General features: G+C 44.2%; 46 protein-coding genes (2 of these 46 running past the window's edge). 24 read left to right on the top strand and 22 right to left on the bottom strand.

From position 1 onward, the window contains the following. Both GD630_RS04335 and rpiB read left to right on the top strand, forming a co-directional pair. A protein-coding gene (locus GD630_RS04335) for a transketolase family protein (protein ID WP_143864698.1) crosses the window boundary here: on the top strand, window positions 1-455 show its 3' end. 1,555 nt of this gene lie to the left of the window's left edge; only the last 455 of its 2,010 coding nucleotides appear in the window; its start codon lies beyond the left edge, outside the window; it ends in the stop codon at window positions 453-455. Continuing rightward, the gene (rpiB, locus tag GD630_RS04330; protein WP_007759225.1) at window positions 455-889 is read left to right on the top strand and encodes a ribose 5-phosphate isomerase B; all 435 of its coding nucleotides are present in this window, start codon (window positions 455-457) and stop codon (window positions 887-889) included. The genes GD630_RS04335 and rpiB overlap by 1 nt, the downstream gene beginning before the upstream one ends. 68 nt (window positions 890-957) lie before the next feature. Here the strand turns inward: rpiB and GD630_RS04325 are convergent, their stop codons facing one another. Further along, on the bottom strand, window positions 958-1,434 hold the full coding sequence (locus tag GD630_RS04325) for a DUF456 domain-containing protein (protein WP_022276059.1): 477 nt from the start codon (window positions 1,432-1,434) through the stop codon (window positions 958-960). 290 nt (window positions 1,435-1,724) lie between these two features. Next, window positions 1,725-2,963 (bottom strand): DUF3874 domain-containing protein, encoded by a 1,239-nt coding sequence (locus GD630_RS04320; protein WP_143864699.1) that lies wholly within the window; start codon window positions 2,961-2,963, stop codon window positions 1,725-1,727. 325 nt (window positions 2,964-3,288) lie between these two features. Here GD630_RS04320 and GD630_RS04315 point away from each other — a divergent pair, with 325 nt between their 5' ends. From GD630_RS04315 to GD630_RS04270, 10 genes are all read left to right on the top strand, one after another. Continuing rightward, window positions 3,289-3,933, top strand: a complete 645-nt coding sequence (locus GD630_RS04315; RefSeq protein ID WP_143864700.1) for an HU family DNA-binding protein — start codon at window positions 3,289-3,291, stop codon at window positions 3,931-3,933. 111 nt (window positions 3,934-4,044) lie between these two features. Next, window positions 4,045-5,232, top strand: a complete 1,188-nt coding sequence (locus GD630_RS04310) for an ATP-binding protein (protein ID WP_007759220.1) — start codon at window positions 4,045-4,047, stop codon at window positions 5,230-5,232. Window positions 5,233-5,413: 181 nt separating this feature from the next. Continuing rightward, window positions 5,414-5,683, top strand: coding sequence for a hypothetical protein (locus tag GD630_RS04305; protein WP_007759219.1), 270 nt, complete (start codon window positions 5,414-5,416; stop codon window positions 5,681-5,683). Window positions 5,684-5,691: 8 nt separating this feature from the next. Then, window positions 5,692-6,246, top strand: a complete 555-nt coding sequence (locus GD630_RS04300; protein ID WP_007753555.1) for a 1-acyl-sn-glycerol-3-phosphate acyltransferase — start codon at window positions 5,692-5,694, stop codon at window positions 6,244-6,246. A 12-nt stretch (window positions 6,247-6,258) separates the two neighbouring features. After that, complete coding sequence (locus tag GD630_RS04295) at window positions 6,259-7,038, top strand: amidohydrolase (RefSeq protein ID WP_143864701.1); 780 nt, start codon at window positions 6,259-6,261, stop codon at window positions 7,036-7,038. A gap of 145 nt (window positions 7,039-7,183) precedes the next feature. Continuing rightward, window positions 7,184-9,175: a glucosamine-6-phosphate deaminase gene (locus GD630_RS04290; RefSeq protein ID WP_007759217.1), complete on the top strand. Its 1,992-nt coding sequence runs from the start codon at window positions 7,184-7,186 to the stop codon at window positions 9,173-9,175. A 216-nt stretch (window positions 9,176-9,391) separates the two neighbouring features. Further along, a complete protein-coding gene (locus tag GD630_RS04285) occupies window positions 9,392-12,295 on the top strand; it encodes a golvesin C-terminal-like domain-containing protein (protein WP_143864702.1) in 2,904 nt (967 codons plus the stop codon). A 78-nt stretch (window positions 12,296-12,373) separates the two neighbouring features. Beyond that, window positions 12,374-12,691 (top strand): hypothetical protein, encoded by a 318-nt coding sequence (locus tag GD630_RS04280; protein WP_007753530.1) that lies wholly within the window; start codon window positions 12,374-12,376, stop codon window positions 12,689-12,691. Continuing rightward, window positions 12,691-12,903 carry a sulfurtransferase TusA family protein gene (locus GD630_RS04275; RefSeq protein WP_007753529.1) on the top strand — a complete coding sequence of 71 codons (213 nt, stop codon included), beginning with the start codon at window positions 12,691-12,693 and terminating at the stop codon, window positions 12,901-12,903. The genes GD630_RS04280 and GD630_RS04275 overlap by 1 nt, the downstream gene beginning before the upstream one ends. Before the next feature lie 16 nt (window positions 12,904-12,919). Continuing rightward, on the top strand, window positions 12,920-14,779 hold the full coding sequence (locus tag GD630_RS04270; protein ID WP_143864703.1) for a YgiQ family radical SAM protein: 1,860 nt from the start codon (window positions 12,920-12,922) through the stop codon (window positions 14,777-14,779). A 4-nt stretch (window positions 14,780-14,783) separates the two neighbouring features. Here the strand turns inward: GD630_RS04270 and GD630_RS04265 are convergent, their stop codons facing one another. The 3 genes from GD630_RS04265 to mfd all read right to left on the bottom strand — a co-directional run bounded on the left by GD630_RS04265 (window position 14,784) and on the right by mfd (window position 18,749). Then, on the bottom strand, window positions 14,784-15,080 hold the full coding sequence (locus tag GD630_RS04265; RefSeq protein ID WP_143864704.1) for a type II toxin-antitoxin system RelE/ParE family toxin: 297 nt from the start codon (window positions 15,078-15,080) through the stop codon (window positions 14,784-14,786). Further along, window positions 15,068-15,280: a hypothetical protein gene (locus tag GD630_RS04260; protein ID WP_143864705.1), complete on the bottom strand. Its 213-nt coding sequence runs from the start codon at window positions 15,278-15,280 to the stop codon at window positions 15,068-15,070. The genes GD630_RS04265 and GD630_RS04260 overlap by 13 nt, the downstream gene beginning before the upstream one ends. 94 nt (window positions 15,281-15,374) lie before the next feature. Further along, on the bottom strand, window positions 15,375-18,749 hold the full coding sequence (mfd, locus tag GD630_RS04255; protein WP_143864706.1) for a transcription-repair coupling factor: 3,375 nt from the start codon (window positions 18,747-18,749) through the stop codon (window positions 15,375-15,377). A 335-nt stretch (window positions 18,750-19,084) separates the two neighbouring features. On the opposite strand from mfd, the gene GD630_RS04250 reads away from it, so the two are divergent. From GD630_RS04250 to GD630_RS04230, 5 genes are read left to right on the top strand one after another with little or no spacing between them, the layout of a single operon-like run. Continuing rightward, window positions 19,085-19,828, top strand: a complete 744-nt coding sequence (locus GD630_RS04250) for a polyprenol monophosphomannose synthase (protein ID WP_007753522.1) — start codon at window positions 19,085-19,087, stop codon at window positions 19,826-19,828. Next, entirely contained in the window at window positions 19,825-21,162 is a 1,338-nt protein-coding gene (locus GD630_RS04245) for a dihydroorotase (protein ID WP_143864707.1), read from the top strand. Before GD630_RS04250 ends, GD630_RS04245 begins: the two co-directional genes overlap by 4 nt. Before the next feature lie 36 nt (window positions 21,163-21,198). Further along, complete coding sequence (locus GD630_RS04240) at window positions 21,199-22,110, top strand: vitamin B12 dependent-methionine synthase activation domain-containing protein (RefSeq protein WP_143864708.1); 912 nt, start codon at window positions 21,199-21,201, stop codon at window positions 22,108-22,110. A gap of 5 nt (window positions 22,111-22,115) precedes the next feature. After that, on the top strand, window positions 22,116-22,628 hold the full coding sequence (locus tag GD630_RS04235; RefSeq protein ID WP_007759202.1) for an RNA polymerase sigma factor: 513 nt from the start codon (window positions 22,116-22,118) through the stop codon (window positions 22,626-22,628). Between the two features lie 6 nt (window positions 22,629-22,634). Beyond that, window positions 22,635-23,210, top strand: coding sequence for a hypothetical protein (locus GD630_RS04230; RefSeq protein ID WP_143864709.1), 576 nt, complete (start codon window positions 22,635-22,637; stop codon window positions 23,208-23,210). 19 nt (window positions 23,211-23,229) lie between these two features. Here the strand turns inward: GD630_RS04230 and GD630_RS04225 are convergent, their stop codons facing one another. Continuing rightward, window positions 23,230-26,097, bottom strand: coding sequence for an AAA family ATPase (locus GD630_RS04225; protein WP_143864710.1), 2,868 nt, complete (start codon window positions 26,095-26,097; stop codon window positions 23,230-23,232). Then, the gene (locus GD630_RS04220; protein WP_143864711.1) at window positions 26,094-27,347 is read right to left on the bottom strand and encodes an exonuclease SbcCD subunit D; all 1,254 of its coding nucleotides are present in this window, start codon (window positions 27,345-27,347) and stop codon (window positions 26,094-26,096) included. The genes GD630_RS04225 and GD630_RS04220 overlap by 4 nt, the downstream gene beginning before the upstream one ends. 120 nt (window positions 27,348-27,467) lie before the next feature. Here GD630_RS04220 and GD630_RS04215 point away from each other — a divergent pair, with 120 nt between their 5' ends. Continuing rightward, the gene (locus GD630_RS04215) at window positions 27,468-28,226 is read left to right on the top strand and encodes a lysophospholipid acyltransferase family protein (protein ID WP_007759191.1); all 759 of its coding nucleotides are present in this window, start codon (window positions 27,468-27,470) and stop codon (window positions 28,224-28,226) included. Between the two features lie 14 nt (window positions 28,227-28,240). Here the strand turns inward: GD630_RS04215 and GD630_RS04210 are convergent, their stop codons facing one another. Continuing rightward, entirely contained in the window at window positions 28,241-28,969 is a 729-nt protein-coding gene (locus GD630_RS04210; RefSeq protein ID WP_017142287.1) for a DUF4369 domain-containing protein, read from the bottom strand. Between the two features lie 163 nt (window positions 28,970-29,132). Here GD630_RS04210 and GD630_RS04205 point away from each other — a divergent pair, with 163 nt between their 5' ends. The 5 genes from GD630_RS04205 (at window position 29,133) to GD630_RS04185 (ending at window position 35,655) form a co-directional block, all read left to right on the top strand. Further along, complete coding sequence (locus tag GD630_RS04205; RefSeq protein WP_143864712.1) at window positions 29,133-30,377, top strand: anaerobic sulfatase-maturation protein; 1,245 nt, start codon at window positions 29,133-29,135, stop codon at window positions 30,375-30,377. A gap of 53 nt (window positions 30,378-30,430) precedes the next feature. Next, entirely contained in the window at window positions 30,431-32,590 is a 2,160-nt protein-coding gene (locus GD630_RS04200) for a S46 family peptidase (RefSeq protein ID WP_182505704.1), read from the top strand. Continuing rightward, a complete protein-coding gene (locus GD630_RS04195; RefSeq protein ID WP_143864713.1) occupies window positions 32,591-34,750 on the top strand; it encodes a S46 family peptidase in 2,160 nt (719 codons plus the stop codon). A 125-nt stretch (window positions 34,751-34,875) separates the two neighbouring features. After that, entirely contained in the window at window positions 34,876-35,175 is a 300-nt protein-coding gene (gene trxA / locus GD630_RS04190; RefSeq protein ID WP_007754485.1) for a thioredoxin, read from the top strand. Between the two features lie 15 nt (window positions 35,176-35,190). Next, on the top strand, window positions 35,191-35,655 hold the full coding sequence (locus GD630_RS04185; protein WP_143864714.1) for a thioredoxin domain-containing protein: 465 nt from the start codon (window positions 35,191-35,193) through the stop codon (window positions 35,653-35,655). Window positions 35,656-35,713: 58 nt separating this feature from the next. Here GD630_RS04185 and GD630_RS04180 read toward each other — a convergent pair whose 3' ends face one another. The 12 genes from GD630_RS04180 to GD630_RS04125 form a co-directional block, all read right to left on the bottom strand. Next, the gene (locus tag GD630_RS04180) at window positions 35,714-36,349 is read right to left on the bottom strand and encodes a SagB/ThcOx family dehydrogenase (protein ID WP_143864715.1); all 636 of its coding nucleotides are present in this window, start codon (window positions 36,347-36,349) and stop codon (window positions 35,714-35,716) included. A gap of 96 nt (window positions 36,350-36,445) precedes the next feature. Continuing rightward, window positions 36,446-37,003, bottom strand: coding sequence for an NADH peroxidase (locus GD630_RS04175; protein WP_007759170.1), 558 nt, complete (start codon window positions 37,001-37,003; stop codon window positions 36,446-36,448). A 22-nt stretch (window positions 37,004-37,025) separates the two neighbouring features. Next, complete coding sequence (locus tag GD630_RS04170) at window positions 37,026-37,454, bottom strand: Fur family transcriptional regulator (RefSeq protein ID WP_143864716.1); 429 nt, start codon at window positions 37,452-37,454, stop codon at window positions 37,026-37,028. A gap of 290 nt (window positions 37,455-37,744) precedes the next feature. Then, window positions 37,745-38,218, bottom strand: coding sequence for a lipocalin-like domain-containing protein (locus tag GD630_RS04165; RefSeq protein ID WP_143864717.1), 474 nt, complete (start codon window positions 38,216-38,218; stop codon window positions 37,745-37,747). A gap of 20 nt (window positions 38,219-38,238) precedes the next feature. Next, complete coding sequence (locus GD630_RS04160; RefSeq protein ID WP_143864718.1) at window positions 38,239-39,012, bottom strand: DUF1573 domain-containing protein; 774 nt, start codon at window positions 39,010-39,012, stop codon at window positions 38,239-38,241. Between the two features lie 12 nt (window positions 39,013-39,024). Continuing rightward, window positions 39,025-41,118 carry a subtilase family N-terminal domain-containing protein gene (locus GD630_RS04155; protein ID WP_143864719.1) on the bottom strand — a complete coding sequence of 698 codons (2,094 nt, stop codon included), beginning with the start codon at window positions 41,116-41,118 and terminating at the stop codon, window positions 39,025-39,027. Window positions 41,119-41,151: 33 nt separating this feature from the next. Next, a complete protein-coding gene (locus GD630_RS04150; protein WP_143864720.1) occupies window positions 41,152-43,131 on the bottom strand; it encodes a BACON domain-containing protein in 1,980 nt (659 codons plus the stop codon). A gap of 17 nt (window positions 43,132-43,148) precedes the next feature. Next, window positions 43,149-45,869, bottom strand: coding sequence for a DUF4458 domain-containing protein (locus tag GD630_RS04145; protein WP_143864721.1), 2,721 nt, complete (start codon window positions 45,867-45,869; stop codon window positions 43,149-43,151). Window positions 45,870-45,907: 38 nt separating this feature from the next. Further along, the gene (locus tag GD630_RS04140; protein WP_182505703.1) at window positions 45,908-47,878 is read right to left on the bottom strand and encodes a DUF5003 domain-containing protein; all 1,971 of its coding nucleotides are present in this window, start codon (window positions 47,876-47,878) and stop codon (window positions 45,908-45,910) included. A 23-nt stretch (window positions 47,879-47,901) separates the two neighbouring features. Next, window positions 47,902-48,807 carry a DUF4984 domain-containing protein gene (locus GD630_RS04135; RefSeq protein ID WP_143864723.1) on the bottom strand — a complete coding sequence of 302 codons (906 nt, stop codon included), beginning with the start codon at window positions 48,805-48,807 and terminating at the stop codon, window positions 47,902-47,904. An 18-nt stretch (window positions 48,808-48,825) separates the two neighbouring features. After that, window positions 48,826-50,361 carry a RagB/SusD family nutrient uptake outer membrane protein gene (locus tag GD630_RS04130; RefSeq protein WP_143864724.1) on the bottom strand — a complete coding sequence of 512 codons (1,536 nt, stop codon included), beginning with the start codon at window positions 50,359-50,361 and terminating at the stop codon, window positions 48,826-48,828. Window positions 50,362-50,379: 18 nt separating this feature from the next. Continuing rightward, the gene (locus GD630_RS04125) at window positions 50,380-53,322 is read right to left on the bottom strand and encodes a SusC/RagA family TonB-linked outer membrane protein (RefSeq protein WP_143864725.1); all 2,943 of its coding nucleotides are present in this window, start codon (window positions 53,320-53,322) and stop codon (window positions 50,380-50,382) included. A 613-nt stretch (window positions 53,323-53,935) separates the two neighbouring features. Here GD630_RS04125 and GD630_RS04120 point away from each other — a divergent pair. Beyond that, window positions 53,936-55,861: an NAD(+) synthase gene (locus GD630_RS04120; protein ID WP_143864726.1), complete on the top strand. Its 1,926-nt coding sequence runs from the start codon at window positions 53,936-53,938 to the stop codon at window positions 55,859-55,861. A gap of 89 nt (window positions 55,862-55,950) precedes the next feature. On the opposite strand, the gene hisB is transcribed toward GD630_RS04120, so the two are convergent. Then, the gene (gene hisB, locus GD630_RS04115) at window positions 55,951-57,075 is read right to left on the bottom strand and encodes a bifunctional histidinol-phosphatase/imidazoleglycerol-phosphate dehydratase HisB (RefSeq protein WP_143864727.1); all 1,125 of its coding nucleotides are present in this window, start codon (window positions 57,073-57,075) and stop codon (window positions 55,951-55,953) included. A gap of 3 nt (window positions 57,076-57,078) precedes the next feature. Further along, a protein-coding gene (hisC, locus tag GD630_RS04110; RefSeq protein ID WP_143864728.1) for a histidinol-phosphate transaminase crosses the window boundary here: on the bottom strand, window positions 57,079-57,671 show its 3' portion. The gene runs 448 nt beyond the window's last position; 593 of the gene's 1,041 nt are visible here — the last part of the coding sequence; the start codon falls outside the window, past its right edge; the stop codon is at window positions 57,079-57,081.

Below are 57,671 nucleotides of genomic sequence, written 5' to 3'. Positions count from 1 at the left end.
CCACTCCGACAGGTCTGATTTTCTCCCGCCAGAATATTGCCAACTTACCGGAAGGAACAGATTACGAACAAGCAGCGAAAGGCGCTTATATCGTGGCCGGTTCTGACGAAAACCCGGATGTAATCCTGGTAGCTTCCGGTTCTGAAGTTTCCACTTTGGTAGCCGGTACAGAGTTGCTTCGCAAAGATGGTGTAAAAGTACGTATTGTATCTGCTCCGTCTGAAGGGCTGTTCCGTAACCAATCCAAAGAATACCAAGAATCTGTTCTCCCTGCAAATGCCAAGATTTTCGGTTTGACCGCCGGTTTGCCTGTTACTCTTCAAGGTCTGGTAGGCTGTCATGGCAAAGTATGGGGCTTGGAATCTTTCGGTTTCTCCGCACCTTACAAAGTACTGGATGAGAAACTTGGATTCACAGCCGAGAATGTATATAACCAAGTAAAGGCAATGCTCTAATGAAAACAATCGGATTAGCATGCGACCACGCCGGTTTTGAACTGAAAGAATATGTTCGCGGCTGGCTGGAAGTAAAAGGCTGGGCATATAAAGACTTTGGGACCAACTCTGCGGCAAGTGTAGATTATCCGGATTATGCCCATCCGCTGGCTCTTGCAGTGGAATCGGGTGAATGTTATCCCGGTATTGCTATCTGCGGCAGTGGAAACGGAATCAATATGACACTGAACAAGCACCAGGGGATTCGTGCAGCTCTTTGCTGGAATGCAGAGATTGCGCATTTGGCACGTCAGCACAATGACGCCAATATCTTGGTCATGCCGGGACGCTTCATCAGCACAGAAGAAGCGGACATGATTTTAACCGAGTTTTTCTCTACCGAGTTTGAAGGAGGACGTCATCAAAAACGTATCGACAAGATTCCGGTGAAATGAGCCTGAAATAAAGTAAACAAAGCAGTAAAGCTGTTCTTCTTTCCGGAGAGCAGCTTTATTTATATTCATCAAACAAAACCGGCAATAAACTGATAACAGAAATAACCGCAGACAACCAGTTTTAACAAGGTTCCCAATATGAATCCTATTAAGGAACCGAATCCAGATTTAAGCGCCTGTGAGAATTCCTTATTTCCCAACAGTTCCCCAATGACAGCCCCCAGAAACGGACCGAGAATAATCCCCCATGGCAAGAAAAGAAGACCGACAAGGGTACCTATTATACATCCCCAATTTCCCCACTTACTGCCACCGCTGTATTTACTGCCCAACATTGGAGTAAAATAATCCAGGACCTGTAATACAACCACAATCAGCAACCATACAATTAATTGCGTAGTACTGTACTCCACCTTATCTGTACAATGGAGAATAAACAGTCCCAAATAAGCAATGGGAGGGCCGGGAAGAAACGGAAGAATACAACCGGCTAATCCGGCAATCATACAGAGAGCACCAATGATAATCAAAATAACGTCCAGCATAATCTCTATCAACAATTATCCTCCACTATTTTTCCAAAGCTGGTAATGTTATCAAACTCTCGAAATTCTGTATACCAATAGGAAATTTGCGCATCACACTATCCATAGTTATTCTTCATTTAATAATTATTCAAAGATAAACATTATTTTCGAGTGCCCCTCACATTCCAAGTGATTTTTATAAGCCCTTCACCTTTTGGCTACAGAGCCCTATCCATGGGCTAAAGCGGGTGAAGGGGGCTTCCTTCACCCAAGCCGTCACTCAAGCCATCATCCCAATCAGCTCTCTTTTACCCAATTTTTACCACCCGATATACATTTCCAAACTTTGTATGCTTCCGTTCTATCCCCACCGCTACCAGAATTTGCGCCAGACTTGCCGGATTCGCCCCACGCATCGCTGACGGATTCTTCTTTTTCAAACATTGAAAGATCTCGGCTGCTGAACGAAGTTCACCCTCCTCCCCTTTTTCTACAGAACGATAGCAAGAACGCAATACATCCTCTACCGGACCTTGACGGTAAAAAGGCAGATTATTTTTCTGTAATACCTGTTCTTCCTCCTTTGTAAACCAATAACGTTCGCCCGACAAGATTTCCGCTTTCAACTGCGCATAAATCTGCTTATGCTCAATCCCATTACAATCGATAGGACATTCCACCATCACACAAATAAACCTCCTGCTACCCGTCGGATCTGTCAATAGCTCCTTCCGGTTGGATGTTCCGATAAAAGAAGCGATTCTCGGTAATGAACGATAATTTTTCTGATATGCTTTGCATAAACTCAATGAAGCCATCTGCATCAAGTTTTTCAACAACGGCATTTTTGTCGGAGGATATTTATCAAATTCATCAAGATTGAGAAGTCCCATCTCCGCCAATCTTCGTTCCACCCGTCCTTCACTTGTCAAATCCACCTTATCCATATAATATCGCTGAAGCGCAGCAGGAAGCAGGGACTTACAAAAAGTAGATTTCAGATACCCCTGTTCCGTACTGACAAGCAAAGGAGCCACACTATTGGCATGTTCTCCCATGATTCCCATCCATTGTGCAGTCATTCCCAACATCCAGATATGAAACTCTTTCACCCAAGCCGAATCGGTAGAAACCCGCTGTGCCAAATCAACCAATCGGTCTATGCCATCCCACGCAGGCAATTCATCCAAATAGAGTCTGAAAGGATGATACTCCGCAATGCGAGTGGAATAAATGCAACGTGACAGATCACGGTCCCAACAAGGAATCCCCGACTCATGAGCTTCCAGACATAACGTATTCAACACACGTTGATTGATTGGCAGAAATCCTTCTTCCACCTGCTCCATCGAACGGAATTCCGTTTCTTCCGTCAGAATGTTATAGCGAAAATCATAACGGGATTTCAAAAAACATTCCACGCTTTCTGTCAACTTCTTCGTTTTAGGAGGCATTTCTGTTTCCTCTATTCGCTTTTCTACTTCACTTTTACAAAAGTGATTTACAATTTTCCGCCACCATACCAATAATACACTTTTCTTTTCCATAAAATTTCCGTTTTTTAGTTTTAACGGTTGCGAATATAATACCTGAAAAATGGGATTTGCAACTTTTTAATCCACTCATTTTCATATAAATGAACTTCATACTTTATCCGGTTATTCCTTGTTTATCTCCTAATTAAGCCTTACCTTTGATGCGGACATTCTTATCTTATCACAATAATGATAATATCTTATCACATCTATGATAAGTAAGTATCATTGCTATGATAAGTACTTATCACAATAATGATAAGTAATAGATATCCGGAAGAAAATCGAGAAATATACGGAAGATAATCTATAAACATTAAAGAAAGAAGAAAGTAGTATGGCAGTACAATTTGAACTATATAAGACTCCTATGCCGAAGGAGAAAAAGAATAAGGTAAGGTATCACGCACGTCCCATCAATTATGAAACAGTAGATACGGAAAATTTGGTTTACCGTATCCACGAACGCTGTTCATTAAGTCCGTCGGACGTTATAGCTACACTGGAAGAATTGAAATACGAAGTGGCTCAATGTCTCAAGGAAGGAAAGAAAGTGCATATCGACGGATTGGGATACCTGCAAGTCACTCTTAGCTGTGAAGAAGAAATACGAGACCCCAAAGCGAAACGGGTACACAAAGTCAAATTAAAAGCCATCAAGTTCAAGGCGGACAAGGAGTTGAAAGCGGAACTTTCGGATATGCACTTCAAACGTTCAAAATACAAACCGCACTCCACCGAACTGTCCAACACTGAGATAGACATGGAATTGACGAAATACTTTGCCGAGAATCAGATTATCACCCGGAAAGATTTCCAATATCTCTGCGGAATGACACAGATTACGGCATATCGGCATATCAAAAGACTGATTGCGGAAAAGAAACTCCAAAACAAAGGGACTACCCATCAACCTATCTACACTCCCGTTCCAGGCAACTACCGGATTTCCGTAGATATAAAATACAAGGATAAAAAATAATGTTAAGGTAGATAATGAGCTACTGATTATGTATATTTGCGTTATCTATTGAGTAAAATTAATCAATGTATTGAGTAAAATTACGCTATCCATTGAGTAAAATTTAAAAGTATGTATAAAAGAGCACAATATCAAATCATTACAGAAAGACTGAAAGAGTCCCGGCATTTTCTACAAGTAGTGCTAGGACCTCGCCAGGTGGGAAAAACAACAGTTATCAAACAGGTAGTCAATGACCTGAAAATACCTTATCAAATCTATTCGGCAGACAGCATTCCCGCCACACAGACATCTTGGATTTCAGATTGTTGGAATACAGCAAGAGTACAGATGCGGGTTGAAAATCTACCTGATTTCATTCTGATAATCGATGAGGTTCAGAAAATAAAGAATTGGAGCGAGGTCGTAAAAAAAGAATGGGATGCAGATACATTCAATGATATCAACATGAAAGTTGTTCTGCTCGGCTCTTCACGTGTATTGTTAGAGAAAGGGCTATCTGATTCCATGATGGGACGCTTCGAAGAAATCAGAATGACCCATTGGTCATATCCGGAAATGCGGGATGCGTTCGGAATAAGTCTGGAACAATATCTCTATTTTGGCGGATATCCCGGTGCAGTTTTCTTGATTGAGGATGAAGAGCGATGGGCGCAATATATTAACGGAGCAATTATAGACGCCACAATCAATAAAGATATTTTATATGACTCTCCCATCAGTAAACCGGCACTGCTACGGCAGACTTTCGAATTGGGGACTGCCTATTCCGGTGAAATCGTGTCCTTGACCAAAATGGTAGGAGCATTGCAAGACGCCGGAAACACAACAACACTGGCTGGATATTTAAACTTACTGGGAGACAGCGGATTACTGACCGGACTACAAAAGTTCGCAATGGATAAATCACGCCAAAGGGCAAGTGCCCCTAAATTCCAGGTATATAACAATGCATTAAAAACCGTATACAACGATTTAACTTTCAAAGAAGCCATTCTCAACAGGAAAGAATGGGGACGTATTTTTGAATCCGCCATTGGCGCCCATATTGTTTCTAACGCATTCACCGGCAATTATGAAGTGTTTTACTGGAGAGAAAAGGATAAAGAAGTAGACTATATACTGAAAAAGAAAAACCGGATTGTAGCGATAGAAGTTAAAAGCAACAGTGAAACGTACAATGCAGGACTTGAAGCAGTGCGGAATTTGTATCATCCTTATGCAACTTTCGTGGTCGGAGAAGGAGGAATGAAAGCCGAACAGTTCTTAAGCATTAACCCGGCAAAATTATTCGAATAACCCGAGGGAAGAAACGGGTGAAAGGGTAGCCCTTCACCCGCTTTTTCCCATGAGCAAAGGGATATAGAAGCCAGGTGAAGGACTCTTTCTTATTTTTTCTTCATATTATTCGCCTAAATCAAAGAAAGTAACTATCTTTACCACAAATATTTTTTATTATTCACCATTAAATGTAAAGATTATGGCAAGTAGAAGAGAACTCAAAAAGAATGTAAACTATATCGCAGGAGAATTGTTCACCGAGTGTTTAATCAACAGTATGTTTATACCTGGTACTGACAAGACTAAGGCCGATGAGCTAATGGCGGAAGTGCTGAAAATGCAGGATGAATTTGTATGCCGCATCAGTCACACCGAACCGGGAAATGTGAAAGGTTTTTATAAGAAATTCCGTGCAGACTTTAATGCAAAAGTAAACGAGATTATTGAAGCGATCGGAAAATTGAACTAAAAAACAGAATGAAGAAAGCAATTTATAGCTTTATCTATTACCGCCTATTGGGGTGGAAGACAAACGTTACGGTAACCAATTATGATAAATGCGTGATTTGTGCCGCTCCACACACTACGAACCTTGACTTATTTATTGGAAAACTATTTTACGGTGCTTTAGGTCGTAAGACAAGTTTCATGATGAAGAAAGAATGGTTTTTCTTTCCACTCGGACTTTTTTTCAAAGCAGTCGGCGGGATTCCCGTAGACCGTAGTCGGAAAACTTCGTTGGTGGATCAGATGGTCAAACATTTCAACGAATGCAAAAAGTTTCATTTGGCTATCACGCCCGAAGGAACCCGCAAGGCAAATCCAAATTGGAAAAAGGGTTTTTATTATATCGCCTTGAAAGCGCAAGTACCCATCGTATTGATCGGTATCGATTACAGCAAAAAGATGATTTCGGCAACGAAAGCCATCATGCCGTCGGGAGATATTGATAAAGACATGAGAGAAATCAAACTTTATTTCAAGGACTTTCAAGGAAAACATCCTGAGAATTTTGCCCTTGGCGAGATTTAATCACTAAACAGTGTGGATTCAATCCGTATTTCCATAGTACAAACCGATATCGTTTGGGAAAACAAACAAGAAAATCTCCGTCTGCTCCACAAGAAACTACAAAGTCTCTGTGGAACAACGGAGATTGTTGTTTTACCGGAAATGTTTTCTACCGGCTTCAGTATGCAGAGCAAAACGTTGGCAGAACCTAATTCCGGTGAAACCATTACGACTCTCAAACTATGGGCCAGGCAATTCCGGATAGCCATCTGCGGAAGTTATATCGCAACGGATAACGGGTTGTTCTACAATCGGGCATTTTTTCTGACACCGGAAGGAGAAGAATCCTATTACGACAAACGGCATTTGTTCCGCATGGGACGGGAAGCCGAACATTTCTCCGCCGGCACGAAACGGCTTATCCTTCCCTACCTCGAATGGAACATCTGCCTGCAAGTCTGCTACGACCTTCGTTTCCCGGTATGGAGCCGAAACGTAAACAATGAGTATGACTTATTGATATATGTAGCCAACTGGCCTATCCCCCGCCGCCCGGTATGGGATACGTTGCTTCGGGCTCGCGCGTTCGAGAATCAGTGCTATGTATGCGGTGTCAACCGGACAGGAACCGACGGTTACCATTTGGACTATAATGGAGGAAGCAAAATTTATTCAGCTTTCGGAGAAGAGATAGCCTCGCTGCCCGACGGCCGGGAAGGAATAGCTACGGCAACTCTCAACCTGTCCGCTCTCCGTCAATTCAGAGAAAAATTTCCGGTATGGAAAGATGCAGACGAATTTCATCTGTCATAGTTGCTATCAAACAAATGTTAAAAACCAATTAAAACGACAACAATACCGCGAAGTAGGTAGTTAATTATATAAACCTCTTTTGTATCTTTGTCGTGAAAATGCAGTCGTAAGAATTCTAATCTTACATAACTTAATTAACAACTTTATGAAAACAAATCTTAGTTCTCAAATCAGTCTCCACCGGGTCTCCCCCAGATATTACAGACCGGAGAATGCTTTTGAAAAATCAGTCTTGACAAGACTCGAAAAAATCCCTACGGACATTTACGAATCTGTAGAAGAAGGCGCTAACTACATTGCCCGCGAAATAGCACAAACCATCCGCGAAAAACAAAAAGCCGGACGTTTCTGCGTATTGGCTCTTCCGGGAGGAGATTCTCCCAGACACGTATATACGGAACTTATTCGTATGCACAAGGAAGAAGGACTCAGCTTCCGTAATGTGATCGTATTTAATATGTACGAATATTATCCATTGGCTCCTGATGCAGTCAACAGCAATTTCAACGCTTTGAAGAATATGCTGTTGGATCATATCGACATCGACAAGCAGAATATATTCACTCCCGACGGAAGCATTGCCAAAGATACAATCTTTGAATATTGCCGTCTCTACGAACAACGTATCGAAAGTTTCGGAGGCATTGATATTGCTTTACTGGGTATCGGCCGTGTGGGTAACATCGCATTCAACGAACCGGGTTCACGCTTGAACTCTACCACCCGTCTGATTTTATTGGATAACGCTTCACGCAATGAAGCATCCAGAATTTTCGGAACAATGGATAATACTCCGATCAGTTCTATCACGATGGGAGTAGCTACCATCCTCAGTGCAAAGAAAGTGTATCTGCTTGCATGGGGCGAGAACAAAGCAGCTATGATTAAAGAATGTGTGGAAGGTGCGATCACCGATACTATTCCTGCTTCTTATCTGCAAACTCACAACAATGCGCATGTAGCTCTTGACCTTTCGGCAGCCATGAATCTGACACGCATCCAACGTCCGTGGCTGGTAACTTCCTGCGAATGGAATGACAAGTTGATCCGTAGCGCTATTGTCTGGTTGTGCCAGTTGACAGGCAAACCGATTTTGAAACTGACCAACAAGGATTATAATGAAAACGGTCTGAGTGAACTGTTGGCTCTTTATGGTTCTGCATACAATGTAAATATCAAGATTTTCAATGATTTGCAGCACACCATCACCGGATGGCCGGGCGGCAAGCCGAATGCTGACGACACCTATCGTCCCGAACGTGCAAAACCCTACCCGAAACGTGTGATTATTTTCTCTCCCCATCCTGATGATGACGTTATCTCTATGGGTGGAACTCTCCGCCGTCTGGTAGAGCAGAAACATGAAGTACACGTGGCATACGAAACTTCCGGCAATATCGCTGTAGGTGATGAAGAAGTAATTCGTTTCATGCACTTCATCAACGGATTCAACCAGATCTTCAACAATAGTGAGGACCAGGTTATCAATGAAAAGTACGCAGAAATACGTAATTTCCTGAAAGCGAAGAAAGACGGTGATATGGACAGCCGTGACATACTGACTATCAAAGGTCTGATCCGTCGCGGTGAAGCCCGTACTGCTTGTACATATAATAACATTCCATTGGAACGTTGCCACTTCCTTGATCTGCCTTTCTACGAAACGGGTAAGATTCAAAAGAATCCGATCAGCGAAGCCGACGTAGAAATCGTACGCAACCTGCTCCGTGAAGTGAAACCTCATCAGATTTTCGTAGCCGGCGACTTGGCCGACCCGCACGGTACTCACCGTGTATGTACGGATGCAGTATTCGCTGCCATCGACCTTGAAAAAGAAGAAGGTGCCAAGTGGCTGAAAGACTGCCGTATCTGGATGTATCGCGGTGCGTGGGCCGAATGGGAAATTGAGAACATTGAAATGGCAGTGCCTATCAGCCCGGAAGAACTTCGTGCGAAACGTAATTCTATCTTGAAGCATCAGTCTCAGATGGAAAGCGCTCCTTTCTTGGGTAACGATGAACGTCTGTTCTGGCAACGCAGCGAGGACCGTAATCGCGGTACAGCTGCATTGTATGACAAATTGGGCTTGGCTTCATACGAGGCAATGGAAGCGTTTGTTGAATACATTCCGCTATAAGGAAAGAAGGTATTCTTGATTAAGAGAATATAAAACAATAAAAGAAGAGTGGGAAGTGGGATACTTCTCGCTCTTTTTTGTTTATTTTTGCGGAGTAATTCACCACAGAGGAAAGGAGGACACAGAGGACTTCATAAATAAAAGAATTATGTAGTTTCCGCATTTACCCCTCTGTGTCCTCCTTTCCTCTGTGGTGAGTATAAAAAAGCAGCAAGTATGAAGATAATAGTGTTTTTCCTATGCCTTACATTGGGAGTTAATTTCCTTTCTGCTCAGGACATTGAAAGGAATGTAAAAGAACGATTGACAGATTATTTCGGCAGATATACCGCAACGGCGAAAATCAGTACGCCTAAGCTGAAAAGTATTGATATAGATTATGAACGCAAAACGATTGCTATCCATGCTTCGGAGAGTTTTGCTTATCAGCCTTTTCGACCGGAGACTGTAGAAGCTGTTTACAATCAAGTGAAGGAGCTGCTTCCGGGGCCTGTCCACTACTATCGACTCACGATCTTTGCAGATGGAAAGCCCATTGAGGAACTTATCCCGAATATTTATCGGAACAAGAAAAAGGATAAGGAACGGATGTCCTTGAAAACCGATTATAAAGGCGCAGCGTGGGTAAAGAACATTTCACGGCCCAATGAAATATCACGAGGATTGCAAGACCGACATATCGCAATCTGGCAAAGTCACGGCAATTATTTCAAGAACGATAAGAATGAATGGGGATGGCAACGCCCCCGTCTGTTTTGCACAACGGAAGATCTGTTCACACAGTCGTTTGTCCTTCCGTACGTAATCCCGATGTTGGAAAACGCAGGCGCAATCGTCTACACTCCCCGCGAACGGGATACTCAGAAAAATGAGATCATTGTGGACAACGATACACCTAATGCTTCTCTTTATCTGGAAGTAGGAAGCAAAAAAGCACATTGGGCTGCTGCTCCGATAAAAGGATTCGCTCAAAAGAAGGCGATTTATAGAGATGGAGAAAATCCCTTCACAGACGGGACCTGCCGCTTTATTCCGACCGAAAGAAAGAAGAAGAATAAAGACCAGGCTTTCGCCGAATGGGTGCCTACCCTACCGGCAAAAGGAGAATACGCGGTTTATGTCTCTTACCGGACATTGCCTAATAGCGTGAGCGACGCCAAATATCTTGTTTTCCACAATGGAGGGGTGACCGAATTCAAAGTGAATCAAAAGATAGGCGGAGGCACTTGGGTTTATCTGGGCACATTCGAGTTTGACAAAGGCAATAACAATTACGGCATGGTAGTGCTAAGCAACGAGAGTAGCGAGCATGGCGTAGTATGCGCAGATGCGGTACGTTTCGGAGGAGGAATGGGAAATATTACGCGAGGAGGAAAAACAAGCGGTTTGCCCCGTTATCTGGAAGGGGCACGCTACTCTGCCCAATGGGCGGGAATGCCATACGAGGTATATGCGGGGCGGAAAGGTGAAAACGATTATGCGGATGACATCAATACACGCTCCAACACAATTAATTATTTATCCGGAGGTTCTGTCTATAATCCGCAACAACCCGGTTTAGGTATTCCTTTGGAAATGACAATGGCGCTGCATAGCGATGCGGGATGCAGCAAAACGGATGAGCTGATCGGCTCATTGGGAATATACACCACTGATTTTAATAATGGAAAACTGAACACAGGAATCGACCGGTATGCCTCACGGGATTTGGCCGATATTCTACTCACTCAGATTCAGAAAGATATATATTCAAGTCATAATCTGTCTTGGACACGACGCAGTATGTGGAACCGCAATTACAGCGAGACGCGTCTTCCGGCTACTCCTTCAACCATTATCGAATTACTTTCCCATCAGAACTTTGCCGATATGCAGTTGGGACATGATCCGAATTTCAAGTTTACGGTGGGACGTGCCATCTATAAAGGTATCTTGCAGTTTGTTGCCGGCCAGCATGACAAAGAATATGTAGTGCAACCTCTTCCTGTCAGCAATTTTGCTATCCGCTTCGGAAAGAAAAAGAATACGTTGGAGCTTTCGTGGAAAGGTGAAAACGATCCGCAAGAACCCACCGCACAGCCACGTGAATACATTGTATACACACGCATTGGCTATGGTGGTTTCGACAACGGTACATTAGTCAGCAAGACGTCCCATACCGTCAAAATAGAACCGGGACTCGTTTATTCCTTTAAAGTAACTGCCGTAAACCGGGGTGGTGAAAGCTTCCCGTCCGAGATACTCTCTGCTTATAAGGCCAAACGCGAACGGGAAAGAGTATTGATAATCAATGGATTCGACAGAGTCAGCGGACCGGCTGTCATTAATACGTTTGACAAAGCAGGATTCGACCTGGAACAAGATCCCGGAGTTCCTTATTTATCAAACATCTCATTCAGTGGGGCGCAAATAGGATTCGATCGGGCACAGGCCGGGAAAGAAGGAGAAGGCAGTCTGGGATATAGCGGGCGCGAGTTGGAAGGAATGAAAATAGCAGGTAACACATTCGACTATCCTTTCGTTCATGGAAAAGCGATTCAAGCCGCCGGCAAATATAGTTTCGTGTCATGCAGCGACGAGGCTGTGGAAAACGGTACAGTCACACTGGAAGATTATCCGGTTGTGGACTACATTTTGGGAATGGAGAAAGAAGATCCGGCCCATAAAGTATACTACAAAACATTTTCTTCGGTCATGCAACGGTTCATCACCAGTTATTGCCAGTCGGGAGGAAATCTATTTGTCAGTGGTGCATACGTGGGAAGCGATATGAGTGGAACACAGGGGAACCGGGAATTTACGGAGAAGATCTTAAAATACGGTTATCAAAACAGCATGACGGACAAGAGCTCAAACCGCATTAACGGGTTGGGACGTACGATTACCATACCGAGAACGCCTAATGAAACCAGCTATGCCGTCCCTGCTCCCGACTGTATCGTTCCGGTAGATACGGCATTTCCTGTCTTTACATACGTTCCCGGCAACCAAAGCGCAGGTATCGCTTATAAAGGAAACTACCGTACCTTCGTATTGGGATTTCCTTTTGAAAGCATACAATCGGAAGCCGACCGGGCAACTATCATGGCAGGTATACTGGGATTCTTTACGCAGAGATAAAAAATATCCTTTTTTTTAATCTGCTTTTCATTTTAAGTTCTATCTTTGCTACTATAATAACCCTTAAAACTAGAAAAGATGTATACTATACAAGCAAATCCCAGCGGTACACGCAGCATAGAGGTCTCTAATGAGAATCTGAGAACGATCGAGAAATATGCATTGTTCCGCCATCTCATTGATAGTACCGGCATTGTAGACGAAGCGGTTTTGGACAAGTTGAAACTAAACATCCGTTCCCTCATCGCCAGTCAGGAAGAAGACAGCAAGGACTTGCTGGACCTCTGTATTGATGTGATTTACCACAATAATATGAAGGCATTCGGCTTGCAACAGCTTATCAAGCTCTATCTGACGTGGCTTTCCAGTCCGGAAACGGAAGAAGAGGAGGCATAATGATTACAGTAAATACTTGCGGAATCACAGCCTATAGTCCGCTGATTCCTGCAATAAAAGCGATGTGTAATGCGTCTCCCGGTGAAACACTGGAGATTATCATGAACCATGCCGATGCGTTCCAGGACCTGAAGGAATATCTGTCCGAACAAGGCATCGGTTTCCGCGAAATTTATGACGGAGAACAAATGACAGTACAGTTCACCGTATAATGCGTATCTTTGCAGCATGAAAGAATATCGATTGACTGACTGGTTACCTACTACCAAAAAAGAAATAGAACTTCGCGGATGGAATGAACTGGACATCATCCTTTTCAGTGCGGATGCGTACGTAGATCACCCTTCTTTTGGTGCAGCCGTTATCGGCCGCATTCTCGAAGCGGAAGGTTTGAAAATAGCCATTGTACCCCAACCTAACTGGCGCGATGACTTGCGCGATTTCAAGAAGTTGGGGCGTCCGCGCCTGTTCTTTGGCATTTCCGGCGGGTGCATGGACTCGATGGTAAACAAATATACCGCCAACAAACGATTGCGTAGCGAAGATGCGTATACACCGGACGGGCGCCCGGATATGCGACCGGACTATCCTTCTACTGTTTACAGTCAGATTCTCAAGAGACTTTATCCGGATGTTCCTGTCATCTTGGGAGGAATTGAAGCCAGCATGAGGCGGTTAAGCCATTATGATTATTGGCAGGATAAGGTACAGAAAAGCATTTTATGCGATAGTGGAGCGGACTTGCTTATTTATGGAATGGGCGAAAAGCCGATTGTCGAATTAACCCGTAAAATAAAAGGTTTGCTGCCGACGGAAGACACTGTATGCACTGTCAACGATTTAAAAACAATCATCGGAACGATTCCCCAGACAGCCTATCTTTGCCGTGCCTCTGAGTGGACTTCCGATACGGAAGATATACAGCTCTATTCGCATGAGGAATGCCTGGCAGACAAAAAGAAACAGGCAAGCAATTTCCGGCATATTGAAGAAGAGTCCAATAAATATGCGGCTTCACGCATCACGCAAGCTGTCGGAAACAAAGTCGTAGTCGTCAATCCTCCTTATCCCCCGATGAGCCAGGAAGAAATTGACCGTTCTTTCGATTTACCCTATACCCGTATGCCTCATCCCAAATATAAAGGGAAGCGGATTCCGGCATACGATATGATAAAATTCTCCATCAATATCCATCGGGGATGTTTTGGCGGGTGTGCATTCTGCACCATTTCCGCACATCAAGGAAAATTCATCGTCAGCCGCAGCAAAGAATCCATTCTGAGGGAGGTAAAAGAAATAACTCAGTTGCCGGACTTTAAAGGATACTTAAGCGATTTGGGTGGTCCTTCCGCCAATATGTATCAGATGAAAGGGAAAGACGAGTCTATCTGTAAGAAATGCAAGCGTCCGTCCTGTATCCATCCGAAAGTCTGCCCGAACCTGAACTCAGACCATCGTCCGTTATTGGATATTTATCACGCGGTAGATGCCTTGCCCGGCATTAAGAAATCATTTATAGGCAGCGGGGTACGTTATGACTTATTATTGCATCGGAGTAAAGATGAGGCCATCAACCGCAGTACCGCCGAATATACCCGCGAATTGATTGTCAAGCACGTTAGCGGCCGACTGAAAGTTGCTCCGGAACATACAAGTGAACGGGTATTATCCGTAATGCGCAAACCTCCTTTCGAGCAGTTTGAAACATTCAAAAGGATATTCGACCGAATCAATAAAGAGGAGAACCTGCGTCAACAACTGATTCCGTATTTTATTTCCTCGCATCCCGGATGCAAAGAAGAAGATATGGCGGAACTTGCCGTTATTACCAAACGGCTGGATTTTCATTTGGAACAAGTGCAGGACTTCACCCCTACTCCTATGACAGTAGCCACGGAAGCATGGTACACCGGATACCATCCCTACACGCTGGAACCGATATTCAGCGCCAAGACTCAACGGGAAAAACTGGCACAACGTCAATTCTTCTTCTGGTACAAGCCGGAAGAACGGAAAAATATCATTAATGAATTGAGACGTATCGGACGGGGGGATTTAATAGATAAGTTATACGGAAAAAAGAGATAGCTCCTTAAAAAGGGGCTTTACCCGGATCCTGTCTAGTATCAAAAACAGCTTCCACAAGAATCTGTCCTTCAAGCACCCTATAATACACCTTAAAGTAATCACAATGAAAAACACGTACGTTAGGTATAGAGGTAGCTTTATACATATATGGGTATTTGGCAACTAACTTTAGCACATCGTTTATCATTGTATAGATGGAACGGCTATATTTTGAATTTCCATTTCTAACATAATAAAAAGTAAGAATCTGTCGCAAAACGATTGTAGCAGTTTCCGTCCACACAATCTTTAATCCAGCCATTGTCTCACTTGCTTGTCAACCTCTTCTTGAGTATACAACCGACCTTCTTCATAATCTTTTTCCGAACGCATTATAATTTCCCGTTCGTATTCTGTAGGAACACAAAGACATACATCAGAACCGGCCCTTTGATAAGCAGCTACCGGATCATTTACCTGTTCCGGCTTTTCATTTTCCTGTGATTTATATTTTGCAGCCATATCTCTCATATTGTTTATTATAAGCCCAAAGATAGACAGACTTTCCTCAAAAAACAAACTTATTCAGTTTAATCTCACTAAAGGAGGCAATTTACTAAAGCCCATTCGGTTGTAACGCAACAATCTCCTGCAATACGCTAACCGCTGTCTCCACATTCGACACATCTTTAATCAGCATACTCCGTTTCCCGTTCTGCTCGCGAAGATCGCAACGGCGGGTATACTTCATCATATAATCAATCACCTTTCCGAAAGCCTGGCTCTGATAGAACGGGCTATCCGGATTGGAGACAAAGAACAATGTCATGCGTCCACCCTTCAAGAATATCTTCTCCGCTCCCAAACGTGCCGCCAACCGACGCAGAGGAACGATACGGAGCAATTCTTCCGTTTCCGGCGGAACAGGGCCGAAGCGGTCTTCCAAACGAGAACGGAAAGCTGCTACGTCTTTGTCCAATGTCAGACTGTCCAATTCGCGATAAAGCAACATACGCTCACTGCTACCGGTCACATAATTCGCCGGTAATAACAATTCCAAATCACTTTCCACCTGACATTCATCCACAAATCCTTCACCGCTGATCTGCCCTTCCCCTTTGATTTCCTCCGCATACAAATCTGCAAATTCATCGTTCTTCAGTTCATGAACAGCTTCACTGAGAATCTTCTGATACGTCTCATATCCCAAGTCGGCAACAAATCCGCTTTGTTCCGCCCCCAACAGATTACCGGCTCCGCGAATATCCAAATCCTGCATGGCAATGTGGATACCGCTTCCCAAATCACTAAAGTTCTCAATCGCTTGAAGGCGCCGCTTTCCCTCTGCGGTAAGACTGCTTAACGGAGGAGCCAACAGATAACAGAACGCTTTTTTATTGCTACGTCCTACCCGCCCACGCATCTGATGAAGATCGCTCAAGCCGAAATTCTGCGCTTGATTGATTATAATCGTATTTGCATTCGGGATATCAATACCGCTCTCAATAATGGTAGTCGCCAAAAGGACATCATAATCATAATTGACAAAATCCAGAATAATCTTTTCCAATTGCGCCGGTTCCATCTGTCCGTGACCGATAGCCACACGGCAATCCGGAATGTGACGCTCAATCATCGCTTTCAGTTCCGGCAAATTAGCTATCCGGTTATTGACAAAAAACACCTGGCCGTTACGGCTCATTTCAAAATTAATCGCATCCGTAATCACCTCCTCATTAAAGGTATGCACCTCTGTCTGAATCGGATAACGGTTAGGCGGAGGCGTAGAGATAACACTCAGATCGCGCGCCCCCATCAGCGAGAACTGAAGCGTACGGGGAATCGGAGTAGCGGTCATTGTCAATGTATCCACGTTCACTTTCAGCTGCCGCAACTTTTCCTTTACAGAGACTCCGAATTTCTGTTCTTCATCAACAATCAGCAATCCCAAGTCTTTAAATTGGACATCTTTTCCCAAGATACGGTGAGTACCTATCAGTATATTGACATCCCCCTCCTTCAATCCTTTCAACACAGCTTTAGATTGTGCGGCCGTACGTGCACGACTCAAATATTCCACCCTGCAAGGCAATCCTTTCAAGCGGTCGCGGAATGTTTGGAAATGCTGGTAAGCAAGCACCGTAGTCGGCACAAGCACAGCCACCTGCTTATTATCGGCAACCGCCTTGAAAGCCGCACGGATGGCAACCTCCGTCTTTCCAAATCCCACATCCCCACAGACCAGACGATCCATCGGACGATCACTCTCCATATCCGCCTTGACATCAATTGTCGCTTTGCTCTGGTCCGGCGTATCTTCATAAATAAAGGAAGCTTCCAGCTCACGCTGCAAGAAACTATCCGGACTATAAGAGAAGCCCTTTTCCTGGCGGCGCTGCGAATACAGCTTAATCAGATCACGGGCAATATCTTTTATCTTACTCTTTGTACGCTCTTTCAGTTTCTCCCACGCACCCGTGCCCAATTTATTAAGTCGGGGAGCCTCTCCCTCTTTTCCTTTGTATTTGGAAACTTTGTGCAAAGAATGGATAGAAACAAATACCACATCATCATTCTGAAAAACCAGTTTCAGGACTTCTTGCGTAGTATCTCCATTCGGAATACGCACCAGACCGGAGAAACGTCCGATACCATGATCCGTATGCACCACATAATCGCCCGGAGTAAACTGGTTCAATTCTTTCAAGGAAAGGGCCACCTTTCCCGAACGGGCTTTATCACTCTTCAGATTATACTTATGGAAACGGTCGAATAACTGATGGTCTGTAAACACACACAGCCTCAACGTATTATCAACGAACCCTTCGTGAATGGTACGCTCAACAGGAGTAAATTGTATCTTATCACCACGATCCTCAAAAATAGCCTTGATACGATCCGTTTGCTTCGTGCTGTCGCTACATATATAAAGCAGATAACCTTTCTCCAGATACTCTTTGAAAGAGGAAGCCACCAAATCGAAATTCTTATGAAAGATAGGCTGGGCGGATGTACTGAAAGAGACACTGGCTTCCGGCGTTCCGGTTGGCTTGTTACCAAATTCCAACCGACGGAAATCAAGAGCGCGTACAGTAAACTCACTGCCATCGATCAATTTTCCCTCCAACGTAATTCCCCCATTCTCTTCGGCCTCCTGAACGGCTATTGCCTGCGGAGTCAACGCCTCATCATGCACCACTTGGATTCGCTCGCGCAACCAAAGAAAGTCACGCATGGCGAGCACGGTTTCTTTCGGAATAAAATCCAGAAAAGAAGTGGTTACCTCTCCCGTCACTGCCAAATCCGGAACGATAGACACTTCCTTTTTCTTCTCACGGGACAACTGAGACTCCACCTCAAAGGTACGGACACTCTCTACTTCATCACCGAAAAAGTCAATACGATAAGGATATTCCGAAGCAAAAGAGAAAACATCGATTATGCTGCCACGAACGGCATATTGTCCCGGCTCATATACATAATCCACATATTCAAAACCATAACTATGCAACACATCCGTTATAAAAGTAGTATCCACCTTTTCACCCACACTCAGTTTCAAGGTCTTATTGCTCAGTTCCTTACGGGATACCACTTTCTCAGCCAACGCATCGGGATAAGTGACGATACACAATCCTTTCTCTCCTTTCTGCAGACGGCTCAGCACCTCCGTACGCAAAATCTCATTGGCTGCGTCTTTCTGTCCGTACTTGATGGAACGCCGGAAAGAAGACGGGAAAAAAAGCACCGTTTCCGAGCCTAATATCTGTGTCAGGTCGTGATAAAAATACCCGGCTTCTTCAAGATCACCCAAGATAAACACAAACGGGCAACCACCCTCTTGCACCAATACAGAAGAAAAAAGGGAAGCAGCAGACGCATACAGTCCTCCACAAAAAACAGTTTGAACAGAAGTGTCCTTCAACAAGCGCTTCATTACTGCCGTATTGGGGTGGGCAGCATATTGTTGTTGCAACTCAGTTATTGTCATACCTATAAAATTTCACCGCAAAAGTACAAAAAAGATTGGGAGTACATACTTTAAAAATGGAAGTATTATCAAGAAATACACAGTAAGAATTACCGAACTACGGGCTCAGCGCCATTGAGACGTGGGCTGAGTCTCGGTGAAGCGTGGGCTCAGTATCGCTCAGACGTGGGCTTAGCATCAGTCAGACGTGGGCTTACCTCCCGTAAGGTGTGGGCTTAATTTCGGTGAGGTACGGAGTTATCCATAATGAGCCGCAGAACACGTTAAATATTCCTTAGTTCATCTATAACTAAAGGAAAAGAACTACTTTTGCTCTTAAATATTATAGTATCTATATGCAGACATCAGACAGCATTGTAATTATTCCTACTTATAACGAACGAGAGAATATCGAAAATATTATCCGTGCCGTTTTCGGACTTCCCAAAGTATTCCATATTCTGGTAATAGAAGACGGTTCGCCCGACGGAACGGCAACTATTGTAAAAACCCTGCAACAAGAGTTTCCCGAACGCTTGTTTATGATCGAGCGTAAAGGGAAGTTAGGATTAGGAACCGCCTACATCACCGGATTCAAATGGGCATTGGAACATACATACGAATATATTTTTGAGATGGACGCTGATTTCAGCCATAATCCGAACGATTTGCCCCGTCTGTACCAGGCCTGTGCGGAACAGGGAGGCGACGTATCCATCGGTTCCCGGTACGTCAGTGGGGTAAATGTAGTAAACTGGCCGATGGGGCGGGTACTCATGTCCTATTTCGCTTCCAAATACGTGCGGTTTATCACAGGAATTCCCGTGCACGATACCACCGCCGGATTCGTCTGCTACCGTCGCCAGGTATTGGAAACGATAGATTTAGACCACATCCGCTTCAAAGGATACGCCTTTCAGATTGAAATGAAATTCACGGCTTATAAGTGCGGCTTCAAAATCATTGAGGTCCCGGTGATATTCATCAATCGCGAATTGGGTACTTCCAAGATGAATAGCAGCATCTTTGGAGAAGCCATATTCGGTGTGATTAAATTAAAAGTAAATAGTTGGTTCCATAAATTCCCGCAAAAGAAATGAAACGTACACTGATTCAAAATGCCATTATTGTCAACGAAGGAAGAACAGTTCCGGGTTCGGTTGTGATTGAAGACGAGAAAATCGCCGAGATATTGGTTGGTGAAGAAAAAGCGTCTGCCCCATGTGATGAAATAATAGATGCAACCGGATGTTATCTTTTGCCGGGTGCCATTGACGAGCACGTACACTTCCGCGATCCCGGTCTTACCCATAAGGCGGATATTATCACCGAAAGCCGTGCTGCTGCTGCGGGTGGCGTCACCTCAATCATGGATATGCCGAATACCAATCCACAGACCACCACTTTGGAAGCTCTTGATGAGAAATTCGCTTTATTAAGCGAGAAATCCGCCGTCAACTATTCCTGTTATTTCGGAGCAACCAACAACAATTACACTCAGTTTGCAAAGTTGGACAAACACCGTGTCTGTGGCGTTAAACTGTTCATGGGTTCAAGTACCGGTAATATGCTGGTAGACCGGATGGCCAGTCTGCACAATATCTTTGGCGGTACCGATTTGCTTATCGCCGCCCATTGTGAAGATCAGGGAATCATCAAAGAAAATACGGATAAATTCAAGAAAGAGTACGGAGAAGATGTCCCGCTGTCCCTTCATCCGCTCCTACGTTCGGAGGAAGCCTGTTACCGTTCTTCGGAGCTGGCGGTACAACTGGCACGTGAAACAAATGCCCGCCTGCATATCATGCACATCTCCACTGCCAAAGAGCTCAGTCTGTTCTCAAACGCTCCTCTGTCACAAAAACGAATCACGGCAGAAGCCTGTGTTTCTCATCTGCTTTTCACAGAGGAAGATTACCGGACACTGGGCGCACGCATCAAATGCAACCCCGCCATCAAAACAGCAAAAGATCGGAAGGCCCTGCAGGAGGCTGTCAATAGCGGTTTGATAGACGCCATCGCAACAGACCACGCTCCGCACCTGCTAAGCGAGAAAGAAGGAGGGGCATTGAAAGCGATGTCGGGAATGCCAATGATTCAGTTTTCACTGGCCAGTATGCTGGAACTTGTGGACAAAGGAGTATTTACAATAGAGAAAGTGGTAGAGAAGATGGCTCATGCTCCTGCCCAAATGTACGAAATACAGAATCGGGGATTCATCCGGAAAGGTTATCAAGCAGACCTTGTGTTAGTACGTCCGGACAGCAATTGGACGGTAACGGCAGACTGCATTTTAAGTAAATGCAAATGGAGCCCGTTGGAGGGACATACATTCAATTGGAAAGTAGAAAAGACTTTTGCAAACGGGCATCTGCTATATAATAACGGAGAGATAGACGAGAACTATCGTGGACAAGAGTTAAGGTTCAGATAGTAAGTGAACTTCTCAAACAGAAAAACAAGCCCCATTATGCAACCTACAGTCTTATCTTATAAAATACATACGGTCGCCCCCTACATCAACTGGATTTACTTTTTCCACGCATGGGGGTTCCAACCGCGTTTCGCGGCTATCGCCAACATTCACGGATGCGATGCCTGCCGTGCCGTATGGCTGACCACTTTTCCGGAAGAAGAACGGAATAAAGCCTCCGAAGCCATGCAGCTTTTCAAAGAGGCCAACCGTATGCTGGATCTGCTCGACAAGGATTATGAAGTAAAGACAATCTTCAAGCTCTGTAAAGCAAACTCCGACGGAGACAATCTGGTGATTGAAAAGGAACAAGACCAATACATCACGTTTCCTTTACTCCGCCAGCAAACACCTAAAAGAGATGGCAGTCCATTCCTTTGTTTAAGTGACTTTGTGCGCCCGTCATCTTCCGGCATAGCCGATACGATCGGCGCTTTCGCCGCTTCCATCGATGCGGATATGGAAGGGCTTTACGAGCAAGATCCCTACAAACATTTGCTTGTCCAAACTCTTTCCGACCGTCTGGCTGAAGCTGCTACGGAAAAGATGCATGAGTATGTACGAAAAGAAGTATGGGGATATGCGAAAGATGAGAATTTAAGCATTGAGGATTTGCTAGTTGAAAAATATCAAGGTATTCGTCCGGCGGTCGGTTATCCGTCTTTGCCCGACCAATCCGTCAATTTCCTATTGGACGAACTATTGGATATGAAACGGATAGGTATCTCACTGACCGAAAACGGGGCAATGTATCCTCACGCGTCCGTCTGCGGACTTATGTTCTCACATCCGGCTTCCGAATATTTTTCAGTAGGGAAGATTGGAGAAGACCAACTCGAAGATTATGCCCGCCGCCGGAATAAGAGTGTGGCAGAGATACGCAAATTCCTGGCTGCCAATTTACAATAACGCTCATGAGGGAACAGTCGGCAGAAACAGATAGGCCTGTTGAACAAGAATTCTTGTCGGTCATCCGTGAATATGAACGGGTGATCTATAAGGTATGTTATCTGTACGCCAATCCCAACGCCCCTCTCAATGACCTTTACCAGGATGTTGTGCTGAACCTTTGGAAAGCCTATCCCAAATTCAGGAAAGAGTGTAAAATATCGACATGGATTTATCGTATTGCCCTCAACACCTGTATCAGTTTTTATCGCAAGGAAAAGAATATACCGGAGATTGTCAGCCTCACCAAAGAGATTGACTGGAGTATCGAAGCGCACGATCCGGTCAATGAAATGCTGAAACAGCTTTACCGGATGATCAATCAATTGGGACAACTCGACAAATCCATCATCCTGCTCTATCTCGAAGAGAAGAGTTACGAGGAGATTGCAGAGATTACCGGACTGACGGTAACGAATGTAGCTACCAAGTTAAGCCGCATCAAAGACAAACTAAAAAAAATGAAAAAGGAAGACTAAAGATATATGGAACTGGAAGAATTGAAGAAATCCTGGAATGTACTCGATGAGCACCTGAAGGACAAAGAGTTCATTAAAGAAGAGGAACTTTCGAAATTGCTGGGACATACCGGCAAGGGCATTCACGCCATTGCCAATCTGAACATAAAGCTGATTCTGATTTCCCTGCCGATACTGATCCTGTTCTTGGCGGAAGTCCTGTTGCACAACAGGCTGAACCCTATCTATATCATTATCCTTCTTGCCTGGATTCCCGCACTTTGCTGGGATATCGTCACTACCCGCTACCTCCAGCGGACCCGAGTAGACGAAATGCCTTTGATAGAAGTAATCAGCCGTGTCAACCGCATCCACCGATGGACCATCAGAGAGCGTCTGTTTGCCATCTTTTTCCTTCTGGTATTGGCTGTTCTTTCATTCATTTACTGGCAAGTATGGCAATACGGTATAGGCATGATTTCCTTTTTTGTCCTGTTATGGGGAGGCGGTCTAGGACTGATCTTATGGATTTACCGCAAGAAGTTCCTAAACCGTATCCACGAAATCAAAAAGAATCTGAACGAATTAAACGAATTCAGATAATAAAGAGGAAAGAGTGTGCTTATCCTACAACGCTAAGCACACTCTTTCCATTCACTTTCTTGTGTACCTGCACCTGAACGGAAATCCGTTCGCTCATTTCCTGCACATGAGAGATCACGCCTATTTTTCTTCCCTGCATTTGCAGTTGCTCCAACGCTTCCATAGCCGTACGCAGGCTTTCCGCATCCAAAGATCCGAACCCTTCGTCTATAAAAAGCGACTCCACCTTCAAATTATTGCTGGATAAAGATGACAATCCCAATGCCAATGCCAGCGAGATTAAGAATGATTCGCCTCCGGAAAGGGAATAAACCGTTCGTATCTCATCACACATATCACAGTCGACAACCTGCAAGGCCAATGTACCGGGAACCTGTTGCAATTTATAGCGTTTGGAAAGATAAGACAAATGTTTATTGGCATGAAGCAATAACAGATTCAAGGTATAACTTTGCGCTATGACTTTGAATTTTGCTCCATCCGCACTGCCAATCAGCTTATTCAACTTTGCCCAACGGTCGGCAACCGATTGTTTCTCTGAAAGTTCTTTTGCTATCTGCTCCACCACCGCTTTATTCTTAGCCTGCTGCAACAAACGGGCTTCAATAATGGAAAGGCTGCGTTCCGTATTCAGATTCTCCTCCTGTTGTTTCTTTATTGCTTCCGGAAGCTGTTCGGGGAATTCGATTTGCTTCTGCCGCACTTGCAACTCTTCAATAGACGAAGTAATCTGTTTCAGCTCTCCTTGCAAGCCGGAAAGTCCGTTTTGAGCCGTCTCTACCTCCTTACGGGCTTTCTCCAACGCCAGATTCAATTCTCCTTCCCGCCTTGCTACGGCGGCTTCCGCCTCATCGGCACTCTTTCCTTTCAATAAGTCCGAACGTTCCCGACGAAGTGTATCCAATGCTTTCTCTATCACCTCAAAACGCTTTTGTTCGGCAATCGCGGCATTCTGTAATAGCACCGACTGTTCATTGGCAGCCGATACCTTTTGCATGGCTAAACGGCACTGGGAAACATTCTCACGCAAGGCTTCATAATGCGAACGCAGCTTCTTTATCTCTTCATCACCCCGCTGCCATTCCGCATACAGATTACGGTATTCTAAAATAAGCTTCGCCAGTTCTCCCAAGCGTTGTTGTATCTGTTCCTCATTTCCGGTGTCGGCGCTTTCTTTTTGGAAAGCCGACAATTGTTCACGTACCTGCCCCGCAATCATCTTCTGATGTGCCAAATCACGTTGCAAGGCAATGCTCCGGTTGTTCACCTGCTGATAAACCGCTGTTGCCGCATTATACTCCTGCTCCATATTCCGGAAAAGAGTATCCACCACTTCCTGTTCCCGATGATACGGATGCGAAGTACTACCACAAACCGGACAGGCTTCTCCTTCCTCCAATTGCCGCCTCAAAGCTTTCACATCCTTCCCTACCGCCATGCGGGCGTTTTCATAAAGACGTTGTACTGTTTTCAAGGCAACTTCCCGTTCCGAAAGCTCCTTCGAACAATCTGCCGTCTCTTTTTCCAAATGCTCTATTTCCGACACCGCCTTCTTCAACGCTTCCGTCAATTGCCGGATATTCTGCTGACGTGCCAATTCTTTCTGCAACTTGACCTGTTCTTCAGCTAACGACGGATATCCGAAAGCATTCAACCGCTCCAGACGTTTCTCGTTCGTTTCTATTCCGGCAGACAAATTTCCCTCTTCCTGCCGTAAAGTTTCTTCCACCTGTTCAAGCAGCAGACTGTCTTCCGTCCCTGCAACATTCAATAGACGACGTAAGGTCTGATAAGACAAATGCAACTGTTCCTCAACCATCCGTTTTCTCTTGTCCTGCTCCTGCACCTGCTTACGGGCTGCCTGCAATAGTTGTTGAGACTGTATATAACCCTCTTGTTGGGACTGTATCTGCACATCCAGTTGACGGGCTCGCTTCAAGTCCGGCTGTATAGCTTCCCATTGGGCTTTGAAACGAACCAAGCCTTCCTCCTGCGAGGCCAATGTGTCCAAAGCGGTCTTTAGTCTGGCCTGTTCTCCTTGTTCCTCTTTCTGCTTCTTTGTCCGGAGCTCCTCTTGCGTATTCAATGAACGGACAACATTCAACTGCGCATTCTGTTCCGCCAGCAATTTGATTCCTTCCGAACGCTTTTCAGCCAACAACTCTTTTTCTTTCTGCAAGGCAAGCTGTTCCTCTTCCGGAATCAATTCAATCACACTCATCTTATTATGAATCAAAGCTACCTCTTCCTGCGCTGCCTTATTCCGGGCAAACACTTCCTGCGAAATGAAAGAATACACTCCGGTCCCCGTCAGTTTTTCAAGCAACTCCGCCTTAGCCGCTCCTTTAGATTTCAAGAAAGTGGCAAAGTCATTCTGAGCTAACAATACGGTACGGGTAAACTGCTCATACGTCAGCCCGATCAACTCAACCAATTGTGCCAGCAACTCCTTCTTCGTCCCTTGAAATTCTTTCCCCGTATCCAGCTCCTTCACCTCCATCATTTGCGGCTGCAAAGAGCCGCTCACTTTATTCCGCGTACGTCTCACCGACCAACAAGAGCGGTAACGGTGTCCGTCTACTCCCAGAAAATCAACTTCTGCATAACCGTCACTTGTGCCACGACGCAACAGGTTACGCACATCGGACTGATTAATCCGGTTATCCCCTACATCCGCCAGATTCACACTTTCCACCGAAGCGGCGAAACGGGGCGCTTTATCATACAACGCCAGACATAACGCATCCAACAAGGTTGACTTTCCCGCTCCCGTAGGACCAGAAATAGCGAATATGTCGGCCGATCGCAATGGCTCAGCAGTGAAATCCACTTCCACCGTCCCTTCAATGGAAGTAAGATTCTTCAATCGTATAGCTAATATTTTCATCTTTCTTCCTCTTCTTCTCTACGGGTGGCAGCCAGATAGGCTTCCTGAAACAAATCAACCAAATCCTCCGGCATTTCTGACTGATAAATCTTCTCAAATGCAGACTGTGCAATCTGCAACGGTGACATCTCCTGTAATCCTTTTTTCCAGTCCGTCTCCTCTTTCTCCACATTTTCCGCACCAGTACGGTAAGAAGAGACAATGCGTGCCAAGCGATAATTTTTATCCGCCAAAACATCCTCTATCTCCTGCCGGAGCATGGGTTCGGGCTCTTCCAGCAAAACCTTCACTTCCAGATAGGGAGCGGTTCCTTCCGTCTCCGGCAATTCGCCCAACATCTCCAATATCTTTTCAGGCAATTCCGGCTCACCGCTCGGAACGCTTATCAAAGGTATTGATTTCGGACATTCTATCCGTCGGATATCTACCGCACACCCTTCGTCAAAAGTCACCATTACCACTCCGTGATGATAATGCTTTTCGGCAAAAGACATCGGAATCGGACTTCCCGCATAGCGTACATTCTCCCGGCCGGATACCCGTTGCGCTTTATGAATATGTCCTAGAGCCGTATAAGCGATCTGTTCGGGAAAAGCCTCCGGTGACACGCATTCCAGTCCGCCTATCACTGTGCGTTCACTATAATCCTTTTCTGCAATCTCCGAACCGGTAGCTTGCAGATGACCTATGGCAAGAATGGCCTGATTCGGCTTACGGCGTTTCCACAACCTTCGCAGAAGCTGCGTATAAAGTTCACGAACCCCTTCCGCATAAGGATTCCCCTCTGTCTGCACTACCGGATAATCTCCTTGACGCAAAAAAGGAACCGCCATACAAAGTAATTCAACTTCTCCCTGCCGGTTCTTCAGTTCCACGCATAGATGGTCGTAATCAACCGCTCCGCCTTCCAGCTTACGTACCACTCCCCTGACCTCTGTTCTCATAGCCTGCAACAAAGGTAAAGGAGCCTCCAGACGTGCCGCTGAATCATGATTTCCGGCAACAATCACAATTTGCAGATTGGGATTCTCCGCCGTAACCCGGTATATAAACCGATAATATATACTTTGGGAAGCAGCCGAAGGATTGGAAACATCAAACACGTCTCCGGCTATAATCAATGCATCAATCTCCTGCCGGAGGATTTCTCCCGCCAGCCAATCTAAAAACGCCTCATGCTCCTCCGTACGGTCATAACCGAAGAACGTTTGCCCCAAGTGCCAATCGGCAGTATGTAATATACGTATCATATTTTTAACAGCTATCTCTAATAACGAGAGACAAAAATAACACAATCGAAAAGATTATATGGTATCCGCATCTCTTTTTTACAATAATCATGTATATTTGCAGGACAAAAATCCAACCCTATGAAGATACTTTATTATATTTATCAGATTTGCATCGCTTTACCTATATTATTAGTGTTGACTATCCTTACGGCACTCGTCACCATCGTAGGTTCTCTTTTGGGAGGAGCCCACATCTGGGGATATTATCCGGGAAAGATATGGTCACAATTAATCTGTCTGTTCCTGCTGATTCCCGTAAAGATTCAAGGGCGTGAAAAGTTGCATGATAAGACTTCCTATATTTTTGTACCCAACCATCAAGGTTCATTCGACATATTCCTGATCTACGGTTTTATCGGAAGAAACTTTAAATGGATGATGAAAAAAAGTCTGCGTAAACTACCATTCGTTGGAAAAGCCTGCGAAAGCGCAGGGCACATTTTTGTAGACCGGTCCGGTCCGAAGAAAGTGTTGGAAACGATCCGGCAGGCAAAGGACTCTTTGAAAGACGGAGTATCTTTGGTCGTTTTCCCGGAAGGGGCTCGTACTTTCACCGGACACATGGGGTATTTCAAAAAAGGAGCTTTTCAATTGGCGGATGACTTACAACTGGCAGTAGTGCCCGTCACCATCGACGGCTCATTTGAGATCCTCCCGCGTACAGGCAAATGGATACACCGTCACCGCATGATTCTCACGATTCATGAGCCTATTCCGCCTAAAGGAAAAGGTATGGAAAATATCAAAGCGACTATGGCGGAAGCATACGCTGCCGTTGAAAGTGCCTTACCGGAGAAATATAAGGGAATGATAAAGAACGAAGATCAAGACCGGTAATAGAGAAGTTATATTCACTTCTTTACCGAAGCATTTTCTTCCAGACGCTTGTGCTCTTCTATCAGTTTCATATTCTCTTTCGCCTTCGAAAGGAACTCTCTTACCAGCTTATTGCTTTTAAAAGAATAAGGAGCGTCTTTTATGATGTCATCTATCTGCGGAGTCATAATAGGATAAGGCAACGAACTGCAAAGCATGATAAACACATTGGGTCCCAACACATTTTCGTAGTTGGTGGAAATGAAAGTTTTCACATATTGATTCATCTCTTTCATCAGCGAATCTCCTTCCACTGCCAATTGTGAATGAATCTCATCCAAATCACCTCCGTCCATCACCATACGGGTTTCTTTCTGTTCCAACTCTCCGATACTTTCCTCCAGTCGGTTTCTTTTCTCAATAAACTCGTATAGTGCCGTATTCAAAGGAGTACCCACCGCTTTGATATCCGAATTACTGATGTTTACCTTGATTTTTCCATTTTCCAGCACAATCGGCATGATGCTTTCATCATCCATATAAAGTGTCACCATCTGTACGGAATCGACTTTGCCTTTCATGGAGAACAGACCGTGCGCCACCTCAGCAGAATCCAGTTTCACCCATTCACCATCACGCAAGGACTTAAGATACAGCATTTTTCCATCCAGACTATTCACTGAAGATGTTCCTTCGATCTTGTACTTATTAGTGCAGGAAGCCAGAAACGGGAGCAAAAACAATAAAGGTAAAAGTTTATTCACGTTCGTCTATTCATTTGATTCTGCGTGCAAAGGTACAACCGATTCATTTTTCAGAGAAACATTTTATCAATATTTAAATCTTGTAAGTCTCTTTTCTTTAATAATCCTTATAAACATACGGAGAAGGCTTTTTTTTTCATTTAGTTTACCTAATTTTGCGGTTATGAAAACATCAACTTATGCCCCTTTTGCCAAACCGCTTTATGTGATGGTAAAGCCGGTGGGTGCCGTATGCAACCTAGCCTGCGACTATTGCTACTATTTGGAAAAGGCGAATCTATACAAAGAAAACCCGAAACACGTAATGAGCGATGAACTATTGGAAAAATTCATCGACGAGTATATTAACTCACAAACCATGCCGCAGGTGCTCTTCACCTGGCACGGGGGTGAAACGCTGATGCGTCCGCTTTCTTTCTATAAGAAGGCTATGGAGTTGCAAAAGAAATATGCTCGCGGACGTACCATCGACAACTGTATTCAGACGAACGGAACAATGCTCACCGACGAATGGTGCCAGTTCTTTCACGACAACAATTGGCTGGTAGGAGTTTCCATCGACGGCCCACAGGAGTTTCATGACGAATACCGTAAAAACAAAATGGGCAAACCTTCCTTCGTGAAAGTGATGCAGGGTATCAATCTGCTGAAAAAACACAATGTAGAATGGAATGCAATGGCCGTTGTCAATGACTTTAACGCTGACTATCCGCTGGACTTCTATCACTTTTTCAAAGAGATAGATTGTCATTATATACAGTTTGCCCCTATCGTCGAACGTATTCTTCCGCATCAAGACGGACGGCATCTCGCCTCTCTTGCCGAAGACAAGGAAGGAAAATTGGCCGATTTCTCCGTCACTCCGGAGCAATGGGGCAATTTCCTGTGTACTCTTTTTGACGAATGGGTGAAAGAAGACGTAGGCAACTACTACATACAAATATTCGACTCTACGCTGGCAAACTGGATGGGTGAACAGCCGGGAATATGTACGATGGCAAAAACTTGTGGACACGCCGGTGTTATGGAATTCAACGGTGATGTATATTCATGCGACCACTTCGTTTTCCCCGAATATAAACTGGGAAACATCTATAATCAGACATTGGTGGAAATGATGCACAGTGAACGCCAACATCACTTCGGCAACATGAAATACCAATCTCTCCCCACACAGTGCAAGGAATGCGAATTCCTGTTTGCCTGCAACGGAGAATGTCCGAAGAATCGCTTCAGCCGTACATCGGAAGGCGAACCCGGCTTGAATTATCTGTGCAAAGGATATTACCAATTCTTTAAGCACGTAGCGCCTTATATGGATTTCATGAAGAATGAATTAATGAACCAACGTCCACCTGCCAATATCATGGAAGCTTTGAGAAGTGGAGAGTGGAAAGTGGAGAGTTGAGAGTGGAAAAGACAAAATAGAATCATAAATATTTTAATTATCAGCATTAAAGAATGAATAGACTAAAACTTTATTTATTGGCGCTGACTGCGCTAATCGTATGTTCCGCTAAAGCGGATGAAGGTATGTGGCTATTGCAGCTAATGCAACAGCAGCATTCCATAGACATGATGAAAAAACAAGGCTTGAAACTGGAAGCGCAAGATTTATATAACCCACATGGAGTTTCCCTAAAAGACGCTGTCGGTATCTTCGGAGGAGGCTGTACCGGAGAGATTATCTCACCGGAAGGATTGATCCTGACCAATCACCATTGCGGATATGCTTCCATCCAACAACATAGCAGCGTTGAACACGATTATCTGACGGATGGTTTCTGGGCTACTTCCAGAGAGATGGAACTTCCTACTCCGGGATTGAAATTTACATTTATCGAACGTATCGAAGATATCACTGATATTGTCAATGCTAAGATTGCAGCTAAAGAAATCACAGAGACTGAATCATTCAGCGGTGCATTTCTCCAGAAACTGGCAGAAGAGCTGTATGCAAAAAGTGATCTGAAAGATAAGAAAGGAATCGTACCGCAAGCACTCCCATTCTATGCCGGAAATAAATTCTATATGTTCTATAAGAAAGTATACCCGGATGTGCGTATGGTGGCAGCTCCTCCTTCTTCTATCGGTAAGTTTGGCGGAGAAACAGATAACTGGATGTGGCCCCGTCATACCGGTGACTTCTCTATGTTCCGTATTTATGCGGATGCCAACGGAGAACCGGCAGAATACAGTGCAAGCAATACTCCTTTGAAAACAAAAAAACATTTGCCTATTTCTATCAAGGGCTTGAAAGAAGGAGACTATGCCATGATTATGGGATTTCCCGGAAGTACAAGCCGTTATCTGACTGTATCGGAAGTAAAAGAACGCATGGAATCGGAAAACGAGCCGCGCATCCGCATTCGTGGAGCCCGTCTGGCTGTTTTGAAAGAAGTAATGAACGCCAGTGACAAGATCCGTATCCAATATGCCAACAAATATGCAGGTTCCAGCAACTATTGGAAAAATTCCATCGGAATGAACAAGGCAATTATCGATAATGATGTACTGGGCACAAAAGCGGCACAGGAAGCCAAATTCGCTGAATTTGCCAGAAAGCAGAACAATACCGATTATGCGGAGGTAGTGAAGAAGATAGATGACTTGGTAGCCAAGACAGCCCCTCTCAACTATCAGTTCACTTGTTTAAGAGAAACGTTCTTCGGAGGTATCGAGTTCGGAAATACCCTGCTGTCCAAAACTCGGGAAGCATTGGTAGAAAAGAACGATTCTTTGATTAAAGTACGTATCGAAGCTCTGAAAGAGACATATGATGAGATTCATAACAAAGACTATGACCACGAAGTAGACCGTAAGGTGGCCAAAGCATTGTTCCCTCTTTATGCGGAAATGATTCCGGCAGAGCAACGTCCGTCTATCTACAAACTTATCGAACAGAAATATAAAGGCGACTATAATAAATTTATCGATGATATGTATGACAATTCCATTTTTGCCAATCGTGCAAACTTCGAGAAGTTTATCAAGAAACCGACCGTAAAAGCTATTGATAACGACCTGGCTTTGCAATATTGCCAGTCCAAATATGATTTACTCGAACAACTCATAGGACAGTTGAAGGATATGGACAAGGAATTGGCCTTATTACACAAAACCTACATCCGCGGTTTGGGTGAAATGAAATTACCTGTTCCTTCTTATCCGGATGCGAACTTTACAATCCGCCTGACTTACGGTAACGTGAAACCTTACGACCCGAAAGACGGTGTACACTATAACTACTACACTACTACCAAGGGTATTCTGGAAAAGGAAAATCCGGAAGATCGTGAGTTTGTCGTACCTGCCAAGTTGAAAGAGCTGATAGAGAAAAAGGACTACGGCCGTTATGCTTTGCCGAACGGTGATATGCCGGTTTGCTTCCTTTCAACCAATGACATCACCGGAGGTAATTCAGGCAGTCCGGTTCTGAATGAGAACGGAGAACTGATCGGTTGTGCATTCGATGGAAACTGGGAATCGCTGAGTGGTGATATCAACTTTGACAACAACCTGCAACGTTGCATCAATCTGGATATCCGCTATGTCCTGTTCATCTTGGAGAAATTAGGAAACTGCGGACATCTGATAAACGAAATGACAATTGTAGAATAAATGAAAAAACAAATCCTATTTGCAGTCTTTTCATTGGCAACGCTCAGTATCTACGCCGACGAAGGTATGTGGATGCTGACCGACTTGAAAACACAGAATGAAGTTGCCATGCGCGAGCTTGGACTTGAGATTCCTATTGAAGAGGTTTACAATTCCAACGGTCTTTCTTTGAAAGATGCAGTCGTACACTTCGGAGGAGGATGCACGGGAGAGGTTATCTCTTCCGAAGGATTGGTACTGACTAACCACCACTGTGGTTACGGAGCCATCCAGCAACACAGCAACGTGGAGCACGACTATCTGACAGAAGGCTTTTGGGCGATGAACCGCGATGCGGAGCTCCCTACTCCGGGACTGACCGTTACTTATATCGATCGGATTCTTGATGTGACGGATTACGTCAACGAGCAGTTGAAAAAAGATCCGGATCCTGACGGAATCAATTACCTGTCCCCCGGCTATCTTAGTAAAGTAGCGGAACGGTTTGCCAAAGCCGAGAACATAGAAGTTACTCCCGCTACCAAACTGGAGCTCAAAGCCTTTTACGGCGGGAACAAATATTATATGTTCATAAAAACCGTGTATAGTGATATCCGTATGGTCGGTGCCCCTCCTTCTTCCATTGGAAAGTTCGGAGCAGATACCGACAACTGGATGTGGCCGCGCCATACGGGTGACTTTTCGCTGTTCCGCATTTATGCGGACAGGAACGGAAAACCGGCAGCCTATTCGAAAGACAATGTACCGTTAAAAGTGAAGAAGCATCTCAGCATCAGTCTGGCCGGTGTACAAGAAGGTGATTTTACCTTTGTCATGGGATTTCCGGGACGTAACTGGCGATACATGATTTCCGATGAAGTGGAGGAACGGATGCAAACAACCAATTTCATGCGCCAACATGTACGTGGAGCACGTCAAAAGGTACTTATGGAGCAAATGCTTAAAGATCCTGCCGTACGTATTCATTATGCCAGCAAATATGCGTCATCTGCCAACTATTGGAAAAATGCAATTGGTATGAACGAAGGTTTGGTACGGCTCAAGGTTTTAGATACCAAGCGTGCACAACAAGAAGAACTCCTGGCACGCGGTCGTGAAAAAGGAGATGACTCTTACCAAAAAGCATTCGATGAAATCCGTTCCATTGTAGCTCATCGTCGTGATGCGCTCTACCATCAACAAGCCTTGAATGAAGCATTAGTGACAGCTCTTGACTTCATGCGTATTCCTTCCACTATGGAATTGGTAGCTGCCTTGAAATCGAAAGACAAGGGGCATATAAAAGAAGCGACTCAAAAACTGAAAAAGGAAGGTGAAAAATACTTCGCATCTGTTCCTTTCCCCGAAGTAGAACGGATGGTGGGAAAAGAAATGTTGAAAACCTATGCTAATTATATTCCGGCAGAACAACGGATCAATATCTTTGAAATCATCAATTCACGCTTCAAAGGAAGTATAGATGCATTTATCGACGAATGTTTCGAACATTCCATCTTCGGTAATCCCAAAAACTTTGAGAAGTTCATCAAAAAGCCAAGCCTATATAAGATAGGATATGACTGGATGATATTATTCAAATACTCCATTACCGACGGTATACTGAAAACCGCTATCGCCATGAAGGAAGCGAATCAGAATTACGATGCAGCCCACAAAGTATGGGTAAAAGGTATGATGGATATGAGAAAAGATAAGGGAATTCCTATTTATCCGGACGCAAATTCAACTTTACGGCTAACCTATGGTCAGGTACTTTCTTACGAACCGTTCGACGGAGCTGTTTATGACGCTCACACAACCCTCAAAGGAGTGATGGAAAAAGAAGATCAAGGCAATTGGGAATTTGTAGTTCCTCAGAAATTGAAGGAGTTATACACAGCCAAGGATTATGGGCGTTACGGTAAGAATGGTGAAATGCCCGTTTGCTTTATTGTAAACACCGACAATACGGGAGGAAACTCCGGCAGCCCAGTCTTCAACGGCAAAGGTCAGCTGGTAGGAACAGCTTTCGACCGTAACTTTGAAGGATTGACGGGCGACATTGCTTTCCGCCCGTCATCACAGCGCGCAGCCTGTGTCGACATTCGTTATACACTCTTTATTATAGATAAATATGCGGGAGCTTCCCACATCATTGATGAATTGACTATTGAGGAATAAAAACGGTTCGAAGTATATCTTCCGGCAAAATTGAACAAAAACAGAAATTTTCCGTTATATATAAAACAGAATTTATATTTGCAGTCTTCAATGACTGACAGTTAATTTTAAGAAAGGAAAGATTTATGGAAAAGTTTGAAGATTTAATAAAGTTGCCGATGCCGGTTTTAGTAGATTTTTTTGCGGAATGGTGTGGACCCTGTAAAGCGATGAAACCTGTTTTGGAAGAAGTGAAACAGAACGTAGGTGATAAAGCGCGTATTGTAAAGATAGACGTTGACCAACATGAAGAGCTGGCTACAAAATACCGTATACAAGCAGTACCGACCTTTATACTGTTCAAAGATGGAGAAGCTGTCTGGAGACATTCAGGTGTAATCCACAGTAGCGAACTGCAAGGGGTAATTGAGAAACATTATACATAAAAGATAAAATAACGAATGAAGAAAGTATTAGCAATGGTAGCTTTCGTCATGGTAAGCGTGATTATATACGCTTTCAATGCCAAAGCTGAAACCAATCAAGGTAAAAAGGAAGTAACAGGTAACGGTGAAGTCGTCGTAATGAACAAGGAAATGTTTCTGAAAGACGTCTTCGATTATGAGAAATCAAAGGAGTGGAAATACAAAGGCGACAAGCCCGCCATTATTGACCTCTATGCCGACTGGTGCGGACCATGTCGGCAGACAGCTCCTATCATGAAAGAGTTGGCAAAGGAATATGCAGGGAAGATAATTATCTATAAAGTGAATGTAGACAAGCAGAAAGAACTGGCAGCCCTGTTCAATGCAACAAGTATCCCTTTGTTCGTATTCATCCCCATGAAAGGAGATCCACAGCTTTTCCGTGGAGCTGCCGATAAAGCAACCTACAAAAAAGCAATTGATGAATTTCTATTAAAGTAAAATCAAAAGTGACGGTATCCCATAAAGATATCGTCACTTTTTTATATCCCCGCATTTCTTATTTAAAATATCCTACCGGATGATTCATCATGGGAATCTGACTGTCTTTTAGCTTTAGCACTTTCTTCAACTGATTGCCATCCATCGATGCACGCGGCACTGTAGCCAATTTAGCGGAAGAACAAAAGACAGAAATGTTCTGTGAAACGATTCCTGCATCCATAGCTCCCATCAACTGGTTACGGGTATTCTTTGCATCTCCGAAACGAGAAACATCACTGACCAGAACCAAAGAGACAGGCGCCGATTTCACAAAAGCCTGCCCACCTGCAACTGCGCTGCGATAATCTCCTTCAGCAACCAAAGTCAACTGATGATTTTGGGCATCATACAAATAACTTCCTTCCGGTAAAACAACATACACATCCACATCCTGTTTATTCAAAGCAGAAGGAGCTGTGCGTTTACCCGAGTCTTTGCGGTTAACTCCATTAGCAGCCCATAATAAATCCGAAAGATCCGACAAGCTCAAAGCCTTTGCAGCAAATTCCCGAGTAGAATGCCGTTCGGACAAGGCTTTCATTACCGAACCTGTACGGTTCAAGTTGGGTTTCGGCAACTTAATTACTTTTTCAGCAGCCAAAGCGACTACAGAAAACATCAAACAAACTAACAACAGTTGTACTTTTCTCATAATTGCGGCATTTAAAAGTTGACGAGCAAATATAAACAAAAAAGGTCTGCATTCGTATGAGAACACAGACCTTTTAAGAGTTATTATGAGGCTTGATTATTTATCACCGAAATAACGGTTGTACAAACCTTCAAAACCTTTACCGTGACGAGCTTCGTCTTTACACATTTCGTGTACAGTGTCGTGAATAGCATCCAAGTTCAAAGCTTTAGCACGGGTTGCGATACGTTTTTTATCTTCGCATGCACCTTGTTCAGCGTCTTTACGTTTCTGCAGGTTCGTTTTAGTATCCCATACGCAGTCGCCCAACAATTCTGCAAATTTAGCAGCGTGTTCGGCTTCTTCCCAAGCGTAACGCTTGAAAGCCTCAGCTACTTCAGGATAACCTTCACGGTCAGCCTGACGACTCATAGCAAGATACATACCAACTTCAGTACATTCACCCATGAAGTGGTTGTTCAGGTCCTTGATCATTTCTTCGTCACAACCTTTTGCCACACCGATAACGTGCTCGTCAGCAAAAGACAATGCACCACCTTCTACCTCAACAACTTCTACGAATTTGCTGGCAGGAGCTTTACATAAAGGACATTTCTCAGGAGCTGCGTCACCTTCATAAACGTAACCGCAAACAGTACATCTAAATTTTTTCATTTTCTTCTCAATTTTAAATTAATTAGTCAATACGTGTTTCTATATCTTTACTTAAGCAATTCTTGCAAATACCTTTATAATAATAATGAACCTCAGTAACTTGATGGCCTTCCATTTCCTGCTGCTCCACTTTCTTTATTGTCTCCGGACATTTCAAATCATAAATATGTCCGCAACGCCTGCACAGAAAATGAGAATGCATTGAGGTGTCCGCATCAAAATTCGTATTCTTTTCATCAATAGTAAGCATCAAAGCCGCTCCCTGCTCCGAGAATAATTTCAATGTATTATAAACCGTTGTCTTTGAAAGCGTAGGCATTGAAGGAGATAATGCCGTATATATATCATCAGCCGAAGGATGAATCGGATGCTCCATCAAAAACTCCATGATAGCGATGCGCTGCATTGAAGGCTTTATATTATGTTCTATTAATCGGTCATACGGTTTCATAATTCTTCTCCTCTTTTTCCAAACTTGTATTCATTACAATTATAAATCCAATGCAAAGATAGAAAGGAATTTGGAAATATCAAATAAATTCTCATATTTTTGACAGGGCTTTTAAGAATATTATTATTGGAAACCTATTTTCCTCTTACTTGCTATCCATTTGCATGACAATAAGTGATCTGTAACCTTTTTATCATATAAATAACCCTCACAAAAGTAGTTTTGTGAGGGTTATTTATATGTCGAAAAGTTTTATATACTCCTTTTTTCAAAGAAGCTAAAAATCAATTTTATTCGTCCACTTTTACTTCCGCTATAATTTCATCCGGCACTTTGTCGCAACGAACATATTTGCTCACGTCGCTATCGTCGTCTTTTGCAGTCCAGACCATAGAGCCGGATTCCACCAAATCTGTTACGATGTAATCGTGGTTCCATTCTCCGTTGCCGAAATCATAGTCTCCGCTAAGCACATATCCCAAATAAGGATCGTTTTTAATCTTAAAAGAACCGGTAATGTAGCGTGCATACATACTGTCGAACTTCTGGTACATCTCAAATGTGAGTTCCTTGCGGTTAAACTTTATGTAGCAATAGGTATCTTCCGCCAAAGGCTGCCCGTTCCATTCGGCAAGTTGCCATACTCCGTTCAGATTGGCAGCAGTGACCGGCAATGTAGGAAGAGCTGTATCTTCATCATCATCACAAGATGAGAAACAAAGCACGAAGGCGAATAAAGCCATTAGTTTGAAAATATTCTTCATGTCTTCTTTTTATTTTATCGTTATTTAATACGGTTTACTTTAATATTCAATGTCCGTTCCGACGGTTGCCCGTCCACACCTTCCAGCACAAGCGGAAAGGTAAATGAACTGTCTTTATCCGCAGGAATCAGCAAGGCATCTATCGTTACCACTATATCGGCTTCACTGCCCGGAGTGATAACTTCCGGTTCCGTACGGAAAGCAGCGAATGCCGGAAGCCGGGAAGCCGACAAGCGCAGCGGTTTGTCGCTGCTGTTACCACACAGAATCCGTTCCGAAGGACACTTTCCGGCAACCACTTCGCGAAATTCCATCCGGTTTTGTTTCAGCCTCAACTTTCCCATTGCATACGGATAGCGCGCCCATTCATCCGCTCCGGGAAGCACATTTCCTCTCAAGGTGAGGCGTGCCGCCGGCAGACTGTCCGAAGAAGCCAGATAGATGAAAGCATTCGTGTCGATTGTTCCCGGATGATTCTTCGGAGTGTAAGTCAATGCTATCACTCTTGTTTCGCCCGGAAGAATCTCTCCCATACGGACTTCAGCCGCCGTGCAGCCGCAAGTTGTCCGTACACGAGTGAACTTCACGGTTTTGCCGCTTACGTTCGTGCAAATGAAACGGTACGTCTGCGGAGCATCGTCTTCGGTTAATGTACCGACATCCAGCACCGTCCGGTCGAAACACAGAATTTCTTCCTCCTGCAGAACGGAACGGACATTCCGGGCTTCTGCCACCCGGAACAGTCCGACAACCGCACAACATATAAATAACCGTATCCAAATAATGGGTTTCATTGAATATCAAAATTACATCCAACCGTTGTCATTGGCTTTCTTACGAACTGTGACGGTGATTGTTTGCTCTGTCCCGTTGCTTACTTTCACCGTGATACGGGTCGCTCCGGTTTTTACGCCGGATACCTCCATCAGCGTACCTGTTACCTTTACCGTAGCGATAGCTGTATCAGCAGATGTGCAGGCATAAGTCAGCTTCTCACCATTCACGAAGTAATAAGCAAGATTCACCGTCGATGTTGCCGCTTCTGACACATACACGTTAGGCACTACCATATCCGAACCGCTGCCGTCGATCTTGTTCAGCAACATTGCGGCGTCTGCCAGTCCCGACCCCATCTTGCCGACGTATCTCGACAATTCTACTTTCGTAGCGGAAGCACCGTGAGTAAGGTGGTTACGATAGAACCGTTTCACCTGTCCCGCATTATAATAGTTATCCAGCGGCTTCACTGATTCTTTCAGCAGTTCCACAAACTCGCTTGCCTTAAAGTGACGACGCAACTTAACTGCATGCGATAATCCTAATGCGGCTACTCCCGATACATGCGGGCAAGCCATAGACGTACCGTCCATATATCCATAGGCAGGTTGGCCGTCCTTTATCAATGTGGAGAGAATAGAACCGGAATGAGCACCGTCTATTTCTTCCCATATTTCAGGGTCATTCTCTCCCACCGGATTATAATATTCCGTATCACCGCCCGGAGCCGAGATCGTCACTTCCTTACCATAGTCGGTATAAGAAGCCGGAGTAAAGTCGGCAGCTACCGCGCTTACTGATATACATTTAGAATAAGCAGCAGGGAATGCAGGCATAGCCGCATATTCGTTGCCGGAAGCGAAAATGGCCAGACCACCGTCGATTACTCCATTAGGAGAACCGGCGTTATTGATAAAGTAGTCCAACGCTTCTTTTTCCAGCGGATAAAGTCCCGACCATTCTTCTTCAGAACCCGGCCCCGGAGTATATCCGTCTACCAGATTTGCCAAAGCAGAGTTGTAACCCCAGCTACATTGCAGGATAACGGCGCCATTGTCTGCCGCATACTTGATAGCCCGCGCCTCACCGTCCAGACTCACACCATACTCACCTGAAAACACCTGACATGACATAATCTTAACGCCCGAATTAGGTGTACCATCGCCACCGGCAATACCGCAGACCCCTTTACCATTGCCGTTCATAGCAGCAATCGTACCGGCAACGTGTGTGCCGTGTCCCGAATCGTTAATATCCTGCCATGTAATAACAGGCGAATTACTTACGAAATTGTAACCGTACTTATCATCCTCATAACCGTTCTTGTCGTTATCTTTACCGGCATACAATTCTTCACCTTCGTTTATCCAGATATTGTCTTTTAAATCAGGATGAGTATTCATGACGCCTTCGTCCAGCACAGCAACAATAATAGACGGATCGCCTGTACATTTTTTCCATGCTTCCTCGCAACCGACATCACATCCCGCTATCGAACCATTATGCAGTTCATTCTTATTATCAAACTCATTGTCTCCGCTGTTGATGTAATGCCATTGATACGACAGACCGGGATCATCGAATCTGCTTTCTGTTCCCCCTGTACGCGTAGTAGCCTTTTGTTTTAAAGCGTTTTCGCTGATATAAGTGCGATAGGATTGTTTTTTGTAAGCACGTTGAATGCGGCTGTTTGCCTGTACTTTGGAAACTTCGCCCAACTGACTGAGCCGACGGGCTGCTTCTTTCACATCCGTATTTTCATCAAACTTCACCCGATACCACAGATGCAATCCTGCGGTGCGGGTCCGTTCTTCATTTCTGGGATCTACCGGAAATATACGTTCAAAATGATAAGCCCCCAGAATAGCCAATACCTCGTCGGTAGAAGGGATCCCGGAACGGGTCATAGCTCCCCCACTCCTGGTAGCAACGGCAAGAGTCCGGTCAAGAATCTCCGTCATTGCCGGGTCGAACTTTATCAGCAATTCACCGGAAGTGACATCCGCCGGAAGTTGGACTTCCGTCCCCCCTGTCGGGGTGGACGGTTGTTCAATCAGTTCTTGTTCCGAGCAGGCAGTCAGCGTCAGGGCAAACAATGCTGTATATAAGATTTTTTTCTTCATTGTTCCTTATTTAATTATTCTTGTTAATGATATTTATTCTACTGTATCCGATAATACAAATACTTTATAATACAACGGATAAGCTACGCCGTTAACCTTTTGGCTTGATCCATTGTCTCCACTGCCGTAATAGTAAGAATAATCGTAGTTCACGAGTTCTACATTGCTGAATCCAACTGCATCTCCAGAAGAATTCTTACCCCCTTCCTGCTGGTTGAACACCATTACTTCCGGATGCCAGTATGCAAAGTACGGATGGAACAACAGCCAATTCGGTATTTTACCCGTCATGAAGTTCTGGTTGAAATGCAATGTACGGGCAAATGGTAATACACGTGGAATATCCTGTCCAGTCACAGCCTCCTGCTCCTGATAAATAACCTTGTTGTCATCCGACAGTAACCATTGACAAGTATCTTTAGATATTTTATACTCATAGATGGATGAAGTGGCATCCAGGTCTTCTTTGCTAAAGAAGTCACTTTCCTGATAAGTAAGTGGTTGACCTGCTGCTTCCAATGCCATCCTTACCTCTTCGTCGGTAGGAAGTTCCCCCTCAAAGAAGTTATACGACAGTTCCACTGAAATAAGCTTATCCCATGTCAACAGTTTCAAGAAAGCATCTTTTTGCGTCTTGTCTTTAGAGATATTTACATGTAAACCGACATCTCTACCGTTATATTTGCCTCCGCTAATAAGACTTAAATCACGTAATACATCCGTAGCGCGACATCCGATCAACGACAGAGCCTTCAACTTAGTGAACTTATCTTTATTCACCACATCTGTAATCACAGACAATGACGGGAAGTTGTTACTTCTCAAATCCAATGTTTCCAGCGTATTGCCTAACTTAACAAAATTGTCGGGAAGAGCATTGATGCCAATAGCGGCCACCGTCAGATTCTTCAGATATTGCAATTCACCTATTTCTTCTCCCATAGAGATTGTACGTATCTGATTATTTTCATTACTCTGAACAGTGAATGATTCCAGATATTTCAGATGACGGATTTCCTTCGGAAATGATTCACCATCTTGCAGGTTAATCATCGTGAAACTTACAGAACGTACACGGCCTACCGCTTCTTCCGGCATATTCTCCATTTCCTTATCCGTAGCTTCCCAAAGCGTCACATTCGCCCAGTTCATCATATTTTCGCTGGCATCAATCTGCATCATAGACTGAAGTTTGTTATTGATAGTAATTACCGCCAACGAGTCACCCGAACGGTTATCTTCAATCTTCATGGCAGCCTCCTGTCTCACGGTCAGCACGACTGCATCTATCTTATTACCGTTTTCATCGACCAAGCCATCCACGTCCTCGTCCTTTTTCGGAACCAGACGAACCTTAGCCACACGGGTATAAGGAACTACATTCATTCCCCAACGGAAATTTAACTTTATAGTACGCGGACGCGCTCCACGGTCTAAATCCACATCCAGATCTTTCTCTTTCGGCAATGTCAACCAATCTGTACGGTCGCTCTCCGCATCCGCTTTTTGCTCTTCCGTCATAGTTTCTTTTTCAGCAAAAGAATAATCTACTCCGGCGATTTTAAATTCGACATTCGTAGAGATAGTGCTTTTGAAAACACGGTCGTTATAACGATCCGAACTGGCAATTTTTACTTCCGGCTCTTTTATCAGGATTTGCTTGCTGAAACCGAACTGTGTAACCGTTACCTTTTGAGGCGTTCTGCCGTTCATGGCAAAAAGTATCTCTGTCGTACGCGCAAGATTTTGCAGTGTGGAGTCGATAGTTACCTCACATACTGCCGAACCGATACCGTTGGCAGGAGAGATGGCTAACCAAGGTTCTTTGGTGCTCGTCACCCATTGATCGCTGGACGAAACGGCAATCTTTTCGGTTCCACCTGCGGCGCTCATCGTAATTTCGGTCTTATCCACCGAAAGGCCCTCGATTCCCGGTTCGTCATCATCCTTACACGAGGTTACGAATGCCGTGCAAAGAATCAGTCCTAATGTTATTTTACTAATATATTTCATTAATAGAATCTTTTATATTATCGTTCAATATCCAAAGCATCACAACCACGAATATCCTGTGTCTTATCATAAAGCAATACATACATGCCTGCCTCGATATAAGGACATACACTGGTTACATCCAGAGAAATATTCGGATTGTCTGCAATCTCTAATATATAGAGCCGTGAAGTAAGTGTTTCGTTCACTTTACGAATATCGTTCGAACCAATCTGCAATTGCAGCAAACTCGGACAAGTAGTGATACCCGTAGGCCATTCACGCAAAGTACGGTTGCCGTCCTTATCGCGCTGGTGGCGGATACCGAACGCTTTCAACTGACTACTGTTCAGCGGCTGTGTCGGGAACTTGGAGAAACAGTTGTAGCTGATGTCCATATTTGACAAATAAGGCAAAGTCGTTGCACGGAAGTCATCCGACAGGCTTGTCAACTTATTGAAGCGCAAATCTATCACCGTAAGCAAATGCGTATTCTTATAGTTTCCGTTCTTCGGCTTCAGTGAGTTTTCCGGAATAGAGGTCATCTCATTGCCGCTCAAGTTAATGGTTCCAATTGGAGAACCTGTTGCAAACAGTTCTGTGGGGAACTTACTGATTTGATTATTCGACAGGCTGACCGTGCTGGCATTAATGCCCTTATAGTCCTCCATAGAACAATTAATGTTCTTTCCATCCACCGAGCCAATCTCATTGTAAGAGAAATCCACTGATGCCATTACATATACCGATTTGGCATTAAAAATATTCGGAATATATTTCAGCTTGTTATTAGAGAAATTCAGTCCTTCCACCTGCTCGGTAAAGGAGCAGAAATCATCCGGAATTTCTGTAATTTGATTATTGCCCAGCATCAGGGTGGCCAGTTTAACCTTCGTACCGAAAGCATGTACCGTATGTATATTATTATGCACGCAATCGAGCAAGCCAAGCTTAACCATTTTCTTTAAAGACTCAGAAGGTGGGAATTCTTCCAGATTGTTATACCCCAAATAAAGTATCTGGATTTTAGGACCGGTCTTCTCACTATCAGCAAGTTTTTTCCAGTCATCTTGCAATTGTCTAGCACTGATGCCTCTATTGCAGGCAAGGTTCAGCGACTGCAGTTCGGGCAATTCGTAAATAAAGTCCGGAACCCTATCCATATTGGGGCAGTTATAAAGCTCTATATCTGTCAAATCTTTCAGATTGCTCCAGCTCAAATCTTCATCAGCATACTGTTTTGCATATTCCGAGTCTTCATCCTCCCATCCGGTAGCGATAGCATCGGCGAGAACAGGTGAATTGGCGATATTAAAGTTCTGCAATTTCGTCAACCGCATGAGAGCTTTCGAGATAAATGTGATACGGTTGGTAAGTGTGCCGATTTGTGTATCCTTCAGCGTGATGCGGTTATCTTTCTTTATCGGCTTCATATCCGTATCACGGTTGATACTCTCTTGCAACATTTCCGACATATGAGAACGTGGGTCGTAATCAAGGAACGTCCGTTTATAGTGCATGCGTATCCTCTCCTTCTTTGCGTCGTCCATGTCTGGTGTCAATTCTTCGTCACCGAAGAGTCTGCCACTCAGCATTTCGCTGTGCGTACCAAAAGCAAGTGTTTTCAGCTCAGTCAATTGTCCGATAGCATCAGGCACTCTTCCTTTAGCACCGAAGCCTGTGAGCGAAAGTCCGGTTACACGCCCCTTTTCGTCCAGATCGACGCCCGGCTGGTTGCCCCACATGTCCAGTTCCTTATTGAAGTTCCAGTTTTTACTGTGAACCGTGTTATCCACCGTACCGCCATTGTAGTTCCAGTGTTCTCCGTCCAAAGCTTCCCATATTTCTTTCAAGGCTTTATAGTCTTTGATATACTCTGCGGTTTCCTTTAACTGAATAGGTACGATCGCTTCGCTTGTCAGCTCGTTGTCTTTCACAACAATAGGCTCGCTTCTTATAGCTTGCGTTTCCAATTGAGGTTTAGTAATACCTTTTTTTGTATAAGTGGTATAAGCTACTACCTGATAAGTACCGGCAGGAACCCATACGGCAGAATCGCAGGTTGCTTCTTCTATATCCATGTACTTATCTTCCGGATTAGCAGGATTCACATTTTCCTTTGAGCCTTCTTTATAAGTAACCTTCATGTCTTTCAACTCCGTAGTTTCACGGGTGAAGGTATTCATCAGAGTAACATCGATAAAGCGAATGCTACTGAACAGATATTCGTCTGTAGCACGTGTCTTAGCCCATTGTTTCGTCAGTTTGAAAGTCAGCATACCGCGAGATACGGCATCTACTGTCAATGCTTTCTCTTGAAGTCCTCCGGCTATAACGGTAAAATCTTCGTTATCTCCACCGGGCCCTGCCATGATTTCCTTATCGAGTTTGTCATACAGCACGTAACCGATCACTTTATACGTACCAACTACTAACTTCAATTTATCACTGCGCACACCATATTCCGCATTGCCTGCATTGTATGAGTTCAAAGGCAATGTTTGTGAAACGGTGGTACCGTTGTGCACCATCACCACCTTTATCTTCTGTGCGGTAGACAACGTTTCCAGTTTGTCCGCTACACGAGTGGTTCCTTCCTTTCCAAAAGAGGCGTCCTTGTAGAGTTTGAACTGCACATAACCGTATTGGCTTTGTAACATTTCCTCATCATCGTCGGAGCAACCGCTTACTACCACTATTGTCAGCAAGCTGACGATGAGGGGCAGGAAGAATATTGAGTATAATTTATGTAAATTCATTGATAATCTCTTATTCGTTATAATTATTCACGCACAAATTATGCAATATTGATAACTAACATGTGTTTGCTACCGTCTTCTCCTGTAATTATCAGAAACACAGTTTTAGTTAAAACGCTACCAGCCCCCATCCATACATTTAGATAAAGTTTGCCAGTAACCCAGTCTGAAGTTGTTTCAATATCAGCAGATGCATTAATTAACGCTTCATCACTATCATAACATTGAAAATCAGCAATGCCTGAAGAGGCTAAACTTATATTCATTGACTTTCCTACAGGAGGATTCTTTACATCAAAAATATCACTTACTCCATAATGCTCTGTAAAATAATCAGCCTGTCCCATACTACCGTCATAAGGGGTACAAGCAATAGGATTTAACATGCTATCCGTTACTGTAAATACAGATGCTGTTTCTCCGCCACCACTTCCGGCATTACTGATTCTCACAATCAGCATTACTTTGTAATCCCCAGGCTCATCGTTAACAACCAATAGTATATCTCTTCCTTTTGCTGCGTCAGTTGATATAGTAATTGTTTGTCCAGACGGTTCTACAATACCTACTGCCGCTCCTTTAGTATCCCAATAATAACATTCAGCGTTATAAACTTCAAAGGGAAGGCTTACCAATGTTGACTTTGCAGAAGGTTGCTTGATTTCTGAAATACTTGTAACCTTATATTCATCCTTAAGAGCAGCAGCATCATTTCCTCCATATATTGTACATTCTATAGGAGCCATACTTCCGGTTCCTTCTTGCGCAGTAAAGATTTGCTCACCGTCCTCATTGTTTTTTATTTCCTTTTGAGTAAACTGAAGAACAAGATTAGCTTCGTCATATTTATGAACAATTTCTTCCCCGTTAATGATTTCCTCTTCCAAATTATCTTTGATTTTTTCATATTCTTCACGTGGGAATACAAGTACATATCCAACCCTTTCAGCAGGTTCCCAAGACTCCGGAACATATTCGTTTACAATGAGCGTAACCTTACCACCTTCGCGTTCACAACGCATCCATTCGTTATAAGTGGCATCCATAACATACAAATCATTATTCATCGCTCCCTTTTCTACGAATACCACCTCATAATCATCATTCAAAGCTTTAACAGTAAATGGCACACGATTTTTTAAAGTAGTAGTACTACCTCCCGTGCCTGCCACTCCACCTGCACTCTGCTTGAAAGTCTTTCCATCCAAAGATACAACCCAATCATATCTATTGGTTGATGGACGTTTTATATCAATGTCCGCAGGATCCATTCCCTCATAATAAACAGGGAACTCATAGAATGCTTTACCTTCTTCATCAGCAAACGTAATCACATTTTCCTTAATATTTGCCTCAACCGGGTACTTCTCACGATTTTCGTCTTGTATGATCTTCAAACCACCTTTCACCTTCTTACCGACAGTGCCGACAAGAGAACCGCCTTCCAATTGTACCCACCCCGGAAGATTGGTAACAGCAAAACGGAAGTTAGCTTCTACCGCAAATTGAGCATAGCCGTCGTATCCTACCTTAAGTCCAGTGGTTTTATCGATTTCATTCCCCTCAAGGTCGAATATCTTCAATTCCGTACCCACAGCCGAACGAGTAACTTCACCAATCACAATAGCCTGTCCGCCCATTGTCAATTCCAATTTAGCTACGCTCGCCTTTTCCACCTTTTGGTCGTCGCCTGTAGCCATAACGGTTAATGTATGTGTACCGGCAGTTCCGGATACCACATATTCTTCCGTAGCATCGCTTTTGAACTTGCACCAAATGGCAGAAGAAGCCAAACTCCAGTTTGTATTCGCCGTAAAAGTAAAATCGGTTGTTTCACCAGCATTGCAGACGATATTCTGTTTTGCCGGAAATACAGGAGTCTCCGCCTTATCATCATCGTCCGAGCATGCCGCCAAACAGAAAGTTACAAGCAAGCCAATAAAGAGCCAACTCTTGCAGAACATCTTCGTGCAGGAACCTCCCTGTGGTTTTAAATTAAACTTTTTCATATCTATTTTCTATTACTTATTTTTTAATATCCTTGTTCTTTTAATTTTTCCGCTTCCGCATCGCTTATCCATTCGAAGATATTGATAAACGTACCCACTATACCATAAAACGAACCATCTTTGTTGTTCACACTCAATGTGACATACTGCATGATGAAAGTCTCGTTGGTACTGTAGAAAGAAGTGTAAGCTGCCGGCTGGCTCATAAGTAACTTCCCGTCACCGTGGATGGTATTGAAAGCTTCTGCCGTAGTGGCACACATATGTTCTTCCATTTCAACCAACGGTTCCAACACATCTTTCCGGTTAAAAGTGATTTCCGTATCATGCCCGTCAAAGTAAACACCATGGATGACAATCGTATTCTCTTTGCCTTCTACTACATCCGACTTAACCAGACGAATGTCCGTCTTCTTCGGATAATAATCGGACGACAGATAGGTAGAAGTGACCTTACACCATCCCGTAAACTTCTGGATGTCAAACGGAAGAATCTTCTGCATCACCACCTTCGCGCCTGTTCCGTATATATCCCAACGGTCTTCTTCGGGCACAACTAGCCGCAAGGAGAAGCCCAGCGAGTCGGTAATCTCCAGATTGTCATACATACCCTGCACCTGCAAATTGGCAACTCTTTCGCCCGCTTTGATGGTGACGGTGTTAGACAATAATTTATAATGCTTGCCTTCTACGGCATTGCTCTCCCGATCTATCACTTCCACAGCAAACGTGCGGTCGTAGCTGGCTGCCCCAGTAGCAGCCACGGGAACGTTGAGTATCTCATTCGTTTCTTGCACGGCATAAGTATAAAGCGTGTCAGAAAACATAAGATAATTAGCTCCGCTGTATGTCACCTTGTCCTGATCGCATCCGGAAAGAGCCGTCAGCACAGCGAGAGCTGCCATACATCCTATTAATAATTTCTTCATTATCGTATGCTTTTAATCTTATTTGTTACTTTCATTCGGTTGTACTTGCGAACCGGGAGCATCCAGTTCATGTTGCGGTATCGGCCATACAAACAAAGGATCGTCGGCTTCTACTTTCAGTTTACTGCCGTTCTCCAATGACTGTGCCTGGGGCTTGCGTTCAAATCCGTCGTGCCAACGCTTTAAGTCGTGAAGACGGAAACCTTCCATATAAAGTTCCTTCACACGCTCTTCTTTGATCACTTTCATCGCATTGGATGCGCTCAGGGCGGTAGAACCTCCGTAAGTAGTGTAGCGAGCCGTACGAAGCGTAGTAATATCTTTTCCGGCACGTCCATAGTCGGGGTTCGCCTGATTGACATAGGCTTCGGCACGAATCAGATACTGTTCCGACAAGCGGAGCACTTTCGGCATGCAGACGTGAAGGATATTCTCTTTTACAAACGACTCATTACCGAAATACTTTATCAGTAAAGGCCATGAAAGCCCGTGACTGTAACCGGTCTGATAGGACTGGAAGAAAGTAGACACGCGCAAGTCGTTGTTATCATACAAATTAATAACCCACTCTGCCGGCACGTAATCAGGACGAATGGAACTAAAGTCGTAATTGAAGAAAATCTGTCCCAGCCTGCCGCCATAAGAGTCGACGGTAAAACCGACTTTGAAGATAATCTCCGTAGCATTGTCGTTGGTCCACATATACTTATAATAAGTGGCGGTAGAAGTATAGTTCTGGGTACAACTGGACAGAAGGTAGTAACCGCTATCTATCACCTTGCTGGAATATTTGACAGCGTCTTCCCAATTCTTCATATAAAGAGCGACACGCGCACGCAAAGCATAGACGGTGTATTCATTGAAATAAACAGCATTGTTGAACAAAGCGCCGTCGGTAGCGGGATCATAATCTTTATCCAACGCCAGGAGTTCGGCTGCACGGTCAAGATCGTCGAGGATAAACTGATAAGAGTCTTTCAGCGAAGCACGCTTCATCTCCTCATTTCCCTGATAGTGCCGGGTCAGGATAACCCCCAGTTCATTAGCTGCTTCAGCATCGCTTTCGTAAGCCTTGCAAAAACATTTCACCAGTTCCGAATAGGCAAGCGCACGGGCTAAATAAGCTTCGCCACAGCACTCCTCGAGCCGGTCGAGGTCATCGTCGTCGATAGTGTTCTTTCTCACCGCATCCACACGGTCGAGCAGGAAATTGCACCGGTTGATCACAGTGTACAATCCGGCATACACAGCCTCAATGCTTGTATTGGTAGCCAGAATGTCTTTCCAGCGCCAGATGTCTCCGTAAGTATTTGTATTTCCGTTTATTCCATACACAAAGTCCGCCTGCAAGTCGGGCAGCAAGGTAAGGTTGCCGGAATAAAGGGCGCTGTTCTTGAAAGCGTCGTAAATGCCTACCACTGCCAGATTTACATCATCCACCGTCTTGATAGCATCATCGAAAGGAATCGCATCCTCCGGCATCTTATCCAGACAAGAAGTGGCGGAACATGCCACGGCAGCCAACAAGATATATAATTTAAATTTCTTAATCATCTTTCTTTAGTATACTAGTTAGAATGAAACTTCAACACCCAAAGTAAACTGGCGCGAAGCCGGATATTGTGCTCTGTAAATATTGCTCGATACTTCCGGGTCGAGTCCGGTGAAACCTGTCCATGTCAGCAAGTTCTGCCCTTGCAGATACACACGGGCGGCAGAGAAGAAATTGGTCTTCTTCAGCCACAACTGTGGAAGCGAATAAGCCAGCGTCAGATTCTTCAGACGAAGGAAAGAAGCATTCTCGAGGAAACGGTCGTCCAACTGGGCTACCACGTTATAACGGGGGATATCGGTGATGTCACCCGGCTTTTTCCAACGGTCATACAGCAGTCGTTTCGACTGATTGTAGGAGCTGTACAGTCCGTTGCTTTCTTCAAAGAAACGGTCGTTGTTCATCACATAGCGGTCTGCCATCCAACTGAATTGCGCCGACAGCGAGAGACCTTTCCATGTGATGGTGGTTCCGAAACCGCCTGCCCACGGAGAGTCGAACGTCTTGCCGGTCATTACCTTATCTTCTTCACGAAATTCAGTAGTCAGTTCGCCGTCAGCCGTATACCACAGGGCATCTCCGTTGGCGGGGTTCACACCTGCATAGCGGTTCATGAAAAATTCGTGTACGGGATGTCCCACTACATACTTCAATCCGGTGGTGGAGTTTACATATTCCTGCACGCCGTTGTAGAGTTCGAGCAACTTGTTCTTGTTGTAAGACACGTTAGCACTCAAGTTCCAAGTGAAGTCCTTCGTACGGATCACATCTCCGTCTACCGCTACTTCCACACCGCGGTTCATCATGGCGCCGATGTTCTCCCAACGCCAGCCTTCACCCGTGATGGCATACGAAGTAGGCACATTCATCAGGATATCGGTGGTTTTCTTATGATAGAAGTCGATGTTCACATTCGCACGGTTGAAAATGCCGAAGCTTACGCCGACGTTGTTTGCCCACGTCTGTTCCCAGCCCAAATCTTCGTTTCCGCTCTGTGCAGGGTAAAGACCTGCCTGGTTGAAGTAATTGGCGTTGCCGGAAACCAGTGCGAGATGCTCGTAAAAATTGATCTCCGAGTTACCCGATGTACCGGTGCTCAATTTAATTTGTGCGCTTGTCAGCCATTCCACGTCTTTCAGGAAAGCCTCGTTCTTGATGTTCCACATAAAGCCGAGCGACCAGAAAGCACCCCAACGGTGGTCTTTACCGAAACGCGAAGAAGCATCGGTACGTACAGCACCTTCGGCATAATACAAATCTTTATAATTGTATTCACCACGGAAGAAGAACGACAAGTAAGCGTAAGAACTGGTGGTATCCACCCATGAAGAGGCACGCGTACCGGCAGTGACGTTCGTCAGGCGGTCGTTGTTCTGCCCTCTCGTCACTACTTGGAATCCGTTAGAACGATAATCCACCCCTTCCTGCCCCAGCAGGAAATTGAAAGAATGGTCGTCGTTCAACGCCCAGCGGTAATTTGCCGTAACGGTTTCCGTCAGGTTAAGGATATCCGATGAACTGCGTCCGGCGCTACCTGAACTATTATTAATAATGTAGCTCGGGAAAGACTGCATGAAAGCCGTAGAGTGTGCATAGTCTGCACCGAACTGTGCGCGCACCGTCATATTCTTGATCGGAGTAAGTTCAGCAAACACAGTAGAGAGCAATTTATATTTCTTGTGGTTCACCGGATTGTTGTTCATCCATTCAATCGGATTCTGTCCGGTTCCCGTCCAAGTTCCATCGTTCTGTGAAGCCAGAGATCCGTCCTTATTATAAGGGTTCCAGTAAGGCAACATGAAACGTGAACCGGAGATCGGCGTATAAAGCGCCATTTCTCCTTCTTCCGCCTGCGCTACTTCTTCATAAGCCATCATCGTGTTGGTTCCTATTTTCAACCAGTTGCTGGCTTTCACTTCTGCATTGGCACGCAGGTTATAACGACGGAAAGTAGAGTTCTGCGCAATACCGTCCTGGTCGTAGAAACCTCCGGAAACGTAGTAGTTGAGGCGGTCGGTAGCACGGTTAACCGACAATTCATAGCTCTGCAACGGAGCGCGATCGTTGAATACCTCATCCAACCAATTGATATCGGTACGTGAAAGCAGCGTGTAATCCTGACCGGAGTCCAGACCAATTTCTTTTTCAAACTGAATACGTTCGGGCGTATTCATCATCATCCAGTTGTCATCCGACGCCAATTGTGAGAATCCCCACTGCGCACGCAACGACACTTTCGCCTTATCCAACGACAATCCGCGTTTGGAAGTGATTACCACCACACCGTTTGCCGCGCGGGCTCCATAAATAGAGGTAGAAGAAGCGTCCTTCAACACAGATATGGATTCGATATCTCCCGGGCTGATTGTATTAAAATCAGCACTCGAAATAGGCACACCGTCCAGAATAAACAACGGAGACGTGCCCGAATTGATAGAGTTGGTGCCTCGAATTTGGAAGACCGCTGATTTGCTGGGTTCTCCGGAATTGGAGATAACTGTCAGACCGGGCGTCTGTCCCTGCAGCGACTGGTCGAAACCGGCTGCCGGTACATTTTCCATCTTTTCCGCCTTTACGGTGGACACGGCTCCGGCAATGGTTCCCTTTTTACGGGTTCCGTACGCCACCACCACTACTTCGTCTATTAATTCGGAATCCGAAACCAGCCGTACATTCAGCGTCCCCGTGCGCGGGTTGACTTCATGCTGCTGGGATTGCATACCGACATAAGAGAACAGCAAAGTAGCCTTCGCCGTGCCCTTAATTTCAAGAGTGTACTTACCGTCTATATCGGTAATCACACCATTTGTTGTACCTTTCTCCAGAATGGACACGCCAATCATCGGTTCATTGTCATCCGCCGAAACTACCTGTCCTGTGACTTTATATCCTCCCTGTGCCAGAAGCATGAGAGGGATATTCGTCAGAGCAAAGAGTACAAGCAAGAGAATTGATTTTCTCATCTTTGATACTTGAATTAAAAATTAATGAATTTGATTTATTATTATAGATTTATACATACCAAGACCACCTGCACCATTTCTCATACATGAAAAGTGACACATACTATCCGAACTCAATAGTTCTTGATAATTAATAGAAAAGGATAAGTTTAGCTCGGCTGGTTCTTGATATTACGCCAAATATTGATGTACTTTCTTCGTGTTATAATTGTAGAAATAAAATATATGTCCATCTTCTCTTAAATTATATTCTCTAACAAGTAATATTGCTCGTTCTTTAGTGTTATCAGCATATAAATTGCTTTAATTTGGCTACAAATATAAATATTATAGTTAAATAAAAGAAACAAAATGTCGCATATTTTGCACCAAATTTCCACCAATATCTTTTTGACAGTTTATATTATTAGAAATCGACCACAGAGTTAAATTCGCTGGACGCAGTCTATAAAAACGCACAAATAAACTATCTTTTTGATATATCATTTAATTGTTCAAGCAACAGTATCCTAAACCACTTAAAATATCTCTTTTTGAGGATTCACAATAGAAACGATAAATATTCAAAACTATTTCCTATTTTTGCACCCACTATATATAAATAAGGTATAAGATGAACTACGGATTCGTGAAAGTAGCAGCAGCCGTGCCACACGTCAAAGTGGCTGACTGCAAATTCAATGTAGAGAAGATAGAAAGTCTGATTGCTGTAGCCGAAGGAAAAGGAGTACAGATCATTGTATTCCCTGAAATGAGCGTCACAGGATATACTTGCGGTGACCTGTTCGGACAACAGCTATTACTTGAAGAAGCTGAAATGGGGTTAATGCAAATATTAAATAATACCCGCCAGTTAGATATCATATCCATTGTCGGTATGCCCGTTATCGTCAATTCAATGATAGTCAATGCAGCCGTGACTATTCAAAAGGGAAAGATAATAGGTGTTACCGCTAAAACCTACCTGCCCAATTATAAAGAGTTCTACGAACAACGCTGGTTTACTTCCTCACTTCAATTAAAAACAGATGTTGTACGTCTATGCGGACAGATTGTTCCAATCGGAGCAAATCTTCTTTTCGAGACTTCGGATACAACGTTTGGTATCGAAATTTGCGAAGATCTCTGGGCTACTATTCCGCCTAGTTCTTCCCTCGCATTGCAAGGGGCGGAGATCATTTTCAATATGTCCGCTGACAATGAAGGAATCGGGAAACATAATTATCTCTGTTCACTTATCAGCCAACAGTCCGCACGTTGTATTGCCGGATATGTATTCTCGTCGTGTGGTTTCGGAGAGTCGACCACAGATGTAGTATTTGCAGGCAACGGGTTGATCTATGAAAACGGAACACTTCTTGCACGCAGTGAGCGTTTTAGCATGGAAGAGCAATTAATTATCAGTGAAATAGATGTAGAGCGTATCCGCGCCGAACGTAGGGTAAATACGACTTTTGCCGCCAACCAGGCAAATCTGGCAGATAAAAAAGCAGTTACTATCTCAACAGAATTTGTTAACAGTAAAGAGCTTGTGCTAACCCGGAAGTTCAATCCTCATCCTTTTGTGCCTCAGGGAGCTGAATTAAACGAACACTGTGAAGAGGTCTTCTCTATCCAAATAGCCGGGCTGGCTCAAAGGCTGGCTCATACCGGAGCCAAGACTGCCATAGTCGGCATTTCCGGCGGATTGGATTCAACGCTGGCATTACTTGTTTGCGTGAAGACTTTTGATAAGTTGGGACTACCTCGAAAAAATATTCTCGGTATCACCATGCCAGGCTTCGGAACAACCGACCGTACTTACAACAACGCCCTTGACCTGATGAAATCATTGGGAATATCGATACGTGAGATCAGTATCAAGGAAGCTTGCATCCAGCATTTTAAGGATATAGATCATGATATAAATATACATGATGTCACCTACGAGAACTCTCAGGCACGTGAACGTACCCAAATATTGATGGATGTTGCCAATCAGACTTGGGGGATGGTCATCGGAACTGGAGATTTATCGGAACTTGCATTGGGATGGGCGACTTACAATGGCGACCATATGTCTATGTACGGTGTAAATGCCAGTGTTCCTAAAACTCTTGTAAAATATCTGGTACAATGGGTAGCTGAAAATGGTGTGGATGAAAATTCAAAAGCAACTTTACTCGATATCGTAGATACTCCTATCAGTCCGGAACTGATTCCGGCAGATGAAAACGGGGAAATAAAACAAAAGACAGAAGATCTGGTAGGTCCATACGAGTTGCACGATTTCTTCCTTTATTATTTCTTGCGTTTCGGCTTCCGACCTTCCAAAATATTCTATCTGGCAAATAGTGCATTCAAAGGTGTTTATGATGAAGAAACCATCAAGAAATGGCTTTCGACTTTCTTCCGCCGTTTCTTTAATCAGCAATTCAAACGCTCCTGTTTGCCCGACGGTCCTAAAGTAGGAAGTATTTCTATCAGTCCGCGAGGAGACTGGAGAATGCCTAGTGACGCAAGTTCAGCCATGTGGCTTAAGGAAATTGAAAGTTTATAAATACTATATTATGAGGGTGTCATAATGAATAATAAAACGCAGATTATTTGCATTAATCTGCGTTTTGACACATTCTCATTCTGTTCTCATCAGAGCATTCCTTTACTGGATGGAAGTTCAAAATGATAGATATCACGCTTCAAAGCCATCTTTAAAGCACGGGCAAGCGCTTTAAAGATACCTTCTATCTTATGGTGTTCATTCTGTCCCTCTGCTTTTATATTCAAATTCATCTTTGCAGCGTCACTCAATGACTTAAAGAAATGCAGGAACATTTCTGTCGGCATCTCCCCTATCTTCTCACGTTTGAACTCCGCATCCCATACTAGCCAAGGACGTCCGCCGAAATCGAGGCAAACCTGACAGAGGCAGTCATCCATCGGCAGAGCATACCCATAACGCTCAATACCCCTCTTATTACCCAAAGCTTGATAGATACATTCACCCAATGCAATGGCGGCATCTTCGATTGTATGATGTTCATCCACTTCCAGATCTCCTTTCACACGAATTGTCAAATCCATGCCGGAATGTTTTCCAATCTGTTCTAGCATATGATCGAAAAAGCCAAGACCGGTAGAGATATCACACATTCCATTTCCATCAAGATTCAAAGCTACATAGATATCTGTCTCTTTGGTGGTACGCTGTACTTCCGCTTTCCGCTCACCGGCAAACAAGTACTCGGCTATCCGATCCCAATCCGTAGTTGCAAGGGTACAGACTTCTTCCAACCCTTTTTCTTTGAGGCTTTCTATAGAATCCTGCAAGTAGATGGCACGACACCCTAAATTTCGGGCAAGTTCCACATCCGTAGGACGATCACCGATAACAAAGCTCCCGGCAAGATCATATTCCGGGCTATCCAGATATTTGGTCAACATACCGGTACGCGGTTTACGGGTAGGAGCATTATCTTCTGGAAAACTTCGGTCAATCAGAATCTCGTCAAAAGTAATTCCCTCGCCCTCCAACGTTTTTAACATCAGATTGTGAGCAGGCCAAAAGGTTTCCTCCGGAAAAGAAGAAGTACCCAGTCCATCCTGATTGGTGACCATTACAAATTCAAAATCGAGTTTACTACGAATAAAGCCTAAGTTGCGGAATACTTTCGGATAGAACTCCAACTTCTCCAATGAGTCGAGCTGATAGTCGATGGGCGGTTCGATAACCAACGTTCCGTCTCTGTCTATAAATAATACTTTCTTCTTCATAATTTATTCCTGGTATTTTTTAAGAGCAGCTAACAGAGTGTCGTTTTCCACACGGGTACCAACGGTAACACGCAAACAGTTGCAGCACAGTGAAACGGTGTGACGGTTGCGCACAATGATACCTTCACCTACCAGATAATTATAGATTTTCACAGCATCCGTCACCTTAACCAAAAAGAAATTGGCATCGGACGGAAAGAGTTGAATGGTACAAGGAAGTTTCTCAAATTCCGCTTCCAAATAATCACGCTCTTCCTTCAACGTCTTCACCCAACGTTCTATCTCATAGTATTTGTGTAACATGGAGATGGCTTGTTGTTGGGTAAGTTGATTGACGTTATAAGGGTATTTTATTTTACTGAGGATATCGATAATCTCTTTAGAAGCAAAGGCCATTCCCAAACGGATAGCAGCGCATCCCCACGCTTTGGAGAATGTTTGGAATACCACAAGATTAGGATATTTATCCAGCTCTTCGAGAAAAGAAGGAGCTTCAGAGAAATCATTGTAGGCCTCATCCAACATTACCAATCCTTCAAATCGGTTCAGTACTTTTTCTATCTCAGAACGGAGTAAGTCATTTCCTGTCGGGTTGT

Origin of the sequence: Bacteroides zhangwenhongii (assembly GCF_009193325.2) — a bacterium.
Classification (GTDB): Bacteria; Bacteroidota; Bacteroidia; order Bacteroidales; family Bacteroidaceae; genus Bacteroides; species Bacteroides zhangwenhongii.
The sequence above is the reverse complement of the archived record's forward strand: the minus strand, read 5'-3'. Positions and strand labels throughout refer to the sequence as shown.

Coding starts and splice junctions, on each gene's coding strand:
- GD630_RS04150 (WP_143864720.1), bottom strand. CDS start 43,131: ATGAAATATATTAGTAAAATAACATTAGGACTGATTCTTTGCACGGCA.
- GD630_RS04270 (WP_143864703.1), top strand. CDS start 12,920: ATGAAAGAATATCGATTGACTGACTGGTTACCTACTACCAAAAAAGAA.
- GD630_RS04140 (WP_182505703.1), bottom strand. CDS start 47,878: ATGAAAAAGTTTAATTTAAAACCACAGGGAGGTTCCTGCACGAAGATG.
- GD630_RS04155 (WP_143864719.1), bottom strand. CDS start 41,118: ATGAAGAAAAAAATCTTATATACAGCATTGTTTGCCCTGACGCTGACT.
- GD630_RS04235 (WP_007759202.1), top strand. CDS start 22,116: ATGAGGGAACAGTCGGCAGAAACAGATAGGCCTGTTGAACAAGAATTC.
- GD630_RS04325 (WP_022276059.1), bottom strand. CDS start 1,434: ATGCTGGACGTTATTTTGATTATCATTGGTGCTCTCTGTATGATTGCC.
- GD630_RS04230 (WP_143864709.1), top strand. CDS start 22,635: ATGGAACTGGAAGAATTGAAGAAATCCTGGAATGTACTCGATGAGCAC.
- GD630_RS04240 (WP_143864708.1), top strand. CDS start 21,199: ATGCAACCTACAGTCTTATCTTATAAAATACATACGGTCGCCCCCTAC.
- GD630_RS04120 (WP_143864726.1), top strand. CDS start 53,936: ATGAACTACGGATTCGTGAAAGTAGCAGCAGCCGTGCCACACGTCAAA.
- GD630_RS04280 (WP_007753530.1), top strand. CDS start 12,374: ATGTATACTATACAAGCAAATCCCAGCGGTACACGCAGCATAGAGGTC.
- GD630_RS04290 (WP_007759217.1), top strand. CDS start 7,184: ATGAAAACAAATCTTAGTTCTCAAATCAGTCTCCACCGGGTCTCCCCC.
- rpiB (WP_007759225.1), top strand. CDS start 455: ATGAAAACAATCGGATTAGCATGCGACCACGCCGGTTTTGAACTGAAA.
- GD630_RS04315 (WP_143864700.1), top strand. CDS start 3,289: ATGGCAGTACAATTTGAACTATATAAGACTCCTATGCCGAAGGAGAAA.
- GD630_RS04300 (WP_007753555.1), top strand. CDS start 5,692: ATGAAGAAAGCAATTTATAGCTTTATCTATTACCGCCTATTGGGGTGG.
- GD630_RS04265 (WP_143864704.1), bottom strand. CDS start 15,080: ATGGCTGGATTAAAGATTGTGTGGACGGAAACTGCTACAATCGTTTTG.
- GD630_RS04285 (WP_143864702.1), top strand. CDS start 9,392: ATGAAGATAATAGTGTTTTTCCTATGCCTTACATTGGGAGTTAATTTC.
- trxA (WP_007754485.1), top strand. CDS start 34,876: ATGGAAAAGTTTGAAGATTTAATAAAGTTGCCGATGCCGGTTTTAGTA.
- GD630_RS04195 (WP_143864713.1), top strand. CDS start 32,591: ATGAAAAAACAAATCCTATTTGCAGTCTTTTCATTGGCAACGCTCAGT.
- GD630_RS04205 (WP_143864712.1), top strand. CDS start 29,133: ATGAAAACATCAACTTATGCCCCTTTTGCCAAACCGCTTTATGTGATG.
- GD630_RS04175 (WP_007759170.1), bottom strand. CDS start 37,003: ATGAAAAAATTTAGATGTACTGTTTGCGGTTACGTTTATGAAGGTGAC.
- GD630_RS04250 (WP_007753522.1), top strand. CDS start 19,085: ATGCAGACATCAGACAGCATTGTAATTATTCCTACTTATAACGAACGA.
- GD630_RS04225 (WP_143864710.1), bottom strand. CDS start 26,097: ATGAAAATATTAGCTATACGATTGAAGAATCTTACTTCCATTGAAGGG.
- GD630_RS04130 (WP_143864724.1), bottom strand. CDS start 50,361: ATGATTAAGAAATTTAAATTATATATCTTGTTGGCTGCCGTGGCATGT.
- GD630_RS04165 (WP_143864717.1), bottom strand. CDS start 38,218: ATGAAGAATATTTTCAAACTAATGGCTTTATTCGCCTTCGTGCTTTGT.
- mfd (WP_143864706.1), bottom strand. CDS start 18,749: ATGACAATAACTGAGTTGCAACAACAATATGCTGCCCACCCCAATACG.
- GD630_RS04220 (WP_143864711.1), bottom strand. CDS start 27,347: ATGATACGTATATTACATACTGCCGATTGGCACTTGGGGCAAACGTTC.
- GD630_RS04275 (WP_007753529.1), top strand. CDS start 12,691: ATGATTACAGTAAATACTTGCGGAATCACAGCCTATAGTCCGCTGATT.
- GD630_RS04260 (WP_143864705.1), bottom strand. CDS start 15,280: ATGGCTGCAAAATATAAATCACAGGAAAATGAAAAGCCGGAACAGGTA.
- hisB (WP_143864727.1), bottom strand. CDS start 57,075: ATGAAGAAGAAAGTATTATTTATAGACAGAGACGGAACGTTGGTTATC.
- GD630_RS04305 (WP_007759219.1), top strand. CDS start 5,414: ATGGCAAGTAGAAGAGAACTCAAAAAGAATGTAAACTATATCGCAGGA.
- GD630_RS04125 (WP_143864725.1), bottom strand. CDS start 53,322: ATGAGAAAATCAATTCTCTTGCTTGTACTCTTTGCTCTGACGAATATC.
- GD630_RS04185 (WP_143864714.1), top strand. CDS start 35,191: ATGAAGAAAGTATTAGCAATGGTAGCTTTCGTCATGGTAAGCGTGATT.
- GD630_RS04180 (WP_143864715.1), bottom strand. CDS start 36,349: ATGAGAAAAGTACAACTGTTGTTAGTTTGTTTGATGTTTTCTGTAGTC.
- GD630_RS04145 (WP_143864721.1), bottom strand. CDS start 45,869: ATGAATTTACATAAATTATACTCAATATTCTTCCTGCCCCTCATCGTC.
- GD630_RS04160 (WP_143864718.1), bottom strand. CDS start 39,012: ATGAAACCCATTATTTGGATACGGTTATTTATATGTTGTGCGGTTGTC.
- GD630_RS04215 (WP_007759191.1), top strand. CDS start 27,468: ATGAAGATACTTTATTATATTTATCAGATTTGCATCGCTTTACCTATA.
- GD630_RS04170 (WP_143864716.1), bottom strand. CDS start 37,454: ATGAAACCGTATGACCGATTAATAGAACATAATATAAAGCCTTCAATG.
- GD630_RS04200 (WP_182505704.1), top strand. CDS start 30,431: ATGAATAGACTAAAACTTTATTTATTGGCGCTGACTGCGCTAATCGTA.
- GD630_RS04320 (WP_143864699.1), bottom strand. CDS start 2,963: ATGGAAAAGAAAAGTGTATTATTGGTATGGTGGCGGAAAATTGTAAAT.
- GD630_RS04135 (WP_143864723.1), bottom strand. CDS start 48,807: ATGAAGAAATTATTAATAGGATGTATGGCAGCTCTCGCTGTGCTGACG.
- GD630_RS04245 (WP_143864707.1), top strand. CDS start 19,825: ATGAAACGTACACTGATTCAAAATGCCATTATTGTCAACGAAGGAAGA.
- GD630_RS04310 (WP_007759220.1), top strand. CDS start 4,045: ATGTATAAAAGAGCACAATATCAAATCATTACAGAAAGACTGAAAGAG.